This window comes from Thermodesulfobacteriota bacterium, assembly GCA_040755095.1.
Classification (GTDB): domain Bacteria; phylum Desulfobacterota; class Desulfobulbia; order Desulfobulbales; family JBFMBH01; genus JBFMBH01.
Genome location: JBFMBH010000010.1, coordinates 1 through 41,461, shown reverse-complemented (window position 1 = coordinate 41,461; position 41,461 = coordinate 1). Strand labels below are relative to the sequence as shown.

Genomic DNA, 41,461 nt, shown 5'->3' with positions numbered 1-41,461 from the left:
GTTGCGGCCATCACCGGATCGCCTGGCTGGCGCGGCCGGCGACCGTGCAGTCGGCCGCCAGCGGGCTGTCGGGCCGGAATACCTGGATCACCTGGGCCAGCGTGCCCTGGCCGTCCTGGTCCTCCACCCGCACAAGGCCCACCAGGCGCTGGTCCGGGTCGAAGAGCTGCAGCTCGCTGCCCGGTCGGGCCGGCCGGTTGAGGGTCAGGCGCAGGACGGCCCCGGTCTGGAAGCGGCCGGGCAGGGTCTGCACCGTGCCGTGCACAAGGTCGAAAGGATCGTCGCCGGCCGCCAGCAGCAGCACAGCCCGCACCAGGTTGCGCAAGGCCGTGCGGGCCGGCCCCGAGGCCCCGGCGGCCAGCTGCCGGAAGAGCCAGGTCACCAGCTCGACCAGGGTGCGCAGGCCCCCCAGATCCTCGGCCTGGATCCGGTCCATGGCCGGCCAGGCCAGGGGGCTCTCCACCGGCAGCCGATCCTTTTCCGCTGCCTGGGCCCAGGCCAGGCGGACCGCCGGCGGCAGATCCGGCAGCCGCTGGACAAGGCAGGCCGTAGCCTGGTCCAGCCGGTTGCGCAAGACCTCGGCCCGGCCACGCAGCCGGTGCGGCGGCCCGGACAGGAGGTCCTCCAGGGACAGCTGGCGGGCGGCGGCCCGCTGCCGGTCCGCCAAGGAAGAGGCGGCCGGCCCGGCCGGGCCGTTGCCGAGCTGCCGGAGGACCCCGGCCTGCTGGCCCACGAGGGCGGCCAGCCGGGGGGGGGTGCCCACCCCCGGCCGGCCGAGCTTGAGATCCAGCCGGCTCCGGCGCTGGGCAGCCATGAGCGCAAGCCGCTCAGGACCGGGCAGGAGCGCCGGGAAATCCGCCAGGCTCGCCCAGTCCGCCACCGGGATCTCCAGCACCGCCTCGACAAAAGGCGCCAGCTCGTCGGGCAGGTCGACGCTGCCGGCCGGGCAGCCCGGCACCACGTCATCCGCACCGGCCAAGCGCAGCTCCAGGGGATCGGGCAGGCTTCGCTCCACCGCCGTCTCCCGCACCCGGGTGTAGTAGAGGCCCTGGTGCGCCTCCAGGATGGCGCGCCGCCGGTCGATCGCTGCCAGAAGCTCCTGCCAGTGCTCGGCCAGAAGGCGCCGGGCCACCGCATAGTCGTCCAGGGCCTGGGCCCGGACGTCGTTGCGGCGGGCCAGCTCCTGCCGGCTGCCATCGATCTCCTCTTCCAGAGCGGCCAGCTGCGCCCTGGCCTGGACCAGCTGGCGGCTGCGGTCCTGGGCCAGCCGCGCCAGGCCGTGGCGGAGCCGCTCCACCTGCTGGGTGTCGGCAAGGAGGATCTGTCCCGTCCTGAACAGGCCTCGCTGGGGTGGCTCGGGCCCCTCGGCCCGGTCCACGGCGTGGCGCAGGTCGTCCAGATCCTGGCCAGGGAAGCCCGGCAGACCGTTCTCCCGGGAGGCGCCGGCAAAGTACCGCGCCCGCTCCGCCGGCCGCTCTGGAAAGAGCCGGCCAGCAGCCTGCCCGAAGTAGGTCTCGATGTAGCGCTCCAGACGGGAGAGAAGCGCCGACTCCTCCCAGCCGGCCAGGACGTCCCGGAGGCTGTCAATCCCGTCGGCGGCATCCCGGAAGATCGCCGCAAAGTGGTCGACATGGCGCAGCACCCCGGCCGTGCCGGTGCCGGCAGCGGTGAAGGCCTCGCCCCCCAGCTTAAGATCGCTGGCCACGTCCACCAGGGGGTCGGCACTGGCGGCAGGGTTGACCTGCCCCTCCCGGGCGCTCGCCAACTGCGCCAGGCGCTCGGCCGGGGTCAGCATCCGGGCGATAGCTGCTGTCTTTGCCTGGGCCATGGCAACGTCCTCCTTATTCCCGCTCGAAGGTGGCGTACGGCAGCCAGCGGGTCAGCTTGAGCCCGGAGCCATCCCCGGGCACGCCCCCGGCCAGATGGCTGAAGGACAGGGTGAGGTTGTCCAGGTGCTGGCGCTGGAGCTGGAGGAAGGTGTCGAAGTCAGCCATGAGGGTGGCGTTGTCGGCCAGCTCCTGTTCGAGAAAGGCGATCCGGCGCCCAAGATCCGTCCGCTGGCAGTACAGGCGGTCGCTGGGGGCCGGTGGCAGGGCCGGATCGGCGTGGCCGGCCGGTGCCTGCCCGGGGATGCGGGGCCGGCCGGCCTCATCCTGGTAGCGGCTGAAAAGAAGGTGCAGGGCCAGGGGCTCGTCGTCCCTGGCCGCAGCCTCATGGCGGGCCAAGAGGGCGGCAAAGAACTGGGCCGGGGTCTCCGGCGCCGCGATGGGCCGCGGCCGGGCCACGGCCCGCAGCTCCTCCTCGTAGCCCGGCCCGCCCAGGCCGGCAAAGAGACGGTCATACTCCGCCTGCCAGAGGCCGTAAGTCCGGCGGGCCTCGTCGCCCAGGGCATAGACCTCGGCCTCCAGCTGGAAATCCGGCAGGGGCAGGTCCATGAGATCCGGACGATAGTCAGGGTCGCTCACGGCGAGGAGCAGCCGCAGCCGGTCCCCCTGGCCGTGCACCAGGTCGATGGGGCTCCTGGCCAGCTCCCCTTCCACGATGCTGGGCGCGGTGCTGGCCGGCACTGCCAGAACCTCCACCTGCAGATCCACCGGGTCGAAGGCCAGATCGTCCGGCCCCAGATCCAGGCTGCCGGCGTTGCCGAGCAGCCAGGCCGGCAGCCGGCCGGCGGCCGGCAGGTAGTCGAGGCCCAGGAGGGCCCGCAGCCGGTAGCGCCGCCCATCCGCCGGCGGGGCGACTCGGGCCAGCACCGCCTGGGCATGCTCGGCCAGGGCGCGCTGGCGGCCATCGGCCCGGGGCGCCAGGCGGGCATGGCTGTCCAGCCACCGGGGCCGCCCGTCCTTCACCGCCAGGATGGCCACGGGAATCGCGCCCGGGATGGCCACGAAAAGGGGTGGCGCCGGGAAGGCCGCTTCGTCCTCGACCGGCAGCAGGTAACGGGCGAGCAGGCGGTTCACGGCCCGAGCCTGGGGCATGGCCAGCAGGCTCTCGGTGCCGGGAATGGCCGCCAGCCCCAGCCGGGCCACCGTCTCCAGGCGCAGGTCCCGGGTGGGGTCCTCTTCGGTGCGGCGGCAGGGCTCTGCAGACGCCGCCTCGTCCACCACCTCCACCGCTCGGGCCAGGACCAGGAAATACAATCCGTCCGGCGGCAGCGCATCCGCCGGCAGCCGCTCGTCGCGGGCATACTCGGCGGTCAGGGTCGGCCAGTCCACCACCAGGGGGGAAAAGAGGCTTACCGGCACCCGGTGGCTGGCCAGGGCAGTTCCCGGCCGGACCACCAGGCGCCAGTCCGCGCCTACGCCGCTCGTTGCCACCTCGAGGCCGGAGTAGATGCCCGGCAGGGCCGTGGCCAGAAGCGGCGCCAGGCGGTCATCGGCGTAAGCCTGCAGGAGATCGAATTCCCGCTCCCCCAGATGGCGACCGGCAAAGAGATTGAGGCGGCTGGGCTCCTCGCCGGAGACCTCGACAGCGCGCAGGCGGATGGGCTGGGTCATGGGTGGGGCCTCCAGAGACGACGGCTTTTCAGTGCCATACTTTTGTATTGCCGAATGGTCTGACCCGGACCATAGTGACGGCATGGATGCGGCACAATTCGAGTGGGACGAGCAGAAGGATCTGGAGAATCAGGTCAAGCACGGGGTGACGTTTGCTTTGGCCCAGCACGCCTTTCTCGACCCGCACCGTGTCATTGTCGAGGACGTTTCGCACAGCGCAGACGAGGACCGGTTCTACTGCCCCGGACGGGCTGGCGGTGGGATCCTGACCGTACGCTTCACCTTCCGGCAGGGGGTCGTTCGGATTATCGGTGCCGGTTACTGGCGCAAAGGGAGGAAGCTCTATGAAGAAACAAATCCGGTACACCGATGAGCCCCTGGGTGACCTGCGGGTCGTCCCGGACTTCCTGCCCAGCCCTGACCAGCTGGCTCTGAAGGATGAGAACATCAAGATCACCATCTCCCTCAAAAAATCGAGCGTTGCCTTTTTCAGAGAGGAGGCCAAGAAGCACCAGACCTCCTACCAGAAGATGATCCGCCAGCTTCTCGACTGGTACGCCACCCACCACCAGAAGTCGGCCTGACGGCCCCTACCCCAACCGGCCCCAGGCATCCCGGGTTTCCTGGGACAGGCCAAAGGAGACGTCGAGCCTGGCCATGAGCTGGGGGATGGTGGCATCCGGCGACCGGCGGCGGATCGTCTCCAGGAGGACCGCCAGCCGATCCTGGCGGGCCACCTCCAGGAGGGTCGGCCACAGGGCAGTGTCCAGCTCCGGGGGCACCAGCATCAGGATCTGGGCCACGGCGAGCCGGCCCTCGAAGGGCCCCCCGGGGCCGCTGGCCGCATCCAGCAGGCTGGCCAGCCGCTCCGCTGCCTTCCGGGCCGGCCCGGCCGGGACCTGGCGCAGGGTGGCCAGATGGCCTACGGCCAGCCGGTCCAGGTACTGGCCTTGCTCCAGGTTCTCCACCCGGGCCTCTGCCAGGGCCTTGGCCTGGCGGCTCGCCTCCAGCCGCTTGTTGAGAACAGCGGTGCTGGTTGCCGGCGGCCGGCCTGTCGTTCGCGGCGGCAGCGGAAAGCCCCGCGCCAGCACCACCGCCCCCACCCCGGTCTCGGCGGCCCGGGGCGGCCGGCGCACGTAGACCGGGTCGTGCGGCCCCACGGTCTGCCAGATCTGGCCCCAGACACCGGCGTCGGTGTCGAGACGGAAGGCCGGGGAGGGCTTGCGCCAGCGGAGCAGCAGGGGAGACACCGCCGGCAGGCGCGACGGTCCCCCCCCGGCGGCCGGGATCGCTTCCAGCTGGCGGGCCCGGGTGGCGAAATCGTCCTCGGCCAGGGGCACCAGCACCATGACGTCGGCATCCTGGTCCCGTTCCAGATCCATGGCCGGCAGGCGCCGGCTCTCCTCGATGATGGCCGGCAGGTCGCTGGCCCGGACCGGCGCGATGGCGACCTCGTACCCTTCCGGAAAGAAGCTGTGGCTGCCGGCCACCGGATCCACCGCTGCCTTGGGCAGCGGGCCGAAAGGCGGCAGCAGCCGGAAGACGTGGGCGGCCACGATCCCGCCGGGCAGGCCCCGGGCCTGACGACTTTCCAGGATGTCCGCCAGGAGCTCCTGGTAGTGTGCCGCCAGGTCGTCCTGGAAGGCCCCCGGCGTGTGGGACGGCCGCAAGGGACGGCGCACCAGGCCCAGGTCCAGCCAGGCCGGCCGGCCGGCGGCGAAGGCCAGAAGGCCAAGCCCCACCGCCTCGTCCGGCAGCTCCGGCAGCTGGCCGGATACGGCCATGAAGCTGCGGACCAGGGCGGCCCGGGCGGTGAGGTCATCCCCCTGGGGCAGGGCAGTGGTCAGGGGCACCAGGGTCAGTTCCACGCCCTCGGCAAAGCTGGCGACCCGCAAAACCCGCTGGCTCGCCAGATCCGCCGGATAGGCCTCGGCCGCGCCGGTGCCGACCTCGGCATACTGGACGGCCACGGCGTAAAGGCCGGCGCGAAAAGGGCGGCTGCGGCCGGCGTTGAGGCTGGCGATGAGCCCCTGATCCAGCAGGTTGACCTCCAGGGTGCGGTCCAGCTCCAGCACCCGGCCGGACGGGGCCACGGCCAGTCCTGGGGAGACCTGCAGGCGGAAGCCGTCCCTCAGGGCCGGCGTCAGGCCGGCGGCGATGCCGGAGCCCAGGAGGCGGCCGATCTCCCGGGCCCGCTCGTCGAGATAGATCTGATCCCGGGTGAGATCCTGGGCCTTGAGCAGCCGGCCATCGAAATAGCTGGTACGGGAGAGCCGGGGGTCGATGCTGGACAGCCGGCCGCCCTGCCGGTTCAGGCGTCCCAGGGCCAGGGGCTGAAAATCGATGTCGCTCATGGCAGTCTCCTTATCCCTGCCGGCCCAGCCAGGCGGCCAGGCGCGGGGTGAGCAGGAACGGGCGTACCAGGTTGTTGACCTGGATGCGGCGGGGGTTGGGCAGGGGCCGGTGCTCCGGGGTGAGGCGGACCGTCACCCGGGCCAGCAGCAGGCGAGCCAGCTCGGCCGTCTCCTCGGCGGTGCCGGCGCCGGTGGCCAGGGCCTGGTTGTCCTGGGGCAGGGCATGGAGGAGGCGGCCGGCCAGGGCCAGCTCCTCCCGCACGGCGGCATTGGCGGGATCATCGAGGAAGGCGGCTTCGGCTGGGGTGAGCAGGCGCGCGGGGTCACTCGGCAGGGCGGCATGGCTGGCCCAGGGCCGCAGGCCGGCGGCGGGCAGGGGCCGCTGGGCCAGAATCTCCAGCCGGCAGCTGTCGGCGATGCGGCTGGGCTGCACCGGATCGGTGCCGGCATTGACCTCGGTGGCCAGGACCGGCTGCAGGCCCGAGGCGCAGTCCTGGTAACGGATGGTCACCCGCAGCCACAACAGATCGGTGGCCTCCTCCAGGCCGTCCCGGAGCAGCGCCGCCCAGCGGTCCGGATCCTCGTGCTGAAACCGGAGCCAGGCGGAAAGATCCAGGCAGTACGGCTCGTGGAGCATGACCTCCCGGCCCAGGCCGTCCACCGCCAGGCCCGGCCCCACGAACAGACGCACCGTGACACTGGCCGTATCCACGCCTGGATCGTCGCCATCGAGGCGCACCGCCAGACCGGCCACCGTGCCGGCGCCGTGGAGCCAGTAGGCATGGCGCACCAGGTGCCGGCGGTGGTAGTCCTGCTCGGCGCGGGTGGCCTCCAGGCCCAGCAGCATGCCCGGCTGGAAGGAGACCCTTTTCAGGGGCTCGTCGAAACGGACGTCCGCTGCCAAGGTCAGGTCATCGTTCGGGGGTTGGCTCATGATCGGTCTCCTGTCTCATCCTTGCCGGAGGCTCAGCTGCATAGGAGCTATGGGAATCAGGGGAATCATGGGATGGGCGCCAGCTCGGGGGCCAGGGCCACGGGGTTGCGGATGAGGTCGCCGCGGCCCAGGCGGCTCCGGTCGGCCTTCACGGGCCGGGCTGGCGGCAGGAGCGTCAGGTAGGTGTCGATACCGAGCAAAGGGGAGAGCCCCAGCACGAAGGGGTGGTCGCTGGCCTTCACGGTCCAGAGGAGGTGGGCGGGCACCTCGGCGGCGCAGACCTCCTCCACCAGGGGTTGCTGGGCCTTCGCTTCGCCGTGCAGGAGCACGGTGAGGCGATGGCTGGCCTGGTCGAAAAAGGCGGCCACCGTCTCCTCCGCCCGGGACCCCGCGCGAGCCACCAGCTCCGGCGCGAACAGGGCCAGGAATTCCCGGCTGCTGTCGTCGCCCAGGATGAGGCTGTCACCGACGATGCTGTTGCCGGAAAGCCCGGTGCCCAGGGTCAGGGGATGGCCGGTGTCATCCAGGGCGATGCCCAGGATGGTGGCCATGGTGCGGCGCAGGCGGTAGTGCTCCACCGGCACCACCTGGCCGCGCCCGACCCCGCCGCCGGTGGCGATATCGAGGGCCAGACTGAGGCCGGCCAGGGTGCCCCGCCAGGCCTGCAGCTGGCCCAGCGCCGCCAGCCAGCGCCGCTGCCGGGCCTCGGGCCAGCCGATTGGCAGCGGCCCGCCCAGGGCTTCGGCGACCCGAGCCAGGAGACGGCGGGGCATGGTGGCAGGGTGCAGCAGGGCTTCGGCGGCGGCGATCCGGTCCTCGATGGGGGTGAGGAGCCCTTCAAAGACGGCCAGCAGCCGTTCCCGCAGATCGGCGGCATTGGCGGGCACCGGCTCGGCCGGTGTGACCGCCGGCGGCCGCTCCTGCTGGTGCAGATGCTCCGGCAGGTGGGCCGTCTGCCAGGAGAACCGGGGATACCAGACCCGCAGCCCATGGACCACGGGGGTGCTGCGGCCGTCACCGGCAAGCGTCAAGCGCAGAGCCAGGTAGCGGCCCCGCAGCTGCCGCACCCGGCCCTGGGGCCGCTGGAGGAGGATCTCGAAGCGCTCCCCTGGCCCGACCGCGTCCAGCGGCCGCCGGAGGCGCAACGGCGGCGGCTGGCGGTTCCAGTCCGCCCGGCTCAGGGCGTCGGGGCTGTCGGCCACCCGCGCCTCGACCGTGAGATGGCAGCCGGCCGGGATGCACGCCGCCAGCTCCAGGCGGTGCCAGAGGGTATCCGGCTCGCCGCTGTCCAGGGGCCGGGGGAGGCCACTGGTCCCCTGGCTGGGGTAGCGGGCCTGGGCCAGGGGCAGCAGCCGGCAGGGGCCATCGGCGGCGAGATAGCGGACCTGGCCGTCCAGGCCCCCCACGAAGCGGGGGGAGAGCTGGCTCCGCTGGGGAAAGCGCTCTTGGGCCAGGAGCGCCCGCGGCCGCTGCCCGGTGTCGGTCAGGGTCACCACCGGGCAGTCGCGGTTCCGGAAAGGATCCTCTCCGGGCTCCCGGGGGACCAGCAGGGCGAGGCGGCCATCCGGCGGGACCGCCAGGTCGGTGGCTGGCCCGACGCGGGGATCGACCGGCCAGAGGGTGAAAGGCGCCGCCGGGTCCGGTTCAAGGGTGCGGCTGGCCACCACCTGCCAGGGCCGCAGACCGGCCGGATCAGGGCCGCCGGCCAGCCTGGCCAGATGGAAGCGGGTCTGGCCGGCGCCGGCCAGGCCCCGCAGCGCCAGACCCGGGGGGAGCCCCTGCACCCACTCCTGGGCCAGGGGCCGGGGGACGAGCTGCGCCGGCTCGAACCGCTCCGGCCGGGGCCGGTAAGGCGCGGGCAGGGGCTGACCCCACGCTACACCCAGGTGCGTGTCATCGGCCCACCAGCAGCGGTTGGCCCCATCCACCAGCACCCGCCGGGGGGGAAAGGCCACGCCGCAGGAGGCCTGCCAGCGCCGGCCGAGATGGACCAGGGTGAGACCATGACGGCTGGCGCCATCACTCCAGCCGAGAACTGCCAGGCCCTCGCCACCCAGGGCCAGATCGGTGAACCGGCAGCCCGCCGGCGCGGCCACCGGGTCCAGGGCGGCCTCCCGGGCCGAGCTGCCGGCCAGGCCCTCGGCCGCGGCCAGGACCGGCCGGAAGTCCTCGTCCCGGGTGGTCCAGGACCGGGCCACCTGGAAAAGGGAGCGGTCCGGGGACAGGCGGCCGATCTGCCCGAAATCGTCCCGCACCAGGGGCCCTGCCGCTTGCCAGACACCCAGGGCCTGGGCCGGCGTCGTGGCCGGCAGCCGCAGCTCCTGGGCCTGGGCCAGGACCAGGCCAGACAGGCGCGGCTGCCAGACGCAGCCGTCGCCGGTGGTGAAATCTGCGGCGGCGTCTAAGATGAGAAAGCGGGTGCCGTTGGCGTCCATGGTCAGGCTCCCTGGGGGATGGACAGAATGGACAAGATGGACCGGGGGGCCTTGTCCATAATGTCCATCTTGTCCATGCTGTCCATGCTCAGCACACCTCCGGGTTGACCGGTACCGGCACGGGCTGGCCGCCACCCCCGGTGCCGGCGCCGGCGGCACCAACCCCGGCCAGGCCGGTGACCGCGGGGATGCCTGCCGGGCCGTCGCCGATCGCCGTCTCCACGGCGGCGAGCGACGGCAGCTGGTAATCGGCCAGAGGCAGCCGGCCGGGCTGCTCCTGCCAGGTCCCGGTCCGGGGCTCCTGGGCAAAGAGCCGCAGATCGGTCACCGCCAGCACCCCCGGCACCCGGGAGGCCTGGGTGCGCAGCTCGGCGGCGTCCACCTCCGCGCCCAGGGGCCAGCCCTGGCCAAGGGGGCCGGCCGGCGGCAGGGCCCACAGATAGTCCCGGAGGGCCGCGGCCACCGCGGTCCTGGTCTCGGTCTCCACCTGGGGATCCCGCACCCGCATGGCCACGGCCGCGGCCATTGGCACGAACTCCGGGCTCAGGACATAAAGCTCGGTGCCCAGGACCTTGCGGCTGGCAAGATAGCCGAAGACGTCTTGCAAGAGGCCGGCACTCGGCCGGGGTGGCGCGGCCAGGGCCGGGGCTGCCGGCGGCAGCACAAAGACGCTCACCACCCCCGGAACCCGCGGCCGCACGGTGGCGATGCTGGTGCCTGGGAAGAAGCCCGGCAGCACCTCGGCCCGGGCCACCGGATTGATGGGATTGTCCCGGGCCAGGGCCGCGAAGTCGCCGGCAGCCACTGCCCGCTCCCGGTGGGCCAGGAAGGCGGGGATGCGGCGCTCGGCCTGGTCGATACTTTCGGCGTCGCGGCCGCCCCTGGTGGGCCATTCGTGACGGAGGACCAGGCTGCCGCTGCCTGCGGCCAGCTCCCGGATGGCGCCGGCCGGCAGGTTGCCGGCCAGGCCACCGCCGTGGCGCAAGTACGCCACCCGGATGCGGGAGCCGGCCGGTGGCCGGCGGCCGTGCTGGCCGTCGCCGAAGACGACCAGGCCTGCCGCCGGATCGAGGCGATAGACCCGGGCGTTGGCATCGCCTCCGGCCAGCACCTCCTGCCGCTGCCAGGGTACCCAGGCAGCGCCCTCCGCCACCTCCAGCACTAGGCTTTCCGGGTCGATGTCCTGCCAGGGCAGGCTCACCACCTGGTCCGGCCGGCCGGTGCCCACCCCCACCATGGCGTCCCGCTCAATCCCCTGGCCCAGGACCTCGACACAGTTCACCCCCAGGTAGCCGAGGGCGAGGTTGGGCTCGTCGGGACAGCGGAGACGGAGCCAGAAGAGGAACTGCTCGGCGGCCAGCTCGGCGGGCGGCTCCGGCGGGGCGTCGCCCATGCCGGCAAACTGGGGATCGTCCTGCACCGGGGCGGCCAGCAGATCCGGGTTGGCGGGCAGCCGCAGCCGCGCCACCCCCAAGCGCCGGCCGCCCAGGGAGCTGTCCGCCACCTCCTCCAGGGGCAGGTAGCGGATGACGCCCTGTTTGTCCTGCCAGGCCAGCTCCCAGATCAGAGGACGGGGACGGAGCACGTCGATGCCGGCCACCATCGCCAGGTCCGGGGCTGGCCCCTCGCCGGCCGGCGCCAGGCCGATATTGAGGATCCGGCCCCGCAAGGCCTGCCGCAGGCCCTCCCGCTCCGGCACCAGGCGCCGGTGGATGGCGAGGCCCAGATGGAGGGCGTGATCCAGGCTGCCGGCCAGGGTCAGCGCATCCCGGCCCGGGATGAGGGTGCGGGGCCGGAAGGGCACCGCCGCCATCCCGTACTGCTCCCGCAAGGCGGCTCGGGTGATGCCGAGGGCCGCCAGGGCCGCGTCGTCTTGCTCCTCTTTCACCAGGACATGGAGGGCAAGCGGCGTCGGCTGCACCTCGCCGCTGGTGGCAAAGGCGACCCCCTTGGCGCGCAGGCCGCTTTCCGCCGCCAGAAGGGGCGGCAGGCTGGCCTGGGTGGGCGGCGCGTCGATGGCCACCAGGCCCCGGGCCGGCACCGCCGGCCGCAGGGGAATCTGCAGGAGGTTCAGGAAGGCGCGGCGCTGGCGCTCCGGGATGAGGTTGGCCCGGAAGATCACCGTCTCGGTCAGCCAGGCGAAAAGGTCCACCAGGGCAAAGACCGGGTCGCCGGGGGCGAGCACGGTCAGCTCCGGCAGATGGCGGGAGAGCCGCTCCCGGAGCTCGGTCACCAGGTCGTCGAAGCGGCGGTCATCCAGCTCGGGCAGGGGCAGCGGCATGGTGTCACGATCCTCCGGTCAGCTCCAGGGTCAGATCGAAGCGCTCCGGCTCGCCACTGACCCGCAGCCGGTAGCGGATGGAAAGATGCACCACCGCCGGTCGCGTGGGATCCGGCAGGGCGAAGACATCCTCCAGGATCACCCGCGGCTCCCAGCGGGTGACGGCCCGGCGCACGCTGTCGGCCAGAAGCGCCCGGGTGGCCTCGGTGTTGGGCCGGTGGACAAAATCCCTGAGTCCCGCCCCGAATTCCGGTCGCAGCAAGCGCTCGCCAGGCCGGGTCAGAAGGATATGGAGCAGCACCTCCCGGACGCTTTGCTCGCCAGTGCTCCAGGCCAGGCGGCCGTCCGGCGTCAGCTCGCCCAGCAGCGGAAAGCTCAGGATGGTGGTGCCGCGCGGCTGGCTCATCCGGCGCCCCCTCCCCCCGGGCTGCCGCCGGTCTTGACCTCGGCCTTCAGGCACAGGCGGGGCAGGGCCAGAAAGACATAGGGCAGCCAGAAAAAGATGATGTTGAGGAGATGGAGGATGATCATGAGCAGCAGAAGGGCGCAGATGGTGATGGCCGGGATGCTGAAGGAGATGCTCCAGCAGGCGGCGAGCCGTCCGGGGTCCTTCTTCTTCACCTCCATGTCCAGGCTTAACGACCGGATCTTTTCGGCCAGGGACTTGGGGGTCAGGAACACCACCCCCTTGGCGATGCCGCGCTTAAGGTCATCGAGACCGGGCAGGGGCACCACCGACGGCCGCGCCGCCTCCGGGTCCAGGGGCGAGGCCACCCGGAAGGGCTGGCTGGCCGGTCCCCAGGCCAGCCGCTCGCAGCCCCGCTCGTCGAGGTAGCGCAGGAAGGGCTGGACGAAGAAGATCTCGTCCTTGCCCTGGCCGAAGCGGGGGATGGGCAGGTCGTCCGCCTGGACCGCCGCCAGCTGCCCGGTGCGGATGGCCAGGAGCTCCCGCATGGTCGCCGCCTCGTCCTCGGTGACGTACAGCCACTCCCCCAGGCTGCCGGTGCCACCCCGGCCGGGCAGCGGGAAGGAGGCCGCGGCCGGCAGGCTGCGCTGGTCATCCGCCAGCCAGGCCTGGAGCGGGTCGACCGTCGCATCGAGATAGGCCAGGAGGCTGCCGGTGACCGCGGTCTCCGGGATCACGAACCGGCCGGTGAACGGATCGCGGTAAGGCGGCGCCTCGTACAGGCGGATGCGGCCGAGGAGGGTGCGCAAGGCCTCGTTGGCCAGGGTGTCCTCCTCGATGCGCAGCACTTGCAGGAGGGTTGCCAGGAGCCCGGCCAGACTGGCAGTAGGCCGGCCGGCCTCCATCTGCAGGCCGGTCTCCGGTTGCCACGGCGCCACGCCATCCGTGCCGAAGGGCCAGAGGTGGAGAAGCCCGGGGTCGAGCGCCTCCCCTTCCGCCAGGGCCGGCGGGCGGCTGGCCGCGCTCCGGAAGCTGCCGCCCAGGGGCAGGTAGCCGTAAAGGAGGGTGTGCTTCCTGGACCGGCCGCCAAAGCCGGGCCGGTCCAGAAAGAGCGGGTGCAGGGGATAGCTTTCCTCGCCGCTGTACGGCGGCTCCGGCACCCGCGGCCGCACCAGGCCCTTGACCAGGAGGCGGCGCAGCTCGCTGGGCTCCTGGTCCGCAAAGACCCCGCCCCGCCAGCCCATGGCCTGGCCCTGGCGTAGCAGCCAGCGCTCGGGGCCGTCCGGGCCGAGCCGCCGCACCACCATGCCGGCGGATTGGATGCGGGCCGGATCAAAGGCCGGAAAGCCGGGGCGCTGGCAGCTCACCTCGCAGCAGGCCACGTAGAAGGTGCGGTGCACCGGCAGCCGCAGATGGGGCAGGTCATTGAGCTTGCCGAAGCGGTCCTGGTGGCGCCAATCCTGGCCGGCGTTGCCGGTGAGGCGACCGGCGGCGGCATCGTCCAGGAACTGGGGGATGAACTGGTCGTCGAGATAGCGGTGGAGCACCGTGCCGTCCCCCGGCTCGGCGTAGGACGGGCTGTGCAGGCAAGGGACATGCTTCGCGGCTACCATACGTTGCCCGCTCCTGGCGTGTAGCTCGATGAGACCACGGCGTTGGTGATGAGGGTGTCGCACTGCACCACCCCGGAAAAGCGGCTCATGCCCGCATCCACCTGGACCATGCCCGCCGAGACATTCACCTGCCCGGCCTGGATCTCCACCCGGCTGGCGGTCTGGATCCGGATGCCGGAGTTGGAAAGCTCGATCTTCTCGCCGCCCTTCTCCACGGTGATGCTGCCCCCCGCCCCCTCGTCGATGGTGAGGTGAAAGCCGGCGGGGGTTTGCAGCACGAGCTTCGGGCTGTTGCCATCATCGGCCAGGATCCGGGTGCCGGCCGGGGTCCGGACGAGATAGCGGTCCTCCACCGGCCGGCCATCCTCCGGCTGGCTGCTGCCGCCGGACCACAAGGCGCCCAGCACCACGGGCAGCTCCGGGGACAGAAAGCCCAGCACCACCTGCTCGCCCACCCGGGGCAGAAGGCTCACCCCGTAGCCGCGGCCGGCCGAAGGGGTGAGACACCCGGCCCACACCTCGACCTCCAGGCTGTGGAGCCGCACCTTGAGCCGGCCCCGGCCCTCCGGATCCTGGTTGCCGGTCACCTGGGCCAGGTGCAGCTCTTGAAGGGCGCCAAGTCGGTGCATCACGGCCTCCAGTCCGGCCGCTCCACGGCCAGCCGGGTGGAAAAGCCACTGGTGGTGTCGAAACGGTGCTCGCAGACCATGACCTGGTAGCGGCCGGCAAAGCGCTCCGAGACGCCGGCCAGCTCGACCTGCCGGCCGGCGGTCATGGCCGAAAGCCCCCGGCAGACGAGCTCGCCGTAGAGAAAGCGCCGGGCCCGGCTGCGGAAGCGACCCTTGGCCGCCAGCTCCGCCTCGGCCTGGCTGCGGGAAAAGGGGTGGGGGCAGGCGGCCTCCCCTTCCCAGCCCAGCTCCGCCAGGACCTGCACCGCCGTGCGGCCGGCCGGGGCGGGCTGCAAGCCCGCTCCCGTGGCCTCGGCGTCGCTGTCCTGGGCCAGGTTGTAGCCCCAAACCGCCAGCTGCCGGGGCTGGCGGTTGAGGTCCGCCAGCAGCCGCAGCCGGTCGACGTTCATCTGCGGGCTCAGCGGCACAGGCTGCGGATCCTCTTCCTCGGCCCGGACCCGCAGCCGGCCTCCCGCCAGGCGCACCCCCAGATCCAGGGGTGCCAGCAGCCGGGTCAGGAAGGCGAGATGGCTCTCGTTCATCTGCAGCCAGGTGGCCGGGAAGCCGGCGGCCTGGACGTCGGCGGCCAGACCCACCTCCTGGGCCAGCTGCCGGACCACGTCATCAAGGCTCATCTCCTCGAAGGCGCGGCTGGCCCGGAGGCGCGCCAGCCGGTGCAGGCGGTCCTCGGCCAGGAGCACCATCTGGGGCGCTCCGTCCCCGTAGCGCTCCTCGATGCCGGTGATGTCGCCCGCGAACACGGCGTCTTCCGCCTCCTCGCCCATGAGCACCGCGATGGCATCGCCCAGCCGGATGCCCTGAAAGGGAAAGTCCGGCTGCCGGCCGCCGCCCGTGGCCCCCCAGTTGAGGAACCGCAGCTCGGCATGCCCCATGCCGGTCCAGGGCAGGGTCACCTGGGCCGCCAGCACCGCCTCCCCCAGGCTCGGCTGATCCTGGCCGGCGATCCGGAAGCGGGGCCGGGCGCTGATGAAGGCCTGCCGCGGCTCAGTCAACGGTCAGGCGCTCCCGTCTTTCGTCCGCCAGGGCCAGGAGGTCAAGGATCTCCCGCGCCGCCGGCGCGCCGCCGCTATCGGCAGCCGTCCCCGCGGCAGGGGCCTCCGGCTCCACCTGGGCCTCGATGGCATCGATGATCACGGGCATGGCATCCTCCCTGGTGCCGGCTCGGCCTTCCGGTCCACCGGCAGCCTTTCGTGGTAGTGTTGGCCCATGTTATGTTGATTCCGCGTCGTGTTGAGGAAGAGGCCGTCCTGGGGCTCTTGACGCGCCACTTGGTGGCGGCCATTATCGCCGCCCGTTGAGGTGAAAGAGTTGTTCAATACACGGCCTTTGCCGGTGTCAATCGGAGCGCGGTGGCCGCCGAACAAGAGCTGTCCCGCAGGCGGCGCCGGGAGGCTGTGGATGCCCTCTTGGCCGAGCGGGCCAACATGCCGCCCGTTGTCCGGCAGCGCATCGAGGAGGCTCTTCGGGATCTGCGCCGCTGGAGCCGGTGACCGCATTGTGTCCCATTCCTTGAGGAGGTCCTATGCTCTATCGAGTGGCTATTCATGAGTCAGACGAAGGCGTTTCACTCTCTGTACCAGGTCTGCCAGGTTGCTGGTCCCAGGGCGCCACCGAGGCGGAAGCGATCGAAAACATCAAGGAAGCCATCCGTGAGTACCTGGCAGTTGTTGAGGAACAGCTTCGCGACGAACAGATACGTGAGATCGAGTTGGCGGTGTGATCGTTGGTCAAGATTCCAGGCGTCAACCATGCCTATCCCCCAAGCTTCATCGTCAGTCCCACCTCGACCTTCACCCCGGCCAGACCGCTGATGCCGCTGGTGGCTGTCAGCTGCACCCCCGGCGCCGGGATGCTCAGTCCCGCCGCCGGGGTGAAGCGCGGATTTTCCAGCCCGTTATAGAGGGCCACGGCGCGCCAATCCTTGGGATCGCGGCCGCTACTGGCGGCGGCCTGGTCGGCGCTCACCCCCTCGCCGCCCGGGGCGAAGGACGGCAGGGGCGGAGCGGCCGACTGACCCGATCCCGGCAGGCCGGCGATGTCGAACTGGAACCGGTCCTCCTTGAAGGTCAAAGACACCGTAGCCCGCAAGGGCACCCCCTCCGGAGAGAAGAAATCCAGGGTCTCGTTGTAGCTGGCCAGCATGCCGGTGAAGGCGAAGCTGCCCCACTGGAACCGGCAGCGCTGTGGCGCCCGGGGCCTTGGCGAGTCGGCGTCCCGGGGCTGCATGAAGGCCTCGGCAATGCGCTTCGTGAGCTGCCGCACATCCGAGCCGGCCGCGGCCCGGGCCTCTGCCGACACCGTCTGCCCCTGGCCGCCCTCGCCCAGCACCACCTCGGTGCCATGCTCATGGGCCACGGAGGTGTCGAAGAGCAGCTCCACCGCCAGGGTGGACTCGCTCTTCTCCACAAACTGCGCCGCCGGCCCGCCGCCCCCGGCCCCGCCCCGGTTGTCGGCCCGCAGGCTGTTGGACAGGGTGACCCGCAGGGAGGCCGGGTTGAACTGGACCACCAGGTAGCGGGAGGTGTCCCGCTCCGGCTCGTCGCCATGCATGGGGATGAGGACCGCTTTGGCGAGCTGGGGCGTGGGCATGGCTCACCCTCCCCGTTCCAAAGTCAGCCCTTCATGCACCAGGGTCAGCTCCTCGATGGCCACCTGGCTGGCGGTGGCGGCGAGATCCGGGCCCTTGAACCTGCTGGGCAGGACATTGGCCAGGGTCACGCGCAGGAGCGGCTCCTTCTTTTCGGGATGGAAGACCTCGATGCGGGCGCTGTAGCGCAGGCCGAGACTGCCCTGGCGATGGACGATATCGAACCAGCTCCACAGGTCACCCACATCGGTGACCCCGCGCTTCAAGACCACCGGCTGGAAGGTCACCGGGCCCGCCAGCTGGATCTCCCCCCAGTTGCGGCCGCCCTCCTTCACCGTCTTCGGGGTCATGGTGGCCTCCAGGCCCGAGACCTCGCTGAAGGCGCCCCGGCACAGGAGGTTGTTGTGCTGGTCCAGGACCGCCACCTGGAAGCGCAAGGGGATGAAGACCGGCAGCTCGTTCATGATCCCACCGTGAGACTGCTGCCGGTCTGGCCGCTCGCCCGGTCGTGGCTGAAGGTGATGCGGATCCGGTCGATGGGCAAAGACGGGGCGATCTCCAGAGACAGGACCACGGTGGATTCCCCTTCCATGGATTGCTGCACCCGGAAGGCCTGTTCCGGCAGCGGGCCGCGCAGGGCGCCCAGCCGGTGCAGCCGGCCGGCAAAGGCGGCCAGGGCCATCTGCGGCCGCGGGTCCCGGGGGTCGACGTCGAAGACCAGCTGCTCCCCCAGGGCCACGAGCTGGCGCCGCAGCCAGCCCAGGAAGCGCGCCAGCTCACCGGAACGGAAGTCAGAGGCGTGGCGGGCACGCCGGGCGGCCGCTGTGGCCAGGAAGCTGGCCCGGGGCACCGCCGGCCTGAGCAGGCGCTCGTCGTCCAGCTCCAGCCGGCCCCGCCGGGCCAATAGCACCCCGATGCCGGGATCCTCCCGCAACCGGGTGGCCTCATCCTGCCGCACCGGCGGATAGGGCAGGCTGGGCCCGGGCAGAGGCCGGCCGGCCACCGAGCGCCAGGGTCCCTGGCGGGCCGCGGTCTCGGCCATGGCGCCGGCCACGATGCCCACCGGACTGGCCAGGGGCCGATTCTTGCCCCGCAGGTAGGGGTACAACAGCTGCAGCCGGAAAAGGCCATGGCCGCCGGCGACCGCCTCCTCCCGGGCCATGGCAGCCAGGCTGGCCAGGCCGGCCGCCGAGGCGCAGGGCCGCTCCGCTGCCGGCTCCTCGTCCAGGGGCAGGGTGAGAAGACAGGTGACATCCGGCCGCAGCCGGGAAAGGGTCTGGACGATGGGCGCTGCCACCTGGGCCAGAGGCAGCGGGCCTTCTGCCCGCGGCATCTCGGAGGAGTGCCGCCGCTCCCGGTGGCTGTCGTCGAGATCGGTGCCGGCGGGCAGGAAGACCGGCTCCGGGTTGGGCAGCCGCAGCCGCGGGATGTCCGCCAGGTTGGCCGGGATCTGCAGCCGCTCCAGATCCGGCAGGGCAACAAGGCCCAGATGCGGGATAAGGAGCGCCCGCTCGAAGGCGCCCAGCCGCGCCGGATCCAGGAGATCGGCCTCCGGGTCCGGCAGAAAGGCGGCTTGCGGCGGCGCGTTGGGCACGGTCTCCGGCACCCGGATCACCCACAGCTTCTTGGCCCCGTCAGGCAGGGGGGCGGCGGCGCGGAAGAAATCCTCCACCGCCCAGGGCAGCCAGGCCCGGCTGCCGGCCAGCCGGCTGCGGCAGCGGCCGGGCTCCTGGAAGGCCTCCGGGAACAGATCCTGGAACTGGGCCAAGGAGTAAATGGGGATGGGAAGGAGCTGCAAGCCGCAGAGGGGCTCGTCCGCCGGCTCGGCAGCAAGACCTCCGGCCAGGGCCTGCAGCCGGGCCACCTCGGCCTGGAAGCCCAGGGCCATGATCTCCGCTGCGACCTGCCGGTCGGCGGCCAGCCGATCCCAGCGCACCCGGCCCGGACAATGGCCCAGCATGGCCACCTCCAGAACCGGCCCCCGGGCCAGGGCCGGCCGGGGGTCGAGCTCAATACGCTGATCAGCGAGGACGAGCATGCTCTTCACCGTGAACAACGAACCGCAGTGTATCGAATGTCGAAGGGACCGGTGTTGACGTTCCCGATCAGCTTCTCCAGTCCCTTCTGCGGTTGGACATTCCCTGTTCGCTATTCGATATTCGCCTTTCTATTCCTGCTCGATGGTCTCCACAGACAGCACCAGTTCCTCGATGGCCACATCGCCGCCACCCTTGGCGGTGAGCGTCGGGCCGGTCCACTTGAGGGGCATGGCGCCGCGGAGCTTCCAGGAGACCGCGGTCTCGGCCCGGTCCTCGGACAGGAGCTTGACCACGATCTCCCGCTTGGCCTCGGCCAGCCGGCCGGCCCGGGTGGCCTCCAGCCAGTCGTAGATGTTCTGGGCGCCGATGATGCCTCTTTTCAGGGTGACATCCCCGGCCTTGTGGATGCCCGGCACCTTGGTGACGTAGTTGACCGGCGCGTTGCCCCGCCGGTACTCGGCCACCGTCACCTCGGCATTGAGCCCCGAGACCTCGGAGAATCCGGCCTGCACCTCGGTGCCCTGGCCGGAGATCAGCTCCACCAGGAAGTTGAACGCGGAGTAGGGCGTTTCACGGAAAGTCGCCATGGTCGGTCTCCTTGGGGCTTAGGCGTCAGCGGTCTTCTGGCCGATGCGGAAGATGACGAACTCGGCGGGCTTCAGGGCCGCGACCCCCACCAGGCAGACCAGCCGGCCGTTGTCGATGTCGTTCTGGGTCATGGTGGAGCGGTCGCAGCGCACGAAGTAGGCCGCCTTGGGGGTGGCGCCCAGGAGGCGGCCGTTCTTCCACTCGTTGAAGAGGAAATCCTCCACCGCGCTGCGGATATTGGCCCACAGGGCCTCGCCGTTGGGCTCGAACACCGCCCACTGGGTGGACTTGTCGATGGAGCGCTCCAGGTAGAGGAAGTAGCGCCGGACATTGACGTACTTCCATTCCGGGTCCGAGGAGCGGGTGCGGCCGCCCCACACCCGCAAGCCCCGGTTGGGGAAGGAGCGCAGGCAGTTGATGCCGTTGGGGTTCAACAGCTCCTGCTGGAAGCGGTTGATCTCGATCTCCGGCCGCAGGGCCCCCAGGATCGGCTCGTTGGCCGGCGCCTTGTGCACGCCGCGGTTGACGTCAGTGTTGGCGTAGATGCCGGCGACAAAGCCGGCCGGCGGCACCATCACCTCCGGGCTGGCCCCGGTGGGATCGGCGATCGTGAGCCAGGGGAAGTAAAGGGCCAGACGGCTGTCGTCGAAATGGGAGGCGAACTCCCGCACCTGGGCCAGGGACCAGCCCTGGCCAGGATCAACCAGGCCGACCCGGTAGCGCATCTTGTTGACATGCTTTTGGATCTCCCCCATGACCGCCTGGTGCGGCTGACCCGCGGCAGCATGGGCGGCCGAGGCCGGGGCGCACACGATGGCGATATCCTCGATCTCCTCCAGGGCCGCCAGGCCGGTGGAGCCTTTGATCTCGTCGGTCTCACCGGCATAGTCCACCTGGCCGGGCACGTTGCCGTCGGTGCCGGGGGTGCTGCCGTCCCCCTGGTGCAGATGGATGAGCTGGCGGGGCACCTGTCCTGAGGTCTGGGGCGGATTGGCAGCCACGGGATCGAAGAGGGAGGTCAGGGCCTCCAGAACGTGGGCACTGGTAGGGTTCTGGGGCAGGGTCAGGGTGCACGCCACCGGCTGGGTGAGGGCGTCGTAGCGCCGGGCCGGGGTGGCGGTCAGCACCTTGTCCAGGCTGCGGGCCGAGGCCGGGGCGAGATCGATGTCGGTGAAGGAATGGATCGGCTCGCCGTTTCTGAGCACATCGAGGTCGAAGCGCCGCAGGGCGAGCAGGCTCCTGGCCGCGCCCGGCCGGGTGGCCAGGGCCGGCAGCGGCAGGGTGACATCGGCGGGCAGGCCGTTCTGGCTGCCGATGATGGTCAGCTGGTTGGTGGCCGGGTTGTAGGTGCCCCGGAGCAAGATCAGGGTGCCCCAGTCGGGGCCGTCCGTGAAGCGGGTCAGGTTGGTGACTTCACCCAGCCGCAGCACCATGGCGGTGCCGGCCGCCAAGGGCCCGCTGGCCGGGGCCCGGGCAAAGACCCGGGTCATGACCGCGCCCGCCGGCAGCTCGGCCCGCAGCAGCATGCCGTCCAGCTCCGCCGGCGTCACCGCGACGCCGGCGTTGTCGGTGATCTCGGCCCAGTCGCTCTGGATCAGGACCTCCTGGGCCCGGGCAGCCACCACGGCGGTGATCCGGATCGGGAAGCGGTCGTCCTCGAGGGTGGCGCCCGGCCCCTTGGCGGAGGCCGGCACCCCGGTCGCCTCCAGGAGGACCACCTCGCCATTGGCCGGCTGACTGGTGACTTCGGTGCGCAGCAGGTTCTCGGAATCCCGCCACAGGATCTCCAGGGTCAGGTTGCCGCCGCTGCCCGGGAAGCGGGCCTGGAAGGTGACCCAGCCGTTGGCGTCCCGGCGGCGGGCGAAGGTCGCCGAGCCGTTGGCGCCCCGGGCGTCGGTGCGGTTGCCGTCCTGGATGATCCGGGAGACGAAGAGCTGCTTGCCGCCGTTGTCGAAGAAGGCCCGGGCCGCGATGGCGGTGTGGTTGGGCACCCCGGTGCCACCCAGGGTCAGAGGAGCATCGTCGCCGTAGATGCGGGTGAGCTCGGCAAAGCTGGTCACCACCTCCGGCCGGCCCCGCACCGGCCCGAAGCGCAACGGGCCGACGATGCCGGCAACGCTGGTGCCAACCCCCTCGATGGACTTGGCGCGGAAGCTGATCTCCTCGACAAAGACGCCTGGGGCCAAATACTCGGGCATGGACGGTCCTCCTTCTGTGGGCCTTGGGGCTAGGGCACTCGGACCTCGAGACAGCTCCTGTTCTTGCTGGTCAGGACAGTGATGCGACCGGGCTGCAGCCGGAAGCCCGGCGCAAAGGAGAGGACGTTGGCCGCCGGGGAGCGCACGCGCACCGGGGTGAGGCTGTCCGGATCCGCCAGCTCCCGGCCGGAGACCGCCGGGCTGGCCAGCACCTGGAGCCGGGCCTCGTAGTCGGCCTGGGGAGCGCCGGCCGCCAGGAGCGGCAGCCGGGACAAGGGGATGACGAACTCGCCGCGGCCGTCCGCCTGGGCCACCAGGCGGATGGCTGGGCCCACCAGCACGGTGACCGCGAGGCTCAGCACCGCCCAGGAAGCCAGGCTGCCGTCCACGAACCGGCAGCTGCCCACGGCCGCGCCCGCGGCCGGCAGTCGGGTGCCCAGGGCCGAGCGGAAGAGCCCCACGGCATGGCCCTGGCCACCGCCCAGCGTGGCGACAAAACGCCGGGGCAGAAAGCGGTTGGCGGGATCCCGCACCGTGCCCGTTACACTGAAGCCGGCCACCGCCGGGGGCACCAGGTCGGCCTCGCTGGCCGCACCGGGTACGATCCGGGCGCCGCCCAGGCGCTCGCCGGGCAGCAGCACGGTGGCGCCCAGCTTGTGCACCACGAAGATGCCCGGCGGCAGGGCATCGAAGGCCACCGCCAGGGGCACCCGCACGGGCGCTGCCGTATCAGGCCCGGACCGGCCGGTGACGTCCAGCCAGTCCAGGCGATCGCCACCGTGGCAAATGAGGGTCTCCAGGATGCGCATGTCAGACCTCGCCCACCGGCACCAGCACCGTGCGCACCGGCGGGCCGGCAACGGGCAGCGCCGCCGGCTCCAGGCGGATGCTCTTCACCAGGCACGGACTGGACAGAACGTACTCGTGGCGGATGCTGTCCCAGATCCGCATGAGATCCTCGGTGGGCATCTCCTCGGGGATGATCTGGATCGTGTCCTGGCTGCCCCAGAAGGGGTCCAGGGGGGCAAGATGCGAGGCGTCGAGCACCGGGAACGAGGCGATCTGCTGCATGGCCCAGGCCACCACCGTGGCCTCGGCCGCGGCGCCGGCGCACCAGCCCAGGAGCAGGATGTGCAGATTGACCGGCAGCTCCGGCCGCGCCGGCTGGCTGGGCCGGGCCGGCTGCAGGTGGCGGTTGCGGCCGATGGGGTCCACGGAGATCCGGTGCAGGTAGATGCCCAGGGCGTTGCCGGTAGGGGCGTTGCGCAGGTCCCGGCTCCCCAGCAGGGTGACCCGGGGATGGTCCAGGATCGTCCCCAGGTCCGCCTCGATGCGGGGGGTCAAGAGATCCTGCAGAGCCTGCAGACAGGCGAAGACGCCACGGAAGGAGGCCATTTGCACCTTTGGGGGCAGCAGGCTCCGGCCGGCAATCGGCCGCCACCTGCTGTTTGTGCCCGAATGTGCCTTGCGTTTATCAGAGTGCGGAGCGGCATGTCAAGGCCTAATTATCGGGAGGAATGCCAGAGAGGTCAGTCAATCGCTTCCTGGCATCTATGGAAGGATAGTGGCTCTCAATTCGAGGTCGATCCACTAGTCGTGTGCAGCTTGGAGGGGAGACGCGCTTGTCCGCCCCTGTTTCCACCCTTTCCCGCCCGTGCCCATGCGAAGGATGCTGCCGGCAGCGCACCCGGAGCCACCGGCGCCCGAGCCGCGGCGGGAGAGGCTTCTGCCGCCGGCCGCGGGCGGGTGGTGGCCTGCCGGCGCCAGTGGGACGCCGCACCAGAGGCCCCTTTGGCCCGGCGGGGACGGCGATCCAGGGATTTACCTCGTCCGGCATGTGGGGTATAGTGCTCGGCTTGCCGTGCTTCTATCCTGTTCATCTGATGCTGCTAGGGAGGATCTGGTCGTGAGTGTGACGTTTTCCCCGAAGGTGTTTGCCGCCGAGACCGTGCGGCTGGGCCCCACCGAGGAGATGGTGGTCCGTGGTGGTCGTGACAAGTTTCCCCTTCTGCCCAAGGCCTTCGAGGGCATCCGCCAGATCGGCGTCATCGGCTGGGGCTCCCAGGCACCGGCCCAGGCCCAGAACCTGCGGGATTCCCTTGCGGGCACCGGCATCCGGGTCAAGGTGGGCCTCAGGCCGGGCAGCGCCTCGGCCGTGGCGGCGCGGCAGGCCGGCTTCACCGAGGAGAGCGGCACCCTGGGCGAGATGTTTGGCGTCACCGCCGAGTCCGATATGGTTCTCCTTCTCATCGCCGACGCGGCCCAGGCCCAGCTCTACCGGCAGTTCTTCGCCCGCCTCAAGCCCGGCGCCACCCTGGGCCTGTCCCACGGCTTTCTCCTGGGTCATCTGGCCAGCATCGGCGAGGCCTTCCCGGCCAACATCAACGTCATCGGCGTTTGCCCCAAGGGCATGGGGCCGTCGGTGCGGCGGCTCTACGAGCAGGGCAAAGAGGTGAACGGCGCCGGCATCAACGCCAGCTTCGCGGTGGAGCAGGACGTGGACGGCCGGGCCACCGATCAGGCCATCGGCTGGGCGATCGGCGTCGGCGCCCCGTACTGCTTCGTCACCACCCTGCGCCATGAGTACCTCAGCGACATCTTCGGCGAGCGCGGCATCCTCCTGGGCGCCGTGCACGGCCTGGTGGAGGCCTGCTACCGCCGCTTTGTCCTGGAAGGAGGGATGAGCGAGGAGGAGGCCTTCCGGGCCTCGGTGGAGGTGGTGACCGGTCCGGTCTCCAGGACCATCTCCCACCACGGCATCCGGGCGGTCTACGAGAGCCTGGATCCGGCCGGTCGCTCCGTCTTCGAGCGCATCTACTCCCACGCCTACGGCCCGGCCTTCGACATCCTGGCCGAGATCTACGACGAGGTGGCCTCCGGCAACGAGATCCGGAGCGTGGTCATGGCCGGCCAGCGCTTTGCCCGCTTCCCCATGGGCAAGATCGACGGTACCCGCATGTGGCAGGTGGGCGAGCGGGTGCGGGCGGCCCGCAGCGGTCAGGTGCCGGTGAGCGCCTTCACCGCCGGCATCTACTGCGCCACCATGATGGCCCAGATCGACCTCCTCATGGAGAAGGGCCACTGCCTGTCCGAGGTCTGCAACGAGTCGGTGATCGAGGCGGTGGACTCCTTGAACCCGTACATGCACTACAAGGGCGTGGCCTTCATGGTGGACAACTGCTCCACCACCGCCCGGCTCGGCACCCGCAAGTGGGGGCCCCGCTTCGACTACATCTTCCAGCAGCAGGCCTTCACCGCCTACGACTCCGGCCTGCCCGCAGACCAGGCCCGGATCAAGGCCTTCACCGATCACCCCATCCACGAGGCCCTGGCCACCTGCGCCACCTTCCGGCCGCCGGTGGATATCGCGGTCATCGGCTAAGCCGCGCTCGCCCTCCGCAGAAACGACAACGGCCCGGCCGAGGAGGATCCCCGGTCGGGCCGTTCGCGCTTGCCCCCGCCACTTCGGTGCGGACCGCGTGGGCCGGCATCACGAAGCCCCGCCGCCGCCTCGCCTGCAGACACCCCCCTCTGCCCCGCCCCGGCCCACCGGCCGGCGGCGGTCATGAAGCCAGGTGCACCCGGCTGCCGTCGCGACCAGCCAGGACATCGAGCCGGCTGGGAATCTGGTCCCTCAGATCAGCGACATGGGAGATGATGCCCACCATCCGTCCCTGGGCATTCAGCTGCACCAGGGTGGCGATGGCCATGTCCAGGGTCTCAGGATCAAGGCTGCCGAAGCCCTCGTCGATGAACAGGGTGTCCAGGTAGCGACCGCCGCTTTCGGCCAGCACCACATCGGACAGCCCCAGGGCCAGCGACAGCGAGGCCAGGAAGGTCTCGCCGCCGGACAGCGATGAGGCTGGGCGGTGAAGGCCGGTGAAGTCGTCGGTCACCTCCAGATCGAGGCCCGCCCCCTTGCGGGCATCATCCACCGTGCCGGACAGCCGCAGGTGGTAACGGCCCCGGCTCATGCGCCGCAGCCGCTCGGAGGCGGCCAGGGTCACCTCGCCGAAGAGGGAGGCCAGCACATAGCGCTGGAGGGTGATCCGCTTCGGGTTGTTGCCGGCCGCCAGGCCCGCCAGGTGGCCAATGACCTGAAGCTGCCGCGCCTGCCGGCGGCTCTCCTCCTGGTATTGGGCCATGGCGGCCATGGCCTGGCGTGCCGCCGCCAGCCGCGTCTGCACCCCGCCCAGCTGTCCGGAGATGGCCTTCATTGCGTCCTCGGCCGCGGTCCGGGCAGCGGCCAAAGCGTCCAGGTCCGGCCAGGCGAGTCCGGCGGCCGCCGCCTCGGCCTGCCCCAGCTCGGCCGCCACGGCAATCCGCCTTTCCTGGTAGGCCGCAAGCCGCTGCCGGGCCTGCTCCAGCTCGGCCGGCAGCATCCGGGCGGCCCGGTAGTCGTCCTCGCCGGCCAGCCCTGCCTGCGCAAGACGCTCGGCAAACCGGGCCTGCGCCTCCTCAAGGCGGGCGGCCAAGGCCTCGGCCGAGCGGCCGGCCTCCTCCCGCTTCCCCTGCCGGCTGCTCTTCTCGTGCTCCAGTCGGGCAACACCCTTCTCTGCCACCTGGAGGGCCTGGCTGGTCTGGTCGATGAAGCCGGCGATGGCGGCCAGCTGGCCGCGGATCACCTCCGGGTCGGCCTCCCCTTCCCCCAGCCCCTGGGCGGTGGCGGCCAGCTGGCCCCGGAGGGAGTCGACCTGGGAGGTAGCCTCCTGCCGGGCCTGGGTGGCGGCGGCCAGGTTGCGGCCGGCGGTCGCCAGGAGCGGCCCCAGCTCGTCCCGGCGGCGGCGCGCCTGGGCCAGCGTCTGCTCTGCCGCGGCCACCCGGCGCAGTTCCTCTTCCAGACCGGCGCGCTGGCACAGGAGATCGCCCAGCGGCTGGTCCGCCAGACTCCCCAGCTGGTGGCGGAGCGAGGCCACCGCCGCCTGGGCCGTTGCCGCCGCCACCGCCAGCCCCGCCATCTCCTTCTTCGCCTCCTCCCAGGCCGCCCGCGCCTGGTCCACCTGGCGGCGGCCGGCCTGCAGCTCGGCCTCGGACGGCACCGCCCCGCTGCCACTGGCCGGTGCCGGATGGTGCCGCGAGCCGCAGACCGGACACGGCTGGCCGCCGGTCAGTCCCTGGGCCAGATGGGCTGCCTGGCCGGCGATGCGCCGCCCGGCCAGCTCATCATGCTCCCGCATGGCCTGGGCCAGCCGGGCCTCCTCCACCGCGCACCGGTTGGCGGCGGCCTTGCTGCCGGCCGCAAGCTTCTCCTGCTGGGCCAAGGCCTTGAGCAGATCCTGCCTGGCCGCCACCTGGGCCGCTGCTGCCTGGTGCCGCTGCTCCAGCTCCCCGCGCCGGCCGGCGGCCAGGCTCAACTCTTCGATCTCTTTGCCGGCAGCGGCGAGCTGCTGCTCGATCCTGGCCTTCTCCGCCTGCCGCTCCTCCTCACTGGCCACCGCTGCCACCCGGCGCCCCGCCGCCCGCTGCAGCGCCTCGCGAACCGCCGCCCGCTCGGCCGCCAGGCGCAGCCGGCTCTCCAGAACCGCCTTCTCGGCGGTCTTGCCGGGAATCTCCGCGGCCCGGCACCGCCAGGCCTCCCGCTTGTCCACCGCCAGGACCAGCGCCGCCTGCACCCCGTCCAGCTCCTGGTCCAGCTGGCGGATCTGCCGGGCCAGCTCGTCCGTGAGCCGGCGGTCCCGGGCCAGGGCCTCTTCGAGATCAGCGAGGGCGAGCGCCCGTTCCCCCCTGGCCACCCGGGTGGCCAGGCGGGCCATCGCCTCCTCTTCGCCCGCCAGATGAGCGGCCTCGGCCTGGGCCCTTTCCCGGCGCCGGAGCCGCGCCACCTGGTCGCGTCCCTCCTCCACGGCCGAGGCCGCCTGGGCCATCCGCCTGGCCGCTTCCTCCGCGGCCGCACCGAGCTGCCGCTCCTGGTCCTGCAGCGCCGCCAGTCTGGCCTGCAGCTCCTCCGGGCTGCCCACTTCCTGCCCTTCCAGGATGCCCTGCATCGTGTGGCGGATCCGCTCCAGACCTTGGGCCGTCTTCTCCCGCCGCGCCTTGAGCAGGTCCTCGATACGCTCAAACCGCTCGGTGGCAAAGAGCTTCTTGAGGATCTTGTCCTTGTCCGCGGAGCTGGCCAGGAGGAGCCGGCGGAACTCGCCCTGGGGCAGGATCACCACCTGGCGGAACTGGTCGGCGGTCAGCCCCAGGACCTGCTCGATCCTGTCCCGCACCGCCCCGATCCTGCTCAGGCGCTCACCCAGGATCGCCCCGGTAGCGTCCACTTCGCACAGCTCCACCCGGTGAGGCAGGCTCTGGCGCCGCCCTTTTTTCTCCACCTCCTGCTCCGGGCTGCGATGGATCTGGAAGCGGCGCGGCCCGACCACAAAGAGGAGATCCACCTCGCAGGCCAAGTCAGCCCGGGCGTGCTGGGAGCGCAGGCTGCGCTCGTCCCGGGTGAAGCCGCTGGCCGCTCCATAGAGGGCGTAGCAGATGGCATCAAGGATGGAGGTCTTGCCGGCGCCGGTCGGGCCATGGATGAGAAAGAAGGCGTTATCCCCGAAGGCGGTGAAATCCACCTCCTCCCGGCCGGCGAACGGGCCAAAGGCCTGCATGGCCAGGGTCAACGGCCGCATGCCGGCCTCTCTTCCCCGCGGTTGAGCTCGTCCATGACCTCCACCAGCATCGCCGCCTCCGCGTCGTCCAGGCCCGCTGCCACATGGGCATAGAAGCGGCCCACGATCTCCTGATCAGAGAGCCGCCGGAGCTCGCCCGGATGGAGGAGATCCCCCTCCCCCTCCTGCTGGGCGCGAACAATGGACAAGACATTGGGATAGACGGCGCGGATCTTCGCCGCGTAGTCGAAAAGCACCCCCCGATCGGTGAGGGTGATCGCCAGGTAGTCGTCGCTCGCCGGATCCCCCGCGGCCCCGGCCAGGATCTCGTCCAGGGTGCCCTTCTTCTGGCGCAGCTCCCGCCGCGGCCGGACCGGAAAAGAGGTCCGGGTCACCAGCCCCCGGCAGTCCAGGTCAAAGATGGAAAAGACCTTCTCGTGATCCAGCTCGGAGAAGGAATAGCGCAAGGGCGCCCCGGCGTACCAGGCGCTGGCCGCCACCTGCTGGGGCCGGTGGAGGTGGCCCAGGAGGGTGAGAGCAAAGGGGGCAAAGACCCCGGCGTCCACCAGCTGGCTGCCGCCCATGACCAGCGGCCGCTCGGATTCGCTCTCCTGGCCGCCTGCCGTGTAGCAGTGGGCGATGCACACGGTGCGGCCAGCGGCAGGCGCGCCGGCCAGGACGTGGCGGTAGGCAGCGGTGAAGTCCGGGATGGCGGTGTCGCCCAGATGCCGGCGCAAGGTGAGCGGCTCGATATAAGGGATGGGGAGCAGCACCACCGGGCCGTACCGGTCGGCAAGGGTGATGGGCCGCAAGGACGCAGGCTCGGCAGCGATGTGGAGGCCGCGCTCCCGCAACAGCCGGCTGCCGAAGGCCAGCCGCTCGGCGCTGTCGTGATTGCCGGGGATGAGGACCACCGGGGTGCCCTGTTCCAGGATCAGGGTCGACAGGAAGTGGTCCAGAACCTCGGTAGCCTCCACCGGCGGCACCGACCGGTCATAGACATCGCCGGCGATGACCACGACGTCGACCCCTTCGTCCTCGGCCAGCCGCGCGACCTGCCCGAGCAGGTCATCCTGGTCCGGGGTCAGATGGACGTCGTGGAGAATCTTGCCCAGGTGGAGGTCAGCAAGGTGCAGGATGCGCATGGGCAGGTCCGATCGGCGGCAAGAATCCGGTTGGATACGTGGAAGTTTGTCGTTGACACCGGCCTTGCGGTCGGCAAATCTCCTGGGCGTGCCCTGCTCTGGCCCCGCCGGGGCATTGTGCCCCGGCCCACCCCGAGGCGCAAGCCCGGGCCACCGCCGCCCTCCTCCTGCGCCACCGGATCGTGCGATGCCCATTGAAAAGGATTTCGACATCCCCTTCATCTCCGGCATGGCCCTGCGCGAAAAGCAGATCCAGCAGAGCTATCGGCCGATCATCGCGGTGCACAAGTGGTTCGCCCGCCGGCCAGGGACCCTTTTTCGGGGCCTGCTCCTGTCCGAATTCGTCGACCGGCCACTGACCGAGGCCTTCTTCACGGCCAACAACCTCAGGGGGATCCGGGTGGCTGACCCCTTCATGGGTGGGGGAACGCCGCTCATTGAGGCCAATCGACTCGGCTGCGACGTCACCGGCTACGACATCAACCCGATGGCCTTCTGGATCGTGCACCAGGAGATCGAGCAGCTCGACCAGGCGGCGTACCGGAACGGCGCCTCCCGGCTGGGCGCCTTGCTGGAGGAGCGCCTCGGCCCCCTCTACCGCACCCGGTGCCTGCTGTGCGGCTCGCCGGAGGCGTCCGTCAAGTATTTCCTCTGGGTCAAGGAGAAGACGTGCAGCCGCTGCGGCAAGGCCTTTCCCCTGTTTCCTGGCTATCTTCTGGCCGAGGACCAGCGCCATCCCCGGAACGTTCTGGTCTGCGCCGGCTGCGGCGAGCTGAACGAGGTCGCCGAGCGAGCGCATCCTGGCAGCTGCCGCTCCTGCCATCGGCCTCTGGCCGTCAAGGGGCCGGCCCGGCGCCACCGCTGTGATTGCCCGGACTGCGGGCTGTCCAACGTCTATCCGGCGCCCGGCGCTGGCCCGCCTGGTCACCGGATGTTCGCGCTCGAATACCACTGCCGGCCCTGCAAGCCTCATCATCGGGGCCGCTTCTTCAAGAAGCCGGACCAGGACGACCTGGATCGCTATGCGGAGGCCTGTCAACGCTACCACGCGCTGGACGCCGCCTTTGTTCCTGACGATCCCATCCCGCCCGGGGACGAGACCGACCGCCTGCTTCGCTGGGGGTACCGTCGCTATCGCGAGATGTTCAACCCCCGGCAGCTGCTCGGCCTGGAGCTGAGCTGCCGCGCCATCGCCGAAACGTCTGACCGCCGGGTGCGGCATGCCCTGGCGACCAACCTTTCCGACCTGCTGCGGTACCAGAACCTGCTGTGCCGCTATGACACCATGGCGCTGAAGTCCCTGGACATCTTCTCTGTTCACGGCTTCCCGGTAGGACTGGTGCAATGCGAGTCGAACCTGCTCGGCATCCCCAACGGCGGGGGGGTGAGCGTCGGCAGCGGCGGCTGGTCGAACATCGTCGAGAAGTACGCCAAAGCCAAGGCCTACTGCGACCAGCCTTTTGAGATCCGGCATGCCGGAGGCCGCAAGACGGTCGTGCCGGTTCCCGGCGAGTGGATCGGCGACCAGCGCAACGGCGATCAGCGCGGCGTCGAGCTGCGCTGCGCGAGCGCCACCGCTGCCTCGCTGCCCCAGGCCAGCCTGGATGCAGTCCTGACCGACCCACCGTACTTCGGCAACGTCCAGTACGCCGAGCTGATGGATTTCTGCTACGTCTGGCTGCGACGCCTGCTCGGCCCGGAGCTTGCCGCCTTCGCCGTCCCCTCCACACGCCATCCCGACGAGCTGACCGGCAACATCACCATGGACAGGGGACTCGACCACTTCACCGAGGGGCTCTCTGCCGTCTTCTGCGCCATGGCTCGGGCGCTGAAGCCGGGCCGGCCTCTGGTCTTCACCTACCATCACAACAAGCTGGAGGCGTACTATCCCCTGGCCGTGGCGATCCTGGATGCCGGCCTGACCTGCTCGGCATCGCTCCCCTGTCCCGCCGAAATGGGCGCCTCCATCCACATCAGTGGCACCGGCTCCTCGGTGGTGGACACGGTTTTCGTCTGCCGCTCCACCGGCACCGTCCCCCGCCACTGGCTGGCTTCGTCGGCTGCGGCGGTCGCTCAGCTGGTCGCCGCGGACCTGGAAAAGCTGCGGCAGGGGGGGCTATCGCCAAGCCCTGGAGATGTCCGCTGCACTGTCTACGGCCATCTGGCCCGCATGGCCATCTGGCGCCTGCGGCTGGGATGGGAGCGCCAGCAGTCTGTCTCCCGCAAGCTGGCCCGAATGGCCCAGGAGATCCAGACCATTGCCACCCTGCAGGAGGTGGAGGCTGCTTTGGCAGGCGCGGCCGAGGTGGCCGCAGGGCTGCCGCCGCGCTGGGCTGGGCTCATTCAGGAGGGAGAAGCGGCTTATGGAGAATCATCCGCTGACGTATCCTTTTGAGGTCCCGTTCGAAGAGGTAAGGACCGATCCGGAACGTTTCGTTTCGTCAGTCTTCGCCTGTCTGGCCTCCGAGTTTCTCGTCATGCCCAAAGGAGACGGTTTTGTCGACTATCCTCTCTTCGAGCAGGGCTACGAGGCACTCAAGCGAGCGACGCGGGGCTTCGCCATTTTCTCTCCGACCGAGATCCTCTCGGTCGCCCGGTCCACCCCCATAGCCCTCATCGTCCTGCGGGCGATGCTCGGCTTCACACCACCGGAATGGGCCTATGCCGCATCGCAGTACACCGAGGTGGCCGTCAGCCAGGGAGCGGCGCGAAGCCTTGACCGCAGAATCCGCATGACGCCGACGACCCCTCTGCGCCTCAGCGCCGTAACTGCGGCGCGCGTGCAGGCCCTGGTCACCACCGCCTGCCGGCTGCTGACTGAAGGCGGGACCGAGGTTGCTTCCACCAGACTGCACCGCCTGGACAAGGCGGACACGAGGAACGGCACAGGTGGCATGCGCCGGCTGGCAGATCTGGGGGTGCCCTACGCCATGCTTCTCTACGAGCGCTTCCTTGGCCGGCCCTTCGCCGGCCATCGCGACTCGGTGAGCGAGCTGGTCGGAGATGCCCTGGAGTCGGCCATCGAGGAGATACTGGCTCATGCCGGCATCAGCTTTCGCAAGACCCGGCGAGCCGAAAGGATTCCCGGCTTTGATCAGACACCCGACTTCATGATCCCCAGCGAATTCAACCCCCAGGTCATCATTGAGGCGAAGATCACCGAGGATGATGGCACGGCCAGGGACAAGGTTACCAGGATTCAGCACCTGGGGCAGCTCAGCCTGGAAGGCCAGTCATCCGGCAGGCCACGATTCGAGGTCGTCGCCTGTATCGCCGGGCGAGGTTTCGGGGTGCGGCGCGAGGATATGAAGAAGATGCTCCTGGCCACCTTCGGCAAGGTGTTTACCCTGCGGAACCTGGATCGGCTGGTGGAGTGCACGCGGTTGCGGGAATTCAGAACGACTTGAGCCGTGGCCTTGCCGACACCAGAGCCTCCCGGCCCCCCCGAGCTATCCCTCGAAATTCCTGACCCGCTCGCCGAACGAAACGAGATCGTCAAGCCCGGTACGGAGGACCGACTGCACGATGTCGAGGTCCATCCTTTGGTAAGCATGGATGACGGTGTTGCGGAAATGCACCATGTTGCGCAACCTCGACGCGAGGCTTCGGTCAATGACTGCGGCCCTCTCCAGAAGCTCAAAGGATTCGGCGCTGGAGGCCGGGATCCCCATGCGGTGGGTCTTGATGACATGGTTCGCCAGATCGATGGCCTGCTCGCATGCCCGCAGGATGTTCAACACCGCGGCGTCCTGCCTCGTGTAGTCGGTGGCGAAGCCTTCCGGGTTGACCTGGTACTCCTCCCGGGCCCGCATGACGCAACGCTGCATGCTCTGGATCTTGTTCACCACGAGATCGTTCATACCGGATACGCCTTCCCGGTGGCAGCAAAGGCCTGCAAAATACCCGCACGCTCCTCGTTCAGCTTCTGGTAGAAGGACAGCACCAGCATCTCAAACTCGTCCGCCGCAGAAGGATCGGCGCAGAAGATCCGCCGGTCCGCCATGACGATCTCCTTCTGGAAGACGGTGGACACCAGCCGCAGGTTGACCAGATCCACCTCACGCCCTGCCAGGGTGGCAAGCTCGGCGCGCAAGGGATGGAAGCTGAGGGAACCGGCCTTCTTGGCGCGGGGCGGCGGCAGCAGGATGGCGATGTCCACATCGCTTCCCGGCCACTCGTCTTCTGTGCCGAAGCTGCCGAAGAGATAGATCGCCTGCGTGTCCGGAAAGGCCAGGAGACTTGCGGCAATCATCTGTTCGCAAAGAGGGGCCATGCTCACACCCACCTTGGGAAGATTGCCGGAGCCTCCCCGGACACCGCGCCCGGTCCAATAGCCCGCCGGTCGCCGACCCGCAGCCGGAAGCCCGGCCTGCCGAACGACAACCGCGACATCAGCCAGTGCCCCAGACAACCCTTTGGCGCGCCCGACACAATTTCCTGGCCACCTGTGGCAAGCTCACCCTGCGGAACCTGGATCGTCTGGCGCCGCTTCGGCCATGCCCCCGTCAGGAGTCCAGGTCCTCCGGGGCCAGGAGCTGCACAACCACCGGCATGTTCACAGGAACCGTGCACGACTTCCTGCAGCAATTCTCGTCAGCTACCGACAGGATGATCCTTGGCGCGCCCGGCAGGATTCGAACCTGCGACCTACGGATTAGAAGTCCGTTGCTCTGTCCAGCTGAGCTACGGGCGCCCTCAGTCCCCTTTGATCTTGTTCCAGACCGGCCCCTGGGTGGTGTCGATCACCTGGATGCCCTGGCGGGCCAGCTCGGCCCGCACCACATCCGCCCGCTGCCAGTCCCTCTGCTGCCGGGCCTCCTGGCGCTCCTGGATGAGGCGGTCGATCTCGGGGGCCAGGGGGCACTCCTCGAGATTCATGATGTTCAGGACCGCGTTCACCTTGCCCAGGGATTCCAGGAGATAGGCCTTCTGCTCCCGGTCCAGCATGCCGGCGGCCAGGATGGGGTTGGCCTTCTTGATGAAGTCGAAGAGGGCCGCCACGGCCTGGGAGACGTTGAGGTCATCGTCCAGGGCCGCGCCGAAGCGGTCCTCCATGGCGGACAGATCCGCCGCCACCCCGGGATGGGGCAGGCCCGGGGTCAGACAGACCAGCTTGCGCACGAACTCATCCACCCGCCTCAGGCTTTTCACCGCTGCGTCCAGGTTGCGGAAGGAAAAGTCGATGGGCTTGCGGTAATGGGTCTTGAGGAGGAAGAAGCGCACCTCCCGGGGCGAGTAGCCGCGGGCCACCAGATCCCCCAGGGTGAGGCCGTTGCCCGCCTCGTGGCACATCTTCTTGCCGTCCACCAGCACCAGGCCGCTGTGCAGCCAGGTGTTGGCAAAGGGCTTGCCGGTGGCCGCCTCGGCGATGGCGATGGCGTTCTCGTGGTGCGGGAAGATGAGATCCCGGCAGCTGGTGTGGATGTCCATGGTCTCGCCCAGGTAGCGCAAGGCCATGGCCGCGCACTCGATGTGCCAGCCAGGCCGCACGTTCCCCCAGGTGGTCTTGAAGAAGATCCCCTTCTTGAGCTCGCCCAGGGTGGAGCGCTTGAGGAGGGTGAAGTCCACCGGGCTGTCCTTGTCGTAGTCGTCGAGATCCACGGTCTTGCCGATCTGGATCTTGCCCAGGTCCACCCCCGACAGCCGGCCATAGGCCGGGAACTTGGAGATGTCGAAGTAGATGGAGCCGTGCTTCTCGTAGGCCACCCCCTTGTCCACCAGCCGGCCGGCCAGGTCCACCATCTCCTGGACATGCTCGGAGGGCCGGGGGTAGCGGCTGGCTCGCAGCACGCCCAGGGCATCGATGTCGGCCAGGAAGGAGCCGACGTAGCCGGCGGTGAACTCCTCCAGGGGCAGGCCGGCCTGCTCGGCGCCCTGGATGGTGTTGTCGTCGAGGTCCGTGAAGTTCATGAGGAACAGGACCTCGAAGCCCCGGGCCTGAAGGGCGCGGTGGATCAGATCGCTGACCACGAAGCGGCGGCAATGGGCCAGATGGGCGTGCTCGTGGGCCGTAGGCCCGCAGGCGTAGAAGGTTGCCCGGCCTTCCTGCTGGGGCCGGAACACCTCCTTGCGCTTGGTGAGCGAGTTGAAGAAGCGCAACCCCTGGCTCTTGGGCTCCTCGGCCTTCTGGACGGTGAAAAGGGCGGTGGACAGGTAGCGCTCGCCGCCATCCGGCAAGAGCACCACCAGGATCCCCTCGTCCATCTGGCCCGCCCGGGCCAGGGCCGCGCACATCGCCGCGCCGGAGCTCATCCCCACCAGGATCCCTTCCTTGCGGGCCAGGAGCCGGGCCATCCGGAAGGCCTCCTCGTCCGGGATGTTCATGATCTGGAAGGGCAGGCTCTTGTCGAAGATGCCAGGCTTGTAGGACTCCTTCATGTTCTTCAGGCCCTGGATCTTGTGACCCAGGAAGGGCTCGACCGCCGTGACCCGCACCTCCGGGTGCTGGTCCCGGAAAAAGCGACAAAGCCCCATGGCGGTGCCGGTGGTGCCCAGGGTGGCCACCACGTCGGTGACCCGGCCGCCGGTCTCCTCCCAGATCTCCGGGCCGGTAGTCCGGTAGTGGACCTGCCAGTTGGCCTCGTTGTTGAACTGGTCGGTGAGAAAATAGGTGGCCGGATGCTCCCGGGCCAGAAGATAGGCCTCCTCGATGGCGCCGTCGGTGCCCTTCTTGGCCGGGGTGAGCAGGATCTCGGCGCCGTAGGCCTGCATGATCTTGCGCCGCTCGATGCTGGCGGACTCGGGCATGACCAGAAGGCAGCGGTAGCCCTTGACCGCACAGACCATGGCCAGGCCGATGCCGGTGTTGCCGCTGGTGGCCTCCAGAACAATCTTGTCCGGCGACAGCTCGCCGGCCGCCTCGGCAGCCTGGATCATGGCGAGGGCGATACGGTCCTTCACCGAGCCGCCGGGGTTGAAGGACTCCACCTTGGCGTAGATCTTGACCTTCTTGTGGGGGTTGAGGCGGCGGATGGCCACCAGGGGCGTGCCACCGACCTTGTCGAGAATTGTTTCCACAGGCATGGGCAGGATCCACCAAGAGGGGGCGAAAGACAGCCCCGGAATGACGCGCCAGGGGCGGAGAATCGGGCACGCACCGCCCGACGGAAGAGGGCTTCAACAGTACCAAAAAGGCTCTGGGCGGTCAATCGCCAACTCCGCCGGCTGGCCGGGCCATTTCTTTGACAGCCGGAAAGGCGCCGTGCTAATATGCGGCGCCCGGCGGGGCGGCCCAGGCCAGGCCCGCGGGCCGCGGCGGGCGAGCCGATCACTTCCCTTTCTTGTCCAAGGAGGAGCCAGCATGGATACCAGCCGCTCGCAGGCCCTGTTTGCCAGGGCGCAGGAACTGATCCCCGGAGGCGTCAACAGCCCGGTGCGGGCCTGCCGGTCCGTGGGCGGCGAGCCGCTGTTCATCAGGAAGGCCGCCGGCTGCCGGCTCTGGGATGTGGACGGTAACGAGTTTGTCGATTTCGTCGGCTCCTGGGGGCCCATGATCCTCGGCCATGCCCATCCGGCCGTGGCGGCCGCCGTGCAGGCCGCCATGGCGGACGGCACCTCCTTCGGCGCCCCCTGCCCCCTGGAGGTGGAGCTGGCGGAGATGATCGTCGCCGCCGTGCCCTCCATGGAGCAGGTGCGCTGTGTCAGCTCCGGCACCGAGGCGACCATGAGCGCCATCCGCCTGGCCCGGGGCTACACCGGCCGGCCCATGGTGGTGAAGTTCGACGGCTGCTACCACGGCCATGCCGACTCCTTTCTGGTCAAGGCCGGCTCGGGCATCATCACCCTGGGCATTCCCGGCAGCCCCGGGGTGCCGGAAGACATTGTCCGCAACACCCTGTCCATCCCGTACAACAACGTGGCCGTCCTGGAAGAGACCTTGCGGGCCAAGGCCAGCGAGATCGCCTGCGTCATCGTCGAGCCGGTGGCTGGCAACATGGGGGTGGTGCCGCCCGCCCCTGCCTTCCTTGCGGCCCTCCGGAGCCTGACCCGGGAACTGGGCATCGTCCTCATCTTTGACGAGGTGATCACCGGCTTCCGGCTGGCCCTGGGCGGGGCTCAACAATACTATGGCATCCTGCCGGACCTCACCTGCCTGGGCAAGATCATCGGCGGTGGCCTGCCGGTGGGCGCCTACGGCGGCCGGCGGGAGATCATGGCCATGGTGGCGCCCACCGGCCCGGTCTACCAGGCCGGCACCCTGTCCGGCAACCCCCTGGCCATGGCCGCCGGCATCGCCACCCTCAAGGAGCTGGCCAAGCCCGGCGTCTACGAGCTCCTGGAAGAGCGCGCCGCCGCCTTTGCCGGCGAGCTGGCCCGCCTGGCCGATCGCCACGGCCTGGCCACCTGCCTCAACCGGGTGGGATCCATGATGACCGGGTTCTTCTCCGCCAGCCCGGTCACCGACTTCGAGTCGGCACTCACCGCCGACACCGCCCGCTACGCCGCCTTCTACCGGGAGATGCGCCAGGAAGGTGTCTACCTCGCCCCTTCCCAGTTCGAAGCCGCCTTCATCGGCTGCGCCCACACCCCGGACGACCTGGACTTTGCCCTGCAAAAAACTGAACGGGCATTCAAGAGGTTGCAGCTCTAGGGAAAAAAGCCGTTGACTTTGCGGCCCCGGCATGCTACCCATGGAGCGGTTTTGCGCCTCTGTCGGGAGTCATCGCCAGCCGGCCGAGTGAGGCGCCGTTCAGCCGATGGGAAAAGCCAACGACCGTCGCCAGATGATGAGGCTGTTGGCCGAGTATGGCACCATCGGCATGACGGTGGCCTTCTCCATCTTCATCGGGGTTGGCATCGGCTACTGGCTGGACTACCAGGTGTTCGAGGGCCGCACCGCGCCCTGGCTGACCTTCATCTTCCTGGGCTTCGGCATCGGCGCCGGATTCCGCAACCTCTTTCGGCTGGCCCGCCGCAAGGATCTGTGAGCAGGACATGTCCCCGACACCTGCAGCCAACGACAGCCCCCTGTCCGTACGGGGCGTCCTCATCCTGACCTGGGTCCTCCTGGCCGGGCTTACCCTGGGCGGCTGGCTCGTCGGGTCGACCTTGGTCGGGCTGAGCATCCTGGTCGGGGGCCTGGTGGCCAACCTGAGCTTCCTTCTCCTCAAGCGGGATCTGGAGCGGATTCTGGCTGGCCCCCTGGGAGCCGCCAAGCTGGCCTATTTCGTGCGCTACTACGCCCGGCTGGCAGCCATCGCCATTCTGCTCTTCGTCCTCATCCGCCAGGGGGCCGTGCATGTCTACGGGCTCCTGGTCGGGCTGTCCACCGTCGTTCTGGCCATCACGGCCGCCAGCCTGCAGGCAGCACGCCGCGTCTATCTCAACACCAGGGAGGCTTAGTCAGGCATTATGGAACATCCAATTCTCATCGTGTCCCTTGCCCTCGAGACGCTGCACCTGCCGGTGCACGGCGGCGAAGGCCTCCTGCCCAAGCTGGTCTCGCCCCACATGACCTACACCTGGCTGGTGATGGGCTTCCTGATCCTGATCACCAGGATGACCATCGGCAAGACCGAGCTGATCCCAGGCCGGGGCCAGAACTTCTGGGAGGCGGTGATCGGCGGCATGGAAGGCTTCATGGCCGACAACATGGGCAAGGAGGGCGCCGCCAAGATGTTCCCCATGCTGGCCACCTTTGCCCTGTACATCCTGACCGCCAACATGATCGGCCTTATGCCCGGCATGTTCTCGCCCACCGCCAACCTCAACATCACCCTGGGCTGCACCCTCATCGTCTTCACCACCACCCACATCCTGGGGGTGATGTACCACGGCCCCAACTACATCAAGCATTTCCTGGGGCCGGTGCCCTGGCTCATCCCCTTGATGTTCCCCATCGAGGTGATCAGCCATCTGGCCCGGATCCTGTCGCTCTCCATCCGGTTGTTCGGCAACATCATGGCCAAGGAGACCCTCCTGGGCATCCTGTTCATGCTGGCCGGCGCCTACTTCGCGCCGCTGCCCATCCTGGTCCTGGGCGTCTTCGTCTCCGTTGTCCAGACCCTGGTTTTCGTGCTCCTGTCGATCCTGTACTTCTCGGCGTCCATGGAGCACGCGCACTGATTCTGGCATCTCAACCGTGTTCGGGCTTTTGGGAAGAAGGCCGAGCGCACATCTCACAGAAGAAGGAGGAACGGTACCATGAAGAGGATGAGTGTTTCGACGGTCCTGACAACGGTGATGGTCCTGGGCTTCGCCAGCCTGGCGATGGCCTCCGAGGCGGCCGGTGGTGGTGGCAGCTCGCTTCTGGCCCCCCTGTCCTGTATCGCCGCCGCTCTGTCGGTGGGCGTCGCGGCCCTGGGCTGCGGCATCGGTATGGGTACCGGTATCGGCGGCGCGTGCTCCGGCATCGCCCGCAACCCGGAGGCCTCCGGCAAGATCACCGTCACCATGATCATCGGTCTGGCCCTCATCGAGTCCTTGACCATTTACGGTCTGGTCATCTCCCTGATCCTGCTCTTCGCCAACCCCCTCATGGGGTAAGCGCCGGCAGCGCCAGCAGTCGCCGAAGGGCGGCCACCCGCGGGTGGCCGCCCTTTTTCTTTCCCGCCAGGCTCCCCTGGCTCTGCCGGGAAGCGCCGGGCGGGGGGCCATCGGCCGGGACCCGCCGCCCTTTCCCGGCAGCAATCGGCAGGATGGGGCCGAGGGTAGGCTTGGCAGCCCAACCGCGCCGGAATGTTTCTTGACAGAGCCTGACCGGCCGAGTAGTTTTTCCCCTTCGCAGAACCGTCCGCACCAGGACCCTACCCTGATGAAGCACCTCTTTGGCCCGGTCCTCTCCCGGCGCCTGGGCCGTTCCCTGGGCATTGACCTCCTTCCGGCCAAGATCTGCACATTCAACTGTGTCTACTGCGAGGTCCGCACCCCGTCCCGCCGCACCTGCCAGCGCCAGGAATACGTGCCTACCGGGGAGATCCTGGAGGAGCTGGCCGCCTTCCTGGCCAAGGAGCGGGGACAGCCCGCCTGTGAGGTCTTCACCGTCACCGCCTCCGGCGAGCCCACCCTGCACACTGGCATTGGCCAGGTGATCGCCTTTTTGAAGGCGCAGGCGCCAGACCGGCCGGTGGCCGTGCTCACCAACGGTACCCTGCTCGGCAACGCCGAGGTGCGGGCCGACCTGGCGGCCGCAGACATTGTCGTCCCTTCCCTGGATGCCTGTCGCGAGGAGTCGTTCCTGCGGGTGAACCGGCCGGCGCCGGGGATTCGATTGGCCGAGCTGATCGCCGGACTCGTGGCCTTTCGTAGGGGCTACCGGGGCCAATGCTGGCTGGAGATCCTCTTCGTGGCCGGCATCAACGACGCACCGGCGGACATCGCCTGCCTCAAGGAGGCGGTTGCCGCCATCCGGCCGCATCGCATCCAGGTGAACACCGTTGCCCGGCCGCCCTTGGAGCCGTTCGCCCGGCCGGTGCCGCCGGACCGCTTGGCCGCCTTGGCCCAGGAGCTGGGTGAGCATACGGAAGTGATCGCTGGCAGAGCCGCCGAGCGCGGCCCTGCCCTGGGACCGGTCGCCGAGGCCGAGATTCTGGCCCTGGTCCAACGGCGGCCGGAGACCGCCCCGGCGATTGCCCGCGCCCTGGGCCTTTCCGACCCCGAAACCCTTGCGGCCCTGGATCGGCTCCACGAAGCCGGTCAGGTGACCGCCATGGCCCACCAGGGCCGAACCTATTTTGTGCCGGCCGGCCGACCCAGGAAGGCGTCGACTCCCGGCAGACAAGGATGAATCCATGCCCGAGAACGATCGAGAGCAGGACGACCAGAAGACCCCCGCGACGCTGGCAACGAGCCCCGACCCGGAGGAGGCCGGGCCCGAAGCCGGAAACGAGGCCGGAAACGAGGCAGAAATCTCCCCAGCCAAGCGAGGCCGATCCCGCCGCCGGGGCGGCCGCTCCCGGCGGCGGAGCAAGAAGAAGGCCGCTGTCGCCGAGGTGACGGCGGAGGGATTGGCGGCCGAGCTGGCCGAAGTCATCGAGGCGGCACAGGAAGAGACGGAAGCCCCGCTCGCCGCCAGCCCGGAGCCTGCCGCGCCTGCGGCGGGGGAGGAGAAGCCGGCCGGCAAGGCCCGCCGCTCCAGGCGCAGCCGTTCAGCGGCAAAACGGGCCA

37 protein-coding genes and 1 tRNA gene are annotated in these 41,461 nt (G+C 69.9%); 14 read left to right on the top strand and 24 right to left on the bottom strand.

Annotated features, from left to right (window positions below; all coding sequences use genetic code 11):
* Positions 1-10: 10 nt before the first annotated feature.
* Complete coding sequence (locus AB1634_03305) at positions 11-1,828, bottom strand: hypothetical protein (protein ID MEW6218545.1); 1,818 nt, start codon at positions 1,826-1,828, stop codon at positions 11-13.
* Between the two features lie 13 nt (positions 1,829-1,841).
* The gene (locus AB1634_03300; protein MEW6218544.1) at positions 1,842-3,497 is read right to left on the bottom strand and encodes a hypothetical protein; all 1,656 of its coding nucleotides are present in this window, start codon (positions 3,495-3,497) and stop codon (positions 1,842-1,844) included.
* Here AB1634_03300 and AB1634_03295 point away from each other — a divergent pair.
* Together AB1634_03295 and AB1634_03290 are read left to right on the top strand one after the other, a co-directional pair.
* Positions 3,484-3,870 carry a BrnT family toxin gene (locus tag AB1634_03295; protein ID MEW6218543.1) on the top strand — a complete coding sequence of 129 codons (387 nt, stop codon included), beginning with the start codon at positions 3,484-3,486 and terminating at the stop codon, positions 3,868-3,870. The genes AB1634_03300 and AB1634_03295 overlap by 14 nt on opposite strands.
* On the top strand, positions 3,842-4,081 hold the full coding sequence (locus AB1634_03290) for a CopG family transcriptional regulator (GenBank protein MEW6218542.1): 240 nt from the start codon (positions 3,842-3,844) through the stop codon (positions 4,079-4,081). The genes AB1634_03295 and AB1634_03290 overlap by 29 nt, the downstream gene beginning before the upstream one ends.
* Before the next feature lie 6 nt (positions 4,082-4,087).
* Here AB1634_03290 and AB1634_03285 read toward each other — a convergent pair whose 3' ends face one another.
* The 9 genes from AB1634_03285 to AB1634_03245 all read right to left on the bottom strand — a co-directional run bounded on the left by AB1634_03285 (position 4,088) and on the right by AB1634_03245 (position 15,349).
* Positions 4,088-5,851: a hypothetical protein gene (locus AB1634_03285; GenBank protein MEW6218541.1), complete on the bottom strand. Its 1,764-nt coding sequence runs from the start codon at positions 5,849-5,851 to the stop codon at positions 4,088-4,090.
* A 10-nt stretch (positions 5,852-5,861) separates the two neighbouring features.
* Positions 5,862-6,785 (bottom strand): hypothetical protein, encoded by a 924-nt coding sequence (locus AB1634_03280; GenBank protein MEW6218540.1) that lies wholly within the window; start codon positions 6,783-6,785, stop codon positions 5,862-5,864.
* Positions 6,786-6,850: 65 nt separating this feature from the next.
* Positions 6,851-9,220 carry a hypothetical protein gene (locus AB1634_03275; GenBank protein MEW6218539.1) on the bottom strand — a complete coding sequence of 790 codons (2,370 nt, stop codon included), beginning with the start codon at positions 9,218-9,220 and terminating at the stop codon, positions 6,851-6,853.
* Between the two features lie 88 nt (positions 9,221-9,308).
* The gene (locus AB1634_03270) at positions 9,309-11,501 is read right to left on the bottom strand and encodes a baseplate J/gp47 family protein (protein MEW6218538.1); all 2,193 of its coding nucleotides are present in this window, start codon (positions 11,499-11,501) and stop codon (positions 9,309-9,311) included.
* Between the two features lie 4 nt (positions 11,502-11,505).
* A complete protein-coding gene (locus AB1634_03265) occupies positions 11,506-11,907 on the bottom strand; it encodes a GPW/gp25 family protein (GenBank protein MEW6218537.1) in 402 nt (133 codons plus the stop codon).
* Complete coding sequence (locus AB1634_03260) at positions 11,904-13,520, bottom strand: hypothetical protein (GenBank protein MEW6218536.1); 1,617 nt, start codon at positions 13,518-13,520, stop codon at positions 11,904-11,906. Before AB1634_03260 ends, AB1634_03265 begins: the two co-directional genes overlap by 4 nt.
* Positions 13,514-14,149: a phage baseplate assembly protein V gene (locus tag AB1634_03255; protein MEW6218535.1), complete on the bottom strand. Its 636-nt coding sequence runs from the start codon at positions 14,147-14,149 to the stop codon at positions 13,514-13,516. Before AB1634_03255 ends, AB1634_03260 begins: the two co-directional genes overlap by 7 nt.
* Positions 14,149-15,201, bottom strand: coding sequence for a contractile injection system protein, VgrG/Pvc8 family (locus AB1634_03250; protein ID MEW6218534.1), 1,053 nt, complete (start codon positions 15,199-15,201; stop codon positions 14,149-14,151). Before AB1634_03250 ends, AB1634_03255 begins: the two co-directional genes overlap by 1 nt.
* Complete coding sequence (locus tag AB1634_03245; protein ID MEW6218533.1) at positions 15,194-15,349, bottom strand: hypothetical protein; 156 nt, start codon at positions 15,347-15,349, stop codon at positions 15,194-15,196. Before AB1634_03245 ends, AB1634_03250 begins: the two co-directional genes overlap by 8 nt.
* A gap of 209 nt (positions 15,350-15,558) precedes the next feature.
* Here AB1634_03245 and AB1634_03240 point away from each other — a divergent pair, with 209 nt between their 5' ends.
* Both AB1634_03240 and AB1634_03235 read left to right on the top strand, forming a co-directional pair.
* Complete coding sequence (locus AB1634_03240) at positions 15,559-15,699, top strand: hypothetical protein (GenBank protein ID MEW6218532.1); 141 nt, start codon at positions 15,559-15,561, stop codon at positions 15,697-15,699.
* A gap of 32 nt (positions 15,700-15,731) precedes the next feature.
* Entirely contained in the window at positions 15,732-15,929 is a 198-nt protein-coding gene (locus AB1634_03235; GenBank protein MEW6218531.1) for a type II toxin-antitoxin system HicB family antitoxin, read from the top strand.
* A gap of 32 nt (positions 15,930-15,961) precedes the next feature.
* On the opposite strand, the gene AB1634_03230 is transcribed toward AB1634_03235, so the two are convergent.
* The 7 genes from AB1634_03230 to AB1634_03200 all read right to left on the bottom strand — a co-directional run bounded on the left by AB1634_03230 (position 15,962) and on the right by AB1634_03200 (position 23,016).
* Positions 15,962-16,798, bottom strand: coding sequence for a hypothetical protein (locus AB1634_03230; protein MEW6218530.1), 837 nt, complete (start codon positions 16,796-16,798; stop codon positions 15,962-15,964).
* A 3-nt stretch (positions 16,799-16,801) separates the two neighbouring features.
* Complete coding sequence (locus AB1634_03225) at positions 16,802-17,260, bottom strand: phage tail protein (GenBank protein ID MEW6218529.1); 459 nt, start codon at positions 17,258-17,260, stop codon at positions 16,802-16,804.
* Entirely contained in the window at positions 17,257-18,834 is a 1,578-nt protein-coding gene (locus AB1634_03220; protein MEW6218528.1) for a hypothetical protein, read from the bottom strand. The genes AB1634_03225 and AB1634_03220 overlap by 4 nt, the downstream gene beginning before the upstream one ends.
* Positions 18,835-18,963: 129 nt before the next feature.
* Entirely contained in the window at positions 18,964-19,422 is a 459-nt protein-coding gene (locus tag AB1634_03215) for a phage tail protein (GenBank protein ID MEW6218527.1), read from the bottom strand.
* Positions 19,423-19,440: 18 nt separating this feature from the next.
* Positions 19,441-21,621, bottom strand: coding sequence for a phage tail sheath subtilisin-like domain-containing protein (locus tag AB1634_03210; GenBank protein MEW6218526.1), 2,181 nt, complete (start codon positions 21,619-21,621; stop codon positions 19,441-19,443).
* 29 nt (positions 21,622-21,650) lie between these two features.
* Positions 21,651-22,430: a hypothetical protein gene (locus AB1634_03205; GenBank protein ID MEW6218525.1), complete on the bottom strand. Its 780-nt coding sequence runs from the start codon at positions 22,428-22,430 to the stop codon at positions 21,651-21,653.
* A gap of 1 nt (position 22,431) precedes the next feature.
* Complete coding sequence (locus AB1634_03200; protein ID MEW6218524.1) at positions 22,432-23,016, bottom strand: DUF4255 domain-containing protein; 585 nt, start codon at positions 23,014-23,016, stop codon at positions 22,432-22,434.
* 511 nt (positions 23,017-23,527) lie between these two features.
* Between AB1634_03200 and AB1634_03195 the strand changes: the two genes are divergently transcribed.
* Entirely contained in the window at positions 23,528-25,003 is a 1,476-nt protein-coding gene (locus AB1634_03195; protein ID MEW6218523.1) for a ketol-acid reductoisomerase, read from the top strand.
* A gap of 181 nt (positions 25,004-25,184) precedes the next feature.
* Here the strand turns inward: AB1634_03195 and AB1634_03190 are convergent, their stop codons facing one another.
* Positions 25,185-28,232 carry an SMC family ATPase gene (locus AB1634_03190; protein MEW6218522.1) on the bottom strand — a complete coding sequence of 1,016 codons (3,048 nt, stop codon included), beginning with the start codon at positions 28,230-28,232 and terminating at the stop codon, positions 25,185-25,187.
* Complete coding sequence (locus tag AB1634_03185) at positions 28,220-29,356, bottom strand: exonuclease SbcCD subunit D (protein ID MEW6218521.1); 1,137 nt, start codon at positions 29,354-29,356, stop codon at positions 28,220-28,222. Before AB1634_03185 ends, AB1634_03190 begins: the two co-directional genes overlap by 13 nt.
* Before the next feature lie 187 nt (positions 29,357-29,543).
* Between AB1634_03185 and AB1634_03180 the strand changes: the two genes are divergently transcribed.
* Both AB1634_03180 and AB1634_03175 read left to right on the top strand, forming a co-directional pair.
* Positions 29,544-31,751 (top strand): DNA methylase, encoded by a 2,208-nt coding sequence (locus tag AB1634_03180; protein ID MEW6218520.1) that lies wholly within the window; start codon positions 29,544-29,546, stop codon positions 31,749-31,751.
* Positions 31,720-32,763, top strand: a complete 1,044-nt coding sequence (locus AB1634_03175; GenBank protein MEW6218519.1) for a hypothetical protein — start codon at positions 31,720-31,722, stop codon at positions 32,761-32,763. The genes AB1634_03180 and AB1634_03175 overlap by 32 nt, the downstream gene beginning before the upstream one ends.
* Positions 32,764-32,805: 42 nt before the next feature.
* On the opposite strand, the gene AB1634_03170 is transcribed toward AB1634_03175, so the two are convergent.
* The 4 genes from AB1634_03170 to cysS form a co-directional block, all read right to left on the bottom strand.
* Positions 32,806-33,216, bottom strand: coding sequence for a DUF86 domain-containing protein (locus AB1634_03170; protein MEW6218518.1), 411 nt, complete (start codon positions 33,214-33,216; stop codon positions 32,806-32,808).
* Positions 33,213-33,629, bottom strand: coding sequence for a nucleotidyltransferase domain-containing protein (locus AB1634_03165; GenBank protein ID MEW6218517.1), 417 nt, complete (start codon positions 33,627-33,629; stop codon positions 33,213-33,215). The genes AB1634_03170 and AB1634_03165 overlap by 4 nt, the downstream gene beginning before the upstream one ends.
* 343 nt (positions 33,630-33,972) lie before the next feature.
* A tRNA-Arg gene (locus AB1634_03160) sits at positions 33,973-34,049 on the bottom strand.
* 2 nt (positions 34,050-34,051) lie between these two features.
* Positions 34,052-36,379 carry a cysteine--tRNA ligase gene (gene cysS / locus AB1634_03155; protein ID MEW6218516.1) on the bottom strand — a complete coding sequence of 776 codons (2,328 nt, stop codon included), beginning with the start codon at positions 36,377-36,379 and terminating at the stop codon, positions 34,052-34,054.
* A 277-nt stretch (positions 36,380-36,656) separates the two neighbouring features.
* Between cysS and hemL the strand changes: the two genes are divergently transcribed.
* From hemL to AB1634_03120, 7 genes are all read left to right on the top strand, one after another.
* A complete protein-coding gene (gene hemL / locus AB1634_03150) occupies positions 36,657-37,946 on the top strand; it encodes a glutamate-1-semialdehyde 2,1-aminomutase (GenBank protein ID MEW6218515.1) in 1,290 nt (429 codons plus the stop codon).
* A gap of 133 nt (positions 37,947-38,079) precedes the next feature.
* On the top strand, positions 38,080-38,283 hold the full coding sequence (locus tag AB1634_03145; GenBank protein ID MEW6218514.1) for an AtpZ/AtpI family protein: 204 nt from the start codon (positions 38,080-38,082) through the stop codon (positions 38,281-38,283).
* Positions 38,284-38,290: 7 nt separating this feature from the next.
* Positions 38,291-38,698: an ATP synthase subunit I gene (locus AB1634_03140; protein MEW6218513.1), complete on the top strand. Its 408-nt coding sequence runs from the start codon at positions 38,291-38,293 to the stop codon at positions 38,696-38,698.
* A 9-nt stretch (positions 38,699-38,707) separates the two neighbouring features.
* Complete coding sequence (gene atpB, locus AB1634_03135; protein ID MEW6218512.1) at positions 38,708-39,421, top strand: F0F1 ATP synthase subunit A; 714 nt, start codon at positions 38,708-38,710, stop codon at positions 39,419-39,421.
* A gap of 78 nt (positions 39,422-39,499) precedes the next feature.
* Positions 39,500-39,841: an ATP synthase F0 subunit C gene (gene atpE / locus AB1634_03130; GenBank protein ID MEW6218511.1), complete on the top strand. Its 342-nt coding sequence runs from the start codon at positions 39,500-39,502 to the stop codon at positions 39,839-39,841.
* Between the two features lie 268 nt (positions 39,842-40,109).
* Entirely contained in the window at positions 40,110-41,081 is a 972-nt protein-coding gene (locus tag AB1634_03125) for a radical SAM protein (GenBank protein ID MEW6218510.1), read from the top strand.
* 4 nt (positions 41,082-41,085) lie between these two features.
* A partial coding sequence (locus AB1634_03120; protein MEW6218509.1) for a hypothetical protein occupies positions 41,086-41,461 on the top strand: 376 nt, incomplete at its 3' end.

Bases quoted from the DNA above. Each gene is read 5' to 3' on its own strand.
- AB1634_03305 (MEW6218545.1), bottom strand. From the start codon at position 1,828: ATGGCCCAGGCAAAGACAGCAGCTATCGCCCGGATGCTGACCCCGGCC.
- AB1634_03295 (MEW6218543.1), top strand. From the start codon at position 3,484: ATGGGCTGGGTCATGGGTGGGGCCTCCAGAGACGACGGCTTTTCAGTG.
- AB1634_03300 (MEW6218544.1), bottom strand. From the start codon at position 3,497: ATGACCCAGCCCATCCGCCTGCGCGCTGTCGAGGTCTCCGGCGAGGAG.
- AB1634_03290 (MEW6218542.1), top strand. From the start codon at position 3,842: ATGAAGAAACAAATCCGGTACACCGATGAGCCCCTGGGTGACCTGCGG.
- AB1634_03285 (MEW6218541.1), bottom strand. From the start codon at position 5,851: ATGAGCGACATCGATTTTCAGCCCCTGGCCCTGGGACGCCTGAACCGG.
- AB1634_03280 (MEW6218540.1), bottom strand. From the start codon at position 6,785: ATGAGCCAACCCCCGAACGATGACCTGACCTTGGCAGCGGACGTCCGT.
- AB1634_03275 (MEW6218539.1), bottom strand. From the start codon at position 9,220: ATGGACGCCAACGGCACCCGCTTTCTCATCTTAGACGCCGCCGCAGAT.
- AB1634_03270 (MEW6218538.1), bottom strand. From the start codon at position 11,501: ATGCCGCTGCCCCTGCCCGAGCTGGATGACCGCCGCTTCGACGACCTG.
- AB1634_03265 (MEW6218537.1), bottom strand. From the start codon at position 11,907: ATGAGCCAGCCGCGCGGCACCACCATCCTGAGCTTTCCGCTGCTGGGC.
- AB1634_03260 (MEW6218536.1), bottom strand. From the start codon at position 13,520: ATGGTAGCCGCGAAGCATGTCCCTTGCCTGCACAGCCCGTCCTACGCC.
- AB1634_03255 (MEW6218535.1), bottom strand. From the start codon at position 14,149: ATGCACCGACTTGGCGCCCTTCAAGAGCTGCACCTGGCCCAGGTGACC.
- AB1634_03245 (MEW6218533.1), bottom strand. From the start codon at position 15,349: ATGCCCGTGATCATCGATGCCATCGAGGCCCAGGTGGAGCCGGAGGCC.
- AB1634_03235 (MEW6218531.1), top strand. From the start codon at position 15,732: ATGCTCTATCGAGTGGCTATTCATGAGTCAGACGAAGGCGTTTCACTC.
- AB1634_03230 (MEW6218530.1), bottom strand. From the start codon at position 16,798: ATGCCCACGCCCCAGCTCGCCAAAGCGGTCCTCATCCCCATGCATGGC.
- AB1634_03225 (MEW6218529.1), bottom strand. From the start codon at position 17,260: ATGAACGAGCTGCCGGTCTTCATCCCCTTGCGCTTCCAGGTGGCGGTC.
- AB1634_03220 (MEW6218528.1), bottom strand. From the start codon at position 18,834: ATGCTCGTCCTCGCTGATCAGCGTATTGAGCTCGACCCCCGGCCGGCC.
- AB1634_03215 (MEW6218527.1), bottom strand. From the start codon at position 19,422: ATGGCGACTTTCCGTGAAACGCCCTACTCCGCGTTCAACTTCCTGGTG.
- AB1634_03210 (MEW6218526.1), bottom strand. From the start codon at position 21,621: ATGCCCGAGTATTTGGCCCCAGGCGTCTTTGTCGAGGAGATCAGCTTC.
- AB1634_03205 (MEW6218525.1), bottom strand. From the start codon at position 22,430: ATGCGCATCCTGGAGACCCTCATTTGCCACGGTGGCGATCGCCTGGAC.
- AB1634_03200 (MEW6218524.1), bottom strand. From the start codon at position 23,016: ATGGCCTCCTTCCGTGGCGTCTTCGCCTGTCTGCAGGCTCTGCAGGAT.
- AB1634_03190 (MEW6218522.1), bottom strand. From the start codon at position 28,232: ATGCGGCCGTTGACCCTGGCCATGCAGGCCTTTGGCCCGTTCGCCGGC.
- AB1634_03185 (MEW6218521.1), bottom strand. From the start codon at position 29,356: ATGCGCATCCTGCACCTTGCTGACCTCCACCTGGGCAAGATTCTCCAC.
- AB1634_03180 (MEW6218520.1), top strand. From the start codon at position 29,544: ATGCCCATTGAAAAGGATTTCGACATCCCCTTCATCTCCGGCATGGCC.
- AB1634_03175 (MEW6218519.1), top strand. From the start codon at position 31,720: ATGGAGAATCATCCGCTGACGTATCCTTTTGAGGTCCCGTTCGAAGAG.
- AB1634_03170 (MEW6218518.1), bottom strand. From the start codon at position 33,216: ATGAACGATCTCGTGGTGAACAAGATCCAGAGCATGCAGCGTTGCGTC.
- AB1634_03165 (MEW6218517.1), bottom strand. From the start codon at position 33,629: ATGGCCCCTCTTTGCGAACAGATGATTGCCGCAAGTCTCCTGGCCTTT.
- cysS (MEW6218516.1), bottom strand. From the start codon at position 36,379: ATGCCTGTGGAAACAATTCTCGACAAGGTCGGTGGCACGCCCCTGGTG.
- hemL (MEW6218515.1), top strand. From the start codon at position 36,657: ATGGATACCAGCCGCTCGCAGGCCCTGTTTGCCAGGGCGCAGGAACTG.
- AB1634_03145 (MEW6218514.1), top strand. From the start codon at position 38,080: ATGATGAGGCTGTTGGCCGAGTATGGCACCATCGGCATGACGGTGGCC.
- AB1634_03140 (MEW6218513.1), top strand. From the start codon at position 38,291: ATGTCCCCGACACCTGCAGCCAACGACAGCCCCCTGTCCGTACGGGGC.
- atpB (MEW6218512.1), top strand. From the start codon at position 38,708: ATGGAACATCCAATTCTCATCGTGTCCCTTGCCCTCGAGACGCTGCAC.
- atpE (MEW6218511.1), top strand. From the start codon at position 39,500: ATGAAGAGGATGAGTGTTTCGACGGTCCTGACAACGGTGATGGTCCTG.
- AB1634_03125 (MEW6218510.1), top strand. From the start codon at position 40,110: ATGAAGCACCTCTTTGGCCCGGTCCTCTCCCGGCGCCTGGGCCGTTCC.